Annotated in this window: 46 protein-coding genes, 1 pseudogene and 2 riboswitches; of the genes and pseudogenes, 20 read left to right on the top strand and 27 right to left on the bottom strand. The window is 73.6% G+C overall.

Annotation, left to right across the window (positions count from 1 at the left end; genetic code table 11):
* Window positions 1-722: MFS transporter (locus ACIBH3_RS09325; RefSeq protein ID WP_396311300.1), on the bottom strand; the 722-nt coding region annotated here is incomplete at its 3' end.
* 188 nt (window positions 723-910) lie between these two features.
* A complete protein-coding gene (locus tag ACIBH3_RS09320) occupies window positions 911-2284 on the bottom strand; it encodes a PRC and DUF2382 domain-containing protein (RefSeq protein ID WP_396311299.1) in 1374 nt (457 codons plus the stop codon).
* Between the two features lie 224 nt (window positions 2285-2508).
* Window positions 2509-2612: riboswitch (glycine riboswitch) on the top strand.
* 237 nt (window positions 2613-2849) lie between these two features.
* On the opposite strand from ACIBH3_RS09320, the gene gcvP reads away from it, so the two are divergent.
* A complete protein-coding gene (gcvP, locus tag ACIBH3_RS09315) occupies window positions 2850-5750 on the top strand; it encodes an aminomethyl-transferring glycine dehydrogenase (protein WP_396311315.1) in 2901 nt (966 codons plus the stop codon).
* Window positions 5751-5849: 99 nt separating this feature from the next.
* On the opposite strand, the gene ACIBH3_RS09310 is transcribed toward gcvP, so the two are convergent.
* Both ACIBH3_RS09310 and ACIBH3_RS09305 read right to left on the bottom strand, forming a co-directional pair.
* Complete coding sequence (locus ACIBH3_RS09310) at window positions 5850-6044, bottom strand: DUF5999 family protein (protein WP_396311298.1); 195 nt, start codon at window positions 6042-6044, stop codon at window positions 5850-5852.
* 441 nt (window positions 6045-6485) lie between these two features.
* The gene (locus ACIBH3_RS09305) at window positions 6486-7058 is read right to left on the bottom strand and encodes a hypothetical protein (RefSeq protein ID WP_396311297.1); all 573 of its coding nucleotides are present in this window, start codon (window positions 7056-7058) and stop codon (window positions 6486-6488) included.
* Window positions 7059-7419: 361 nt separating this feature from the next.
* Between ACIBH3_RS09305 and ACIBH3_RS09300 the strand changes: the two genes are divergently transcribed.
* Complete coding sequence (locus ACIBH3_RS09300; protein ID WP_396311296.1) at window positions 7420-8925, top strand: glutamate--cysteine ligase; 1506 nt, start codon at window positions 7420-7422, stop codon at window positions 8923-8925.
* Between the two features lie 105 nt (window positions 8926-9030).
* Complete coding sequence (locus ACIBH3_RS09295; protein WP_396311295.1) at window positions 9031-9819, top strand: CPBP family intramembrane glutamic endopeptidase; 789 nt, start codon at window positions 9031-9033, stop codon at window positions 9817-9819.
* A gap of 56 nt (window positions 9820-9875) precedes the next feature.
* Here the strand turns inward: ACIBH3_RS09295 and ACIBH3_RS09290 are convergent, their stop codons facing one another.
* From ACIBH3_RS09290 to ACIBH3_RS09275, 4 genes and pseudogenes are all read right to left on the bottom strand, one after another.
* Window positions 9876-10577, bottom strand: a complete 702-nt coding sequence (locus tag ACIBH3_RS09290; protein ID WP_396311294.1) for a dienelactone hydrolase family protein — start codon at window positions 10575-10577, stop codon at window positions 9876-9878.
* A gap of 198 nt (window positions 10578-10775) precedes the next feature.
* Window positions 10776-12109 (bottom strand): annotated as a pseudogene (locus tag ACIBH3_RS09285) (sugar porter family MFS transporter).
* Window positions 12110-12419: 310 nt separating this feature from the next.
* Window positions 12420-13079, bottom strand: a complete 660-nt coding sequence (locus tag ACIBH3_RS09280) for an FMN-binding negative transcriptional regulator (RefSeq protein WP_396311293.1) — start codon at window positions 13077-13079, stop codon at window positions 12420-12422.
* Between the two features lie 13 nt (window positions 13080-13092).
* On the bottom strand, window positions 13093-13749 hold the full coding sequence (locus ACIBH3_RS09275; protein WP_396311292.1) for a pyridoxamine 5'-phosphate oxidase family protein: 657 nt from the start codon (window positions 13747-13749) through the stop codon (window positions 13093-13095).
* A gap of 34 nt (window positions 13750-13783) precedes the next feature.
* Between ACIBH3_RS09275 and ACIBH3_RS09270 the strand changes: the two genes are divergently transcribed.
* Window positions 13784-15136 (top strand): aminotransferase class I/II-fold pyridoxal phosphate-dependent enzyme, encoded by a 1353-nt coding sequence (locus tag ACIBH3_RS09270; protein WP_396311291.1) that lies wholly within the window; start codon window positions 13784-13786, stop codon window positions 15134-15136.
* 258 nt (window positions 15137-15394) lie between these two features.
* Window positions 15395-16525, top strand: a complete 1131-nt coding sequence (locus tag ACIBH3_RS09265; protein ID WP_396311290.1) for a GDSL-type esterase/lipase family protein — start codon at window positions 15395-15397, stop codon at window positions 16523-16525.
* Between the two features lie 72 nt (window positions 16526-16597).
* Here ACIBH3_RS09265 and ACIBH3_RS09260 read toward each other — a convergent pair whose 3' ends face one another.
* Window positions 16598-17956, bottom strand: coding sequence for an NAD(P)/FAD-dependent oxidoreductase (locus ACIBH3_RS09260; RefSeq protein WP_396311289.1), 1359 nt, complete (start codon window positions 17954-17956; stop codon window positions 16598-16600).
* A gap of 126 nt (window positions 17957-18082) precedes the next feature.
* Between ACIBH3_RS09260 and ACIBH3_RS09255 the strand changes: the two genes are divergently transcribed.
* The 4 genes from ACIBH3_RS09255 to purB all read left to right on the top strand — a co-directional run bounded on the left by ACIBH3_RS09255 (window position 18083) and on the right by purB (window position 21395).
* Complete coding sequence (locus ACIBH3_RS09255) at window positions 18083-18838, top strand: HipA family kinase (RefSeq protein ID WP_396311288.1); 756 nt, start codon at window positions 18083-18085, stop codon at window positions 18836-18838.
* Complete coding sequence (locus tag ACIBH3_RS09250) at window positions 18835-19260, top strand: DUF3037 domain-containing protein (protein ID WP_396311287.1); 426 nt, start codon at window positions 18835-18837, stop codon at window positions 19258-19260. The genes ACIBH3_RS09255 and ACIBH3_RS09250 overlap by 4 nt, the downstream gene beginning before the upstream one ends.
* A gap of 132 nt (window positions 19261-19392) precedes the next feature.
* Window positions 19393-19836 (top strand): MarR family winged helix-turn-helix transcriptional regulator, encoded by a 444-nt coding sequence (locus ACIBH3_RS09245; protein WP_396311286.1) that lies wholly within the window; start codon window positions 19393-19395, stop codon window positions 19834-19836.
* A gap of 128 nt (window positions 19837-19964) precedes the next feature.
* Window positions 19965-21395, top strand: a complete 1431-nt coding sequence (gene purB, locus ACIBH3_RS09240) for an adenylosuccinate lyase (RefSeq protein WP_396311285.1) — start codon at window positions 19965-19967, stop codon at window positions 21393-21395.
* A gap of 27 nt (window positions 21396-21422) precedes the next feature.
* Here the strand turns inward: purB and ACIBH3_RS09235 are convergent, their stop codons facing one another.
* Window positions 21423-22952: an MFS transporter gene (locus tag ACIBH3_RS09235; RefSeq protein ID WP_396311284.1), complete on the bottom strand. Its 1530-nt coding sequence runs from the start codon at window positions 22950-22952 to the stop codon at window positions 21423-21425.
* 318 nt (window positions 22953-23270) lie between these two features.
* Window positions 23271-23424, top strand: a riboswitch (cyclic di-AMP (ydaO/yuaA leader).
* Between the two features lie 3 nt (window positions 23425-23427).
* On the opposite strand from ACIBH3_RS09235, the gene ACIBH3_RS09230 reads away from it, so the two are divergent.
* Complete coding sequence (locus tag ACIBH3_RS09230; protein ID WP_396311283.1) at window positions 23428-24477, top strand: peptidoglycan DD-metalloendopeptidase family protein; 1050 nt, start codon at window positions 23428-23430, stop codon at window positions 24475-24477.
* Window positions 24478-24643: 166 nt separating this feature from the next.
* Here the strand turns inward: ACIBH3_RS09230 and ACIBH3_RS09225 are convergent, their stop codons facing one another.
* On the bottom strand, window positions 24644-25360 hold the full coding sequence (locus ACIBH3_RS09225) for a DUF2470 domain-containing protein (protein ID WP_396311282.1): 717 nt from the start codon (window positions 25358-25360) through the stop codon (window positions 24644-24646).
* A gap of 157 nt (window positions 25361-25517) precedes the next feature.
* Window positions 25518-26447, bottom strand: coding sequence for a hypothetical protein (locus ACIBH3_RS09220; RefSeq protein ID WP_396311281.1), 930 nt, complete (start codon window positions 26445-26447; stop codon window positions 25518-25520).
* Window positions 26448-26771: 324 nt separating this feature from the next.
* On the opposite strand from ACIBH3_RS09220, the gene ACIBH3_RS09215 reads away from it, so the two are divergent.
* Both ACIBH3_RS09215 and ACIBH3_RS09210 read left to right on the top strand, forming a co-directional pair.
* Entirely contained in the window at window positions 26772-27890 is a 1119-nt protein-coding gene (locus tag ACIBH3_RS09215) for an alpha-hydroxy-acid oxidizing protein (RefSeq protein ID WP_396311314.1), read from the top strand.
* A gap of 155 nt (window positions 27891-28045) precedes the next feature.
* Window positions 28046-29251 carry an MFS transporter gene (locus tag ACIBH3_RS09210; protein ID WP_396311280.1) on the top strand — a complete coding sequence of 402 codons (1206 nt, stop codon included), beginning with the start codon at window positions 28046-28048 and terminating at the stop codon, window positions 29249-29251.
* A gap of 261 nt (window positions 29252-29512) precedes the next feature.
* On the opposite strand, the gene ACIBH3_RS09205 is transcribed toward ACIBH3_RS09210, so the two are convergent.
* Both ACIBH3_RS09205 and ACIBH3_RS09200 read right to left on the bottom strand, forming a co-directional pair.
* Window positions 29513-30262 carry an IclR family transcriptional regulator gene (locus ACIBH3_RS09205; protein WP_396311279.1) on the bottom strand — a complete coding sequence of 250 codons (750 nt, stop codon included), beginning with the start codon at window positions 30260-30262 and terminating at the stop codon, window positions 29513-29515.
* Entirely contained in the window at window positions 30259-30711 is a 453-nt protein-coding gene (locus ACIBH3_RS09200) for a hypothetical protein (protein ID WP_396311278.1), read from the bottom strand. The genes ACIBH3_RS09205 and ACIBH3_RS09200 overlap by 4 nt, the downstream gene beginning before the upstream one ends.
* Before the next feature lie 177 nt (window positions 30712-30888).
* Between ACIBH3_RS09200 and ACIBH3_RS09195 the strand changes: the two genes are divergently transcribed.
* A complete protein-coding gene (locus ACIBH3_RS09195; RefSeq protein WP_396311277.1) occupies window positions 30889-32241 on the top strand; it encodes an alanine racemase in 1353 nt (450 codons plus the stop codon).
* A 329-nt stretch (window positions 32242-32570) separates the two neighbouring features.
* Window positions 32571-34151 (top strand): alpha-amylase family glycosyl hydrolase, encoded by a 1581-nt coding sequence (locus tag ACIBH3_RS09190; RefSeq protein ID WP_396311276.1) that lies wholly within the window; start codon window positions 32571-32573, stop codon window positions 34149-34151.
* Window positions 34152-34282: 131 nt separating this feature from the next.
* Here the strand turns inward: ACIBH3_RS09190 and ACIBH3_RS09185 are convergent, their stop codons facing one another.
* Window positions 34283-35098: a putative protein N(5)-glutamine methyltransferase gene (locus ACIBH3_RS09185; RefSeq protein ID WP_396311275.1), complete on the bottom strand. Its 816-nt coding sequence runs from the start codon at window positions 35096-35098 to the stop codon at window positions 34283-34285.
* 386 nt (window positions 35099-35484) lie between these two features.
* On the opposite strand from ACIBH3_RS09185, the gene ACIBH3_RS09180 reads away from it, so the two are divergent.
* On the top strand, window positions 35485-36429 hold the full coding sequence (locus ACIBH3_RS09180; protein WP_396311274.1) for a GNAT family N-acetyltransferase: 945 nt from the start codon (window positions 35485-35487) through the stop codon (window positions 36427-36429).
* 26 nt (window positions 36430-36455) lie between these two features.
* On the opposite strand, the gene ACIBH3_RS09175 is transcribed toward ACIBH3_RS09180, so the two are convergent.
* From ACIBH3_RS09175 to ACIBH3_RS09160, 4 genes are all read right to left on the bottom strand, one after another.
* A complete protein-coding gene (locus ACIBH3_RS09175) occupies window positions 36456-37259 on the bottom strand; it encodes a (2Fe-2S)-binding protein (RefSeq protein ID WP_396311273.1) in 804 nt (267 codons plus the stop codon).
* Window positions 37260-37347: 88 nt separating this feature from the next.
* Window positions 37348-37935: a hypothetical protein gene (locus tag ACIBH3_RS09170; RefSeq protein ID WP_396311272.1), complete on the bottom strand. Its 588-nt coding sequence runs from the start codon at window positions 37933-37935 to the stop codon at window positions 37348-37350.
* Window positions 37936-38434: 499 nt separating this feature from the next.
* Window positions 38435-38914 carry a hypothetical protein gene (locus tag ACIBH3_RS09165; RefSeq protein ID WP_396311271.1) on the bottom strand — a complete coding sequence of 160 codons (480 nt, stop codon included), beginning with the start codon at window positions 38912-38914 and terminating at the stop codon, window positions 38435-38437.
* Window positions 38901-39929, bottom strand: a complete 1029-nt coding sequence (locus tag ACIBH3_RS09160) for a hypothetical protein (protein ID WP_396311270.1) — start codon at window positions 39927-39929, stop codon at window positions 38901-38903. The genes ACIBH3_RS09165 and ACIBH3_RS09160 overlap by 14 nt, the downstream gene beginning before the upstream one ends.
* Window positions 39930-40213: 284 nt before the next feature.
* On the opposite strand from ACIBH3_RS09160, the gene ACIBH3_RS09155 reads away from it, so the two are divergent.
* Window positions 40214-40525: a hypothetical protein gene (locus ACIBH3_RS09155; RefSeq protein WP_396311269.1), complete on the top strand. Its 312-nt coding sequence runs from the start codon at window positions 40214-40216 to the stop codon at window positions 40523-40525.
* Between the two features lie 249 nt (window positions 40526-40774).
* Here ACIBH3_RS09155 and ACIBH3_RS09150 read toward each other — a convergent pair whose 3' ends face one another.
* The 5 genes from ACIBH3_RS09150 to ACIBH3_RS09130 form a co-directional block, all read right to left on the bottom strand.
* The gene (locus tag ACIBH3_RS09150) at window positions 40775-43648 is read right to left on the bottom strand and encodes a glycoside hydrolase family 3 C-terminal domain-containing protein (RefSeq protein ID WP_396311268.1); all 2874 of its coding nucleotides are present in this window, start codon (window positions 43646-43648) and stop codon (window positions 40775-40777) included.
* Between the two features lie 779 nt (window positions 43649-44427).
* Window positions 44428-46155 (bottom strand): DNA polymerase/3'-5' exonuclease PolX, encoded by a 1728-nt coding sequence (polX, locus tag ACIBH3_RS09145; RefSeq protein ID WP_396311267.1) that lies wholly within the window; start codon window positions 46153-46155, stop codon window positions 44428-44430.
* Between the two features lie 98 nt (window positions 46156-46253).
* A complete protein-coding gene (locus ACIBH3_RS09140; protein ID WP_396311266.1) occupies window positions 46254-46664 on the bottom strand; it encodes a DUF6629 family protein in 411 nt (136 codons plus the stop codon).
* The gene (locus tag ACIBH3_RS09135; protein ID WP_396311265.1) at window positions 46661-46852 is read right to left on the bottom strand and encodes a DUF6629 family protein; all 192 of its coding nucleotides are present in this window, start codon (window positions 46850-46852) and stop codon (window positions 46661-46663) included. The genes ACIBH3_RS09140 and ACIBH3_RS09135 overlap by 4 nt, the downstream gene beginning before the upstream one ends.
* Before the next feature lie 247 nt (window positions 46853-47099).
* Window positions 47100-47945 carry a DMT family transporter gene (locus tag ACIBH3_RS09130; RefSeq protein ID WP_396311264.1) on the bottom strand — a complete coding sequence of 282 codons (846 nt, stop codon included), beginning with the start codon at window positions 47943-47945 and terminating at the stop codon, window positions 47100-47102.
* A 235-nt stretch (window positions 47946-48180) separates the two neighbouring features.
* Here ACIBH3_RS09130 and ACIBH3_RS09125 point away from each other — a divergent pair, with 235 nt between their 5' ends.
* Window positions 48181-48444 carry a dsRBD fold-containing protein gene (locus tag ACIBH3_RS09125; protein ID WP_396311263.1) on the top strand — a complete coding sequence of 88 codons (264 nt, stop codon included), beginning with the start codon at window positions 48181-48183 and terminating at the stop codon, window positions 48442-48444.
* Between the two features lie 99 nt (window positions 48445-48543).
* Here ACIBH3_RS09125 and ACIBH3_RS09120 read toward each other — a convergent pair whose 3' ends face one another.
* Window positions 48544-49278: an alpha/beta fold hydrolase gene (locus ACIBH3_RS09120; protein ID WP_396311262.1), complete on the bottom strand. Its 735-nt coding sequence runs from the start codon at window positions 49276-49278 to the stop codon at window positions 48544-48546.
* A gap of 354 nt (window positions 49279-49632) precedes the next feature.
* Here ACIBH3_RS09120 and ACIBH3_RS09115 point away from each other — a divergent pair, with 354 nt between their 5' ends.
* Window positions 49633-50079, top strand: a complete 447-nt coding sequence (locus ACIBH3_RS09115) for a MarR family winged helix-turn-helix transcriptional regulator (RefSeq protein ID WP_396311313.1) — start codon at window positions 49633-49635, stop codon at window positions 50077-50079.
* Window positions 50080-50118: 39 nt separating this feature from the next.
* On the opposite strand, the gene ACIBH3_RS09110 is transcribed toward ACIBH3_RS09115, so the two are convergent.
* Entirely contained in the window at window positions 50119-50961 is an 843-nt protein-coding gene (locus ACIBH3_RS09110; RefSeq protein ID WP_396311261.1) for an alpha/beta fold hydrolase, read from the bottom strand.
* Between the two features lie 284 nt (window positions 50962-51245).
* Between ACIBH3_RS09110 and ACIBH3_RS09105 the strand changes: the two genes are divergently transcribed.
* Window positions 51246-51743, top strand: coding sequence for an HD domain-containing protein (locus tag ACIBH3_RS09105; RefSeq protein WP_396311312.1), 498 nt, complete (start codon window positions 51246-51248; stop codon window positions 51741-51743).
* Between the two features lie 229 nt (window positions 51744-51972).
* Here ACIBH3_RS09105 and ACIBH3_RS09100 read toward each other — a convergent pair whose 3' ends face one another.
* Window positions 51973-53496, bottom strand: coding sequence for a carboxyl transferase domain-containing protein (locus tag ACIBH3_RS09100; protein ID WP_396311260.1), 1524 nt, complete (start codon window positions 53494-53496; stop codon window positions 51973-51975).
* Between the two features lie 257 nt (window positions 53497-53753).
* On the opposite strand from ACIBH3_RS09100, the gene ACIBH3_RS09095 reads away from it, so the two are divergent.
* Entirely contained in the window at window positions 53754-54476 is a 723-nt protein-coding gene (locus ACIBH3_RS09095; protein WP_396311259.1) for a TetR/AcrR family transcriptional regulator, read from the top strand.
* Window positions 54477-54572: the final 96 nt, after the last annotated feature.

The raw sequence follows: 54572 nt of genomic DNA, 5'->3' as shown, positions 1-54572 counted from the left end.
GCGAACAGGCCCAGGGTGCGGTTGGAGGTCCAGCCCCAGTTGTTGCCCTGGCTGACGGCGACGAGCAGGGCGGAGAGCCAGGCGGCGAGGGTGATGGCGCCGAGCGGGTCGGCGCCGCCCTCCTGGTCGGTGACCGGGTCGGTGGGCACCCGGAAGGCGACCAGGGCGAGGGCGAGCAGGCCGAAGATCAGGCCCATCCAGAAGATCGACTTGTAGTTCCAGTGCTCCAGCAGGAGGCCGGTGGCGACCAGGCCGAGGCCGCTGCCGACGCCCATCGAGGCGCTGATGGCGGCGACGCCGCCGGTCACCTTCTGCTTCGGGAGTTCGTCGCGGACGATGCTGATCGCCAGCGGCAGCACGCCACCGCCGGCGCCCTGGAGGACGCGGGCGACGACCAGCCAGGTGAAGGAGTGGGTGCTCACCGCAAGGGCGGAGCCGGCCACCAGACCCGCGAGTGAGATCAGCAGCATCGGCTTGCGGCCGCGCAGGTCACCGAAGCGGCCGAGCAGCGGCGTGAGCACGGCGGCGGACAGCAGGTTGGCCGTCATCAGCCAGGTGATGCTGGATCCGGAGACGCTCAGCTCCTTGGCGAGCGAGGGCAGGATCGGGACGACCGCGGTCTGCACCACGCTGAACGCCAGCATCGCCAGTACCAGGGCGGGCAGGACCCGGGCGCTGCTCTGCTTCTCGGCCGTGGCGGCGGGCTGTGGTGCCTCACTCACGGTGGTTCCTCCAGTTACGTGCGCCCGAGGCAAGTGCTTCAGGCAGGTGAAAGTAAATGAACTGAAGCAACCATGCCGCGAGATACTTCATTGTGTCAAATATCGATCGGTGAAGCTTTGGCAAAGCGCAGTCCCCCGGACGGGGTGGTCCGGGGGACTGCGGGGGAGCGCGGGGTCGGGCGGGCCGCTCAGGCCAGGGGGCGCAGCGGCAGCGGCTTGAGCAGGTCGGCCGTGGGGGCGGACATCGCCATGCCGGACCCGCCGGTGTTGGTGCCGGTGGTGTTGGTACCACCGGCGTTGGTACCGGTGGTGCCCGAGGTGCCGGTGGCGTTGGGCGGCTGCGCAGTGGTGCCGGGGGCGTCCGTCGATGACATGCCCGGTCCGGAGGTGCCCGCGGTGGTGGCACCCGGGGTGGCGCCGGCATCGGAGCTGTCGTGGATCTCCACGTGCTCGCGGTGCAGCTCCTCGCGCACGACGTGGTCGTCGGTGTAGCGCTCGACCACCAGCCGTACCCGCTCGACCGGCACCAGGTACTTGCGCACCACCGGCCGTTCCTCCCGCAGTGTCACCTCCTCCACGGCCTCGGCGATCTCCTGCTGGGTGAGCGCGTCCCGCTCGCCCTCGCTGACCGGCACCCGCTCGACGCGCACCCGCTCGCGGACCACCGGGACATGGCGCTCGACCGTCTCGCTGGTGACGTACCTGCGCAGCCGGGCGGTGTACATCACCTGCCACTCGGTGGTGATGTCGATCCGCTCCTCGTGGCAGGTGATCTCCAGCAGGCCGCCCGGCCCCGTACCGGCAGGGCCCTGCGCCGTACCCGCCTCCATGGCCGCGCCGGGGGTGGCCGGCGGGCGGGCGGTGGACGACGGGGCGGTTCCGGCGACGGCGCGGACGTTTGTCTCCTCGACGGCCGGGGGCTTGCGGTCCAGCCCGGCCGACTGGCTCTGCGAGGTGAGGCCGATCGCCTGGGCCGGAGGCTGTGCGGGTGGGGCCGGCATCTGGGTGGTGGCGGCCGGCGGGGCCGCCTCCATGGTCTTCGGCGGCTCGGGGGTCTTGGTCATCGGCGTGGGGGCCGGCGTCGACACCTGGGTGGTGGCCGCGGCCGCCGCTGCGGCTGCCGCTGCCGCCGGGGGAGCAGCCGGAGGCGCGGGGGGCGCCGCGGCGGGGGGCTGCGGCGGGGCCCCGAAGTCCAGGTCCGCCGGGCGGGAGCCCGAGGTGCTGTCCTGCGCGGCCTGACGGCCCTCCGTCGGGGTGTCCAGTCCGTAGTAGCGGTACAGCTGGAGTTCCTGGGCGGGCGACAGGTGCTGACCGACGCCGAAGTCGGGGGACTCTTTCACCAGCGACTTGTCGTACGGAACCCGCAGCTCCTCGCCCAGGAACTCGCTGGTCGTCAACGGGACGAAGGCGTCCCGCCCGAAGATGCCCGTCCGCACCGCCGCCCACTCGGGCTCGCCGGTCGCGTCGTCCAGGTACACCTCGTCGACGGTGCCGATCTTGTCTCCGTTGCGGTCGACCGCCTTGTGTCCGATCAGGTCTCGGGGGTCGATGTCGGTCTGCACTCTTTCCTCCAGTGCGCTGGCTGCTGCGGAGCTCCCGTGGGGGACGGCTGGAGGGCCCTTCCCATCCGCCACTTCACACCAAAAGCCATGTACCGGGCGGCTGCGAGCGGAGCGCCGCCGTCCGGGCCGGTACTGGGCCGGACGGGGGACTCCGGGACGCCCGGCGACGAGTCGGTGGGACCCGTGATCGAACGCGTTTGCGCTGGTACCCTGGGCGCGACCGCCGAGCCCGCTCGGGAGAGTCCCCGACCGTCGCCAGCCGCGGTGGGGGCGCCGAAGGAGCAACTCCTCCCCGGAATCTCTCAGGCATCCGTACCGTGTGGGATAGGTCACTCTGGAAAGCAGGGCAGGACCGCCGGCGAGGGAGCCGACGGCCACCACCCTCACCGACGGTGCAAGCCGGCGGGGCGACCCACGCCCCGTGCGGGCGAAGCTCTCAGGTCCCGATGACAGAGGGGGAGGCCTGTTGGGTTCGTCCGCCCGGGCCGATCCGCTGTCCGCAGCGGCCAAGTCCGTCCCGGCGTGCGTGCCCCCGCCGGTCCGTGACCAGGAGGCCTCGACCACCATGAACGCCCAGCCGAACGCCGGTCGCCCGCAGAGCACCGCGACCCTTGCCGAGCTTGAGCAGGCCAGCCCCTTCGAGACCCGCCACATCGGCCCCGACGCCGAGGCGCAGGAGAAGATGCTCGCCCAGGTGGGCTACGGCTCCCTGGACGAGCTGTCCGCCGCCGCCGTGCCCGAGGCGATCCGCTCCATCACCGGACTGGACCTGCCCGCGGGCCGCAGCGAGGCCCAGGTCCTGGCCGAGCTGCGCGAGCTGGCCTCCCGCAACCAGGTGCTCACGCCGATGATCGGCCTGGGCTACTACGGCACCTTCACCCCGCCGGTCATCCTGCGCAACGTGCTGGAGAACCCGGCCTGGTACACCGCGTACACGCCGTACCAGCCGGAGATCTCGCAGGGCCGCCTGGAGGCGCTGCTCAACTTCCAGACCGTCGTCTCCGACCTGACCGGCCTGCCGACCTCCGGCTCCTCGCTGCTCGACGAGGGCACCGCGGCCGCCGAGGCGATGGCGCTGGCCCGCCGGGTGGGCAAGGTCAAGGGCGGGGTCTTCCTGATCGATGCCGAGACCCTCCCGCAGACCATCGCCGTCATCCAGACCCGCGCCGAGCCGACCGGTGTGGAGGTCGTGGTCGCCGACCTGTCCGAGGGCATCCCGGCCGAGGTCGCCGAGCGTGGCGTCTTCGGTGTGCTGCTCCAGTACCCCGGTGCCACCGGCGTCGTGCGTGACCTGGCCCCGGTCATCGAGCAGGCGCACGGCCTCGGCGCGATCGTCGCCGTCGCCGCCGACCTGCTGGCGCTGACCCTGCTCAAGTCCCCCGGCTCGCTGGGCGCGGACATCGCCTGCGGCACCTCGCAGCGCTTCGGTGTCCCGATGGGCTTCGGCGGCCCGCACGCCGGCTACCTCTCGGTGCGCGCCGAGTACGCCCGCTCGCTGCCCGGCCGCTTGGTCGGCGTCTCCGTCGACGCGGACGGCAACCGTGCCTACCGCCTCGCCCTGCAGACCCGCGAGCAGCACATCCGCCGCGAGAAGGCGACCAGCAACATCTGTACCGCGCAGGTGCTGCTCGCCGTCATGGCCTCGATGTACGCCGTCTACCACGGCCCCGACGGCCTGGCCGACATCGCCCGCCGCACCCACCGCTACGCGGCCGCGCTCGCCAAGGGCCTGCGCGCCGGTGGCGTGGAGCTGCTGCACGGCGAGTTCTTCGACACCGTCACCGCCCGCGTCCCGGGCCGCGCCGGCGCCGTCGCCGCGGCCGCGCGCGCCGAGGGCATCAACGTCCACCAGGACGGCGAGGACCTCATCTCGGTCTCCTGCGACGAGACCACCACCCGCGAGCACCTGGCCGGCGTCTGGGCCGCCTTCGGTGTCGAGGGCGTGGAACCGGACGAGAGCGCCGAGGCGCTGCCCGCCGCGCTGCTGCGCGAGGACGAGTACCTCACCCACCCGGTCTTCCACAGCCACCGCTCCGAGACGGCGATGCTGCGCTACCTGCGCCGCCTGTCGGACCGCGACTACGCGCTGGACCGCGGCATGATCCCGCTGGGCTCCTGCACCATGAAGCTCAATGCGACCACCGAGATGGAGCCGGTGACCTGGCCCGAGTTCGGCCATCTGCACCCGTTCGCGCCGATCGACCAGGCCCAGGGCTTCCTGACGCTGATCCGCCAGCTGGAGCAGCAGCTGGTCGAGGTGACGGGCTACGACGCCGTCTCCATCCAGCCGAACGCGGGTTCCCAGGGCGAGCTGGCCGGCCTGCTGGCCGTGCGCGCCTACCACCAGGCCAACGGCGACACCCAGCGCGACGTCTGCCTCATCCCCGCCTCCGCGCACGGCACCAACGCGGCCTCGGCCGTGATGGCCGGCATGCGCGTGGTCGTGGTGAAGACTCTGACCGACGGTGACGTGGACGTCGAGGACCTCCAGGCCAAGATCGAGCAGCACCGCGACCAGCTCGCCGTGCTGATGGTCACCTACCCGTCGACGCACGGCGTGTTCGAGACCGAGATCACCGACATCTGCGCGGCCGTGCACGAGGCCGGCGGCCAGGTGTACGTGGACGGCGCCAACCTGAACGCCCTGGTGGGCCTCGCCAAGCCGGGCAAGTTCGGCGCGGACGTCTCGCACCTGAACCTGCACAAGACCTTCTGCATCCCGCACGGCGGCGGCGGCCCGGGCGTCGGCCCGGTCGCGGTGCGCGCGCACCTCGCGCCGTACCTGCCCAACCACCCGCTGCAGTCGGAGGCCGGCCCGGCCACCGGTGTCGGACCGATCTCGGCGGCGCCGTGGGGTTCGGCCGCGATCCTGCCGATCTCCTGGGCGTACGTGCGCCTGATGGGCGGCGAGGGCCTCAAGCGCGCCACCCAGGTCGCGGTGCTGAACGCCAACTACATCGCCAAGCGCCTGGCCCCGCACTTCCCGGTGCTCTACACGGGCCCCGGCGGTCTGGTGGCGCACGAGTGCATCATCGACCTGCGTCCGCTCACCAAGGAGACGGGCGTGACGGTGGACGACATCGCCAAGCGCCTGATCGACTACGGCTTCCACGCGCCGACGATGTCGTTCCCGGTGGCCGGCACGCTGATGATCGAGCCCACCGAGTCCGAGGACCTGCACGAGATCGACCGCTTCTGCGCGGCGATGATCGAGATCCGTGCGGAGATCGACAAGGTCGGGGCCGGCAAGTGGGCGGCGGACGACAACCCGCTGCGCAACGCCCCGCACACCGCCGCCACCCTGGCCGGCGACTGGGCGCACGGCTACTCGCGGCACGAGGCGGTCTTCCCTGCCGGGGTCAACCCGGCCGACAAGTACTGGCCGCCGGTGAGCCGGATCGACGGCGCGTACGGCGACCGCAACCTGGTCTGCTCCTGCCCGCCGCTGGACGAGTACGGCGCCTGAGTGTGACCTGAGTACGACGAACGAGGGCCCGGCACAAGCGCTTGTGCCGGGCCCTCGGGCGCTCGCCGTCCACGCCGGGTGGGCGGCGGACTCCCGCGGTCAGGTCGTGGCGCCGGCCAGCGGACGGCGTGGGGCGATCACCCGGCCGTCGGGCAGCAGCTCCCCGGTGTCCTCGAAGAGCAGGACGCCGTTGCAGAGCAGGCTCCACCCCTGCTCGGGGTGGCAGGCCACCGGGACAGCTGCCTCGCGGTCCTCGGACTCGGCCGACGGGCACTCAGGACGGTGCTGGCACATGTCGTACCCTCGCTTCGCATTGCGATCCTCCCCGTGGTGCGGGTTCCGGCGAGAATCGGCCGGCTGCCGCCGCGGTAGTCGGATCCTGTCCCGCCGGCCCAGGTGTGAGCCGGCGCTTCTGTGGGTAGGACAGGTGGACCTTCCACGCTGGTTCCCAGTGTCGGCGTCCTGGGACCGTCGCGCAGCAATTTGGTGACATGCGCCACAACTACCGGGCAGAGATCACCCATTCAGATGGTGGCAGGCGCAGCTGAATGCCGGACGGGCATCGCATCGGGTGGCCCGATCGGGCCATACCGGATGACCCGTCCGGGTGACGGGTGACGGGTGATGGACCGCGGGTGAGCGAGGTGGTGGCGTCGGGCGGCCGGGCCGGGCGGACGTGGAGCCACCGGTCGGGGGTGGCGGCGGCGGGCGGGCCCGGAGGGTGGTCCGGTGGGATCAGGACATGCCGAGCACCAGCGGTTTGGTGAGCGCGGCCCGGGCGAGGATGGCGAGCAGGTCGGCCGCCGGATAGGCCCGGTGCGCGGTGATGCCCAGTGGGGCGGGCGCGAGCGGGATCAGCAGGTCGGCGGCCGGGGTGGCGTCGGGGCTGTGCAGCCACAGTGCGGTGGCGTAGTGGCCGGGGATCGACAGCAGCCGGGGCTGGTGGCGGCCCCGCACGGACTGGGCGAGCTGCCAGGCATGGCGCAGCGCCCGGACGGTGGAGTCGAGGTAGGGCCCGGCCGTGAAGTGCGAGAACGTATGGCCCTCCATGCCCAGCACCACCTCCGCCGCAGCGGCCACCTCGTTGCCGTCCTTGATCAGGAAGCGCCAGCCCGTACGCCGCGCGGTCGCGAGCGCGGGGCGCTGGCCGTCCAGTACATGGACCGCGAGCGGGTGCGCGGGCAGCAGTGGCCCGGCCCGGTGCCGCAGGGCGGCGGCGGCCGGCTGGCGCAGTGCCGTCTCCGAGTCGAGCGCGGCCAGGACGGCGCGCAGGGCGCTGGGCGGGGGCTGGGGGGTCTGCAGAGTCATGGGCGGGGTCGCCTCTCCGTGCGAGATCGGCGTGCGAGTGTGCGGCATACCGGCGTGGCTCGGTGTGTCGGGGTGTGACGGGACCTGGCCGTGTCCGGTTGGGCATGATCGCGTGCGGGCGCGGCTGTCACCGTCGACAGGGGGTTTCGGAGCGGTGCGGGGCCGGGCCGGTGCGCAGTGCGAATTCTACTCGAACAGGTGCGCAGGGTGACCTGTTTATCACGTTCAGTGTCCCCGGGCAAGTCCGAAGTTGACTGAAAGACCGTCAGTTCTCTTGTCCGGTCGCCTGTTCGGTGCCGTCGGGTATCGATCTTCGGGATGGGCATGATGCTTGCACGGTCGGCCTAGGAGGAGGGGACCAATGGGCGAGAAGGTCGTGGCCACGCGAGCGGACCTGTCGGACCGGCAGCTGTACCGCCGCAAGCTCCAGTCCTGTCTCGACGCGCTCGACAGGATGCTCAGGGAGGACAGGTTCGACCGGCCCAGGGCGGTGCTGGGCCTGGAGATCGAGCTCAACCTGGCCGACGAGCACGGACAGCCGCTCATGCACAACGAACAGGTGCTCAGTGCCATCGCCTCCAGTGACTTCCAGACCGAACTCGGCCGGTTCAACATCGAGGTCAACATCGCCCCGCACCGGCTCTGCGGCCATGTGCTGGAGGACCTCCGCGAGGAGATCGACACCGGCCTGCGCTACGCCGACCGTAAGGCGGCCGAGGTGGGTGCGCGGATCGTGATGGTCGGCATCCTCCCCACTCTGGAGAGCGAGCACACGGGACTGGACGCGATGTCCCACAACCAGCGCTACAGCCTGCTCAGCGACCAGATCCTGGCGGCGCGCGGCGAGGACATCGCGCTGGACATCGAGGGCGTCGAGCGCCTCCAGCTGGAGTCCGTCACGATGGTCGCGGAGGCCGCCGCCACCTCGCTCCAGATGCACCTCCAGGTCACCCCCGAGCGCTTCTCCTCGGTGTGGAACGCCGCCCAGGCGCTCTGCGCCCCGCAGCTGGCGCTCGGCGCCAACTCGCCGTTCCTGTTCGGCCGCGAGCTGTGGTGCGAGACCAGGCCGGTGCTCTTCCAGCAGGCCTGCGACACCCGTTCGGCCGAGCTCAAGGCACAGGGCGTACGCCCCATCACCTGGTTCGGCGAGCGCTGGGTCGACTCCGCGTACGACCTGTTCGAGGAGAACCTGCGCTACTTCCCCGCCCTGCTGCCGATCTGCGACGACGAGGACCCGGCCAAGGTGCTCGCCTCCGGCGGCATCCCGCGCCTCGCCGAGATGCGGCTGCACAACGGCACCATCTACCGTTGGAACCGGCCGGTGTACGACGTCGCCGACGGCGTGCCGCACCTGCGGGTGGAGAACCGGGCCCTGCCGGCCGGGCCGACCGTCGCCGACACCCTCGCCAACGCAGCGTTCTACTACGGGCTGGTCCGCGTCCTCGCGGAGCAGTCCAGGCCGGTCTGGACGCGGCTGCCCTTCGTCCAGGCGGACGCCAACTTCCAGCAGGCCGCGCGGTACGGCATCGACGCCGGTGTGCAGTGGCCGCGCAGCGGCCGGGCCGGGCGCGCCGGGGGCCTGACCGAGCTGCCGGCGGTCGAGCTGGTGCTGAACGAGCTGCTCCCGCTCGCCCACCAGGGCCTGGACGAGTGGGGCATCGAGGCCGCCGACCGGGACCGCTACCTGGGCATCATCGAGCAGCGCTGCCTGCGCCGCACCAACGGCGCCGCCTGGCAGAAGGCCACCTTCCACCGGCTGCGCGAGCACTTCGGGATGGACCGCCCGGCCGCGCTCGCGGCGATGACCCGCCGGTACATGGAGTACATGAAGGCGGGGGAGCCGGTGCACACCTGGCCGGTGGGGTGAGCCGACGGGGTGAGCCGCAGGGCCGGCCTCTCATCCTGGTATGGAAGGATGATCGCCCCGGTGGTCGGCCGACCACCGGGGCGAAGCCCGCCCGCTGGAGCACCCGTGACCACCGTTTCGAGCGAACCGGAGACCGCGACCCCCTCCCGGCGGCTGCTCGGTGTCGAACTGCTGACCGTCCTCGGCCTCTCCCTGGGAGCCAGCGGGATCGGCGCCCTGATCAGCTTCGCCGGATCGCTCACCCAGCCCCTCGCGCTCGGCCAGCAGGTCGCCACCCTCAACGGCTCGCGCGCCCCCGGCCGCCCCTGGCTGGACCTCGCCTGGCAGCTCTACTACATCGCACGCGGCCTGATGCCCGTCGTCCTGGTCGGCTATCTGCTGGTACGCGAGGGCACCTCGCTGCGCGTCCTCGGCTTCGACCTCGGCAGCAAGCTGCGCGACCTCGGCCGGGGCGCGGCCGTCGCCGCCGCGATCGGCGGCTCGGGGCTTGCCCTCTACCTGGCCTCGCAGGCCGCCGGATACAACCTGACGGTGGCGCCCTCCGGGCTGCCCGACGTCTGGTGGCGGGTGCCGGTGTTGCTCGCCTCGGCCTGGCAGAACGCCATCCTGGAGGAGGTCATCGTCCTCGGCTACCTGCTGCGCCGGCTCGGCCAGCTGGGCTGGAGCTGGCCTGCGACGGTGGTCGCCAGCTCGGTGCTGCGCGGCTCGTACCACCTGTACCAGGGGGTCGGCGGGCTGGTCGGCAACATGGTGATGGGCGCGGTGTTCTGCCTGCTGTACCGGCGCTGGGGGCGGGTGATGCCGCTGGTGGTCGCGCACGGTCTGATCGACTCGGTCGCCTTCGTCGGTTACGCCCTGCTGGCCGGCCACGTCAGCTGGCTGCCCACGGGCTGAGCCGGCCGGGCCGGGGAGGGGCGGCCCTGCCGCCAGGTGGAGCGTTCGCCGGGCGGTCAGCCGAGGTGGCCCCAGAGGAAGCTGAGGGTGCGGCGCCAGGCGATCCGGGACTGCAGGGCGTCGTAGGTGCCGGTGACGTTCTCCTCGTTCATGAAGGCGTGCCCGGCGGGGTAGAAGTGGATCTCCGGGCGCCGGTCGGTGGCCTCGCCGATCCGGATCGCGGCCTCGTCCACCTCCGCCGCCGGGTGGGAGCGGTCCAGCTCGCCGAAGTGGCCGAGCACATGGGCCGTCAGGCCCCGGTAGTCGTAGCCGGGCTCGCGCGGCAGGCCGTAGAAGGGCACCACGGCGGCGACCCGCTCGCCCTCCTCGGCCGCCAGCTCCAGGGCCAGGCCGCCGCCCAGGCAGAAGCCCGCGACCCCGACGGCGTCCCCCACCACGGCCCGGTCGCCGAGCAGGAACTCGACGGCGGCGCGAAGGTCCCGCGCGGCCTCCTCCCGGGGCGGCTCGTGCAGCAGCAGGTCGGCCTCGGCGCCGTCGTGGGCGGTGGGACCGGCGTACAGATCTGGGACGAGGACGACGAAGCCCTCGGCGGCGAAGCGGTCCGCCGTCGCGGTGATCTGCCCGGTCAGCCCCCATCGGTCGTGGATCAGGACCAGACCGGGCCCCACTCCCTGCGGTGGCAGGGCGAGATAGCCGTGCGCCCGGCGCCCATGGCTGGGGAAGGTGACGTTCTGCCGGGAGCCGCCCTGGTCAGGCATGGCTTTCTCTCCGTCGGTCGGGCCGCGAACGCAGGCGGGCCGCCGCCCCGCGGGGCGGGCCGCCGGGCCTGGCGGCCCGCCAGACGATGCTATGCGTGGCGTGGCGCCGGCGCGCTGCCTGCGTCGTACGCCGATCGGGTGACGCCGGTGGGGCCGGTGGGGCCGGTGGCGCTGCCGGCGTGGGGCGCGGGCGGGTGCTCAGCCCATCTCCTCCAGGGCGCGGCCCTTGGTCTCCCTGATGCAGAAGACCACGAACGGGATGGAGAGCAGGGCGAAGACCGTGTAGATGACGTAGGTGGCCGACAGGTTCCAGTCGGCGAGGTCGGGGAAGGTCACGGTGATCGCCCAGTTGGCGATCCACTGCGCGCTGGCGGCCACCGACAGGGCGAGCGCGCGGATGCGGTTGGGGAACATCTCGCCGAGCAGCACCCAGACCACCACGCCCCAGGAGAAGGCGAAGCAGAACACGAAGACGTGCGCGGCGACCAGCGCCACCGTAGCGTAGGTGTCGGCGAGGGTCGCGCTGTCCCCGGTGCCCTGCCGGTAGGAGAAGGCCCAGGCGGCGGTGGCGAGCGACAGCGCCATACCGACCGACCCGGCCACGGCCAGCGGCTTGCGGCCGATCCGGTCGACCAGTGCGATCGCGACCACCGTGCCGATCACGTTCACGATCGAGGTGGAGAGGCTGATCAGCAGGAATCACTCTCGTTGATGCCGACCGACTGCCAGAGGAAGGACGAGTAGTAGAAGATCACGTTGATGCCGACGAACTGCTGGAACACCGAGGCTCCGATGCCCACCCAGACGATCGGCAGCAGCCCGAACCGCCCGCCGAGCAGGTCCCTCGCCTGCGGCTTGTGGGCGGACTCCAGCACGGCGCGGATCTCGGCCACCCGGGCGTCCAGGTTCACGCCCGGTCCCTCCACCTCCAGCAGCACCGTGCGGGCCTGGTCCTCGCGGTGATCGGCGATCAGGTAGCGCGGGGACTCCGGGATGGCCAGCGCCATCAGCCCGTACACGATCGCGGGGATGGCCTCCACCCCGAGCATCCACTGCCAGGCCTGGATGCCGGCCAGGTGGCCGGTGGACTCGCCGCCGGCGGCCTGGTTCAGCGCGTAGTTGGCGAGTTGGGAGACGGTGATGCCGAGCACGATCGCGAGCTGCTGGAAGGAGGCAAGCCGCCCGCGGTAGGCCGTCGGGGAGACCTCGGCGATGTACGTGGGCGCGACCACCGACGCGATGCCGATCGCGACGCCGCCGACCACCCGCCACAGCGCCAGCACCTGGACGCTGGGCGGGAACATCGAGCCGATGCCGCTGATCGCGAAGAGCACCGAGGCCAGCAGCATCGTCCGCACCCGGCCCAGGTGGTCGGCCAGCCGGCCGGCGATCACCGCGCCGGCCGCGGAGCCGAGCAGCGCGATCGCCACCACGAAGGCCGTCTCGGCGTTGCCGACCCCGAAGTGCTGCTGGATCCCCGTCACCGCGCCGTTGATGACCGCGCTGTCGTAGCCGAACAGGAAGCCGCCCATGGCCGCCGCGGCCGAGATGAAGACGACGTGCCCGAGGTGCGGCTCGCCGACCGGCGCGCGGGCGCTGAGGGAGGACACGGGGAACTCCTGGGGGTACGCGGCCCGCGGGTCCGGCCGGGCGTGGACAGGGGTGCGCCCTCCATTCGACCAGCGGTGCGCGGCCTTCGCGCGCCGGGCGGGAGATCCGGTGGGTGTCGCACCCGCTGTTGACCCGTTCGGGTGAACCCGCGCACCGGGCCGCCCGGTTGGTCCTCCGGACGATCCGTCAGCCCGTACCGCGCCGTCAGGCCGTGCCGGCCCGTACCGGCCGTCAGCCCGCCGGGCAGCCGCCGCCGTCGGTCGCGGGCGGGCCGCCACGCAGGGCGGCCCGGCGCCGCAGCTGGGCCGAGACACCCGCGTCCAGGCCCCGGCCGCGCCCGGCCACCAGCCCGGCGAGGGCGTACTGCAGCTCGACCGGCTTCTTGTCGTCGTACTTGAACTTGGCGCGCACCTCGCGCACCGTCAGCCGCAGGCCGCGAATGCCCGGGAGCAGCCGGCCGAAGGGCTCCCCGCCCGGGACGACCCGGGTCTGCGGGGTCTCCGGCTGGAAGTGCGCGAGCTGGCGGTTGAGGATCTCGGCCTTGCCGGCCGGGTCCTCGACGGTCTCGGCGGTGCAGGAGAACTGCACGGAGGCGTAGTAGCTGGTCGGGGTGCCCGGGTCGCCGCGCCAGTGGCCGGGGGCGAAGGCGTAGTCGTCCGTCACCGCGAGCGTCACCTCGGGGTCGGCCCGGACGGCCGCCCAGAAGGGGTTCGGGGTGGCCAGGTGGAGCACGATCTCGCCCTGGTCGGCGTCCAGCAGGAAGTGCGTGGGTACCAGGACGGGGCCGCGGCCCGGCCCGCCGTTGGCGGCCAGCAGGCCGAAGTCCCGCCCGGCGGCCAGCCACCGGCGCCACTCGGGTTCGGCGCCGCGGTCCCAGCTCCTGATCAGCATGACCAGCCCCCGATCAGCGGAAGTCGCGCAGGTGCGCGGGCAGCGGCACGGTGGTCGAGTCGGCGGGCACGGGCGTGCCGTGCACCGTGGAGACCGGGACGACGCCCGCCCAGTACGGCAGGTCGAGGTCGGCCTCGTCGTCGTCGGCGCCGTCGTCGCGGGTCTTGGCCGAGACCTCGTCGAGCTCCAGGCGGACCACCGCGGTGGCGGCCAGCTCCTTGGCGTTGGCGGGGCGGACCTCGCCGGAGCGGCCGGGGATGGTGTGGTCAACCAGCGCGTCCAGCGCGACCGCGAGCTCCGCAGGGTCGGTGACCTGGTGGGCGACGCCGTGGGCGACCACCGAGCGGAAGTTGACGGAGTGGTTGAAGGCGGACTTGGTCAGCACCAGTGCGTCGACCTGGGTCACGGTGACGCAGACCTTCAGGCCGGCGTCGGCGGCGCCGCGCAGCGGCCGGCTGCCGGTGGAGCCGTGGATGTACAGGCGGCTGCCGACCCGCGCGTAGATGGTGGGCAGGACGACGGGTGCGTCGTCGGCTATGAAGCCGAGGTGGCAGATGTACGCGCTGTCGAGGATCGCGTGGATCGTCTCCCGCTCCCAGGTGGCCCGGTCCTTGTAGCGGGTCGGGGTGGTGCGGGTGGTGCGGGAGTACGCCGTGGTGCCGTCCGACATGACAACCTCTATGTACTAGTGCATAATCAACTTTGTGCTAGGAGACTATACGATCAAGGGACGGCGCGCCAGCGACATCGCGGCCGACATCGAGCAGGCCGTCACCGCCGGAGCGCTGCCGCCGGGCGCGGCCCTGCCGCCGCTGCGCGACCTGGCCACCGAACTCGGCGTCAACCCCAACACCGTCGCCGCCGCCTACCGCCTGCTGCGCGACCGCGGGGTGATCGAGACGGCCGGCCGCCGGGGCAGCCGGATCCGCCCGCGCCCCGCGCTCACCCCGCGTGAGGGGATCCGCGTCCCCGTGCCCGAACACGCCCGCGACCTGTCCGCCGGCAACCCCGACACCGCGCTGCTGCCCGCCCTCGGCCCCGCCCTGGCCGTCGCGGCCCACGCCGCCGACCGCGACCCGGTGCTCTACGGCCACCCCACGGCCGACCCCGGACTCCTGGGCCTGGCGCGGGAGTTCTACCGCGCGGACGGCCTGCCGGAGGGCTCGCTGGCGGTCGCCTCCGGGGCGCTGGACACCATCGAGCGGATCCTCGCCACCCAGCTGCGCCCGGGCGACCAGGTCGCCGTCGAGGACCCGGGCTGGGGCAGCCTGCTGGATCTGCTGCCCGCCCTGGGCCTGCGCCCGGCCCCCGTCCGGCTGGACGACGAGGGCCCGCTGCCCGACGCGCTCGCCGCCGCGCTGACCGCCGGCGCCCGGGCGGTGATCGTCACCAGCCGGGCCCAGAACCCCACCGGCGCCGCCCTCACCCCGGGGCGCGCGGCCGCGCTGCGCGCGGTGCTGGCCGCGCACCCCGACGTCCTGCTGATCGAGGACGATCACGGCCACGGCATCGTCGACCAGGCCTACCAGCCGCTGGTGCGCGGCCCGCAGGGGGAGCGGACCACCGCCCGCTGGGCTGTGGTCCGCTCCTGCGCCAAGGCGTACGGCCCCGACCTGCGGCTGTCGGTGTCGATCGGGGATCCGGACACCATGGCCCGGGTGCTCGGCCGCCAGCGGCTGGGCGCCGGGTGGGTCAGCCACCTGCTCCAGCGCACCGTCGCCGAGCTGTGGCGTACCGACGCGGCGCCGGTGGCCGAGGTCGCCGCCGCGTACCGGGCCCGCCGGGACGCCCTGCTGAACGCGCTTGCGGCGCACGGGATCGAGGCGCACGGCGCCAGCGGGCTGAACGTCTGGGTGCCCGTCCAGGACGAGTCCGGGACGCTGGCGGCGCTGGTGCAGCGGGGCTGGGTGGCGGCGCCCGGGGCGCGGTTCAGGATGCAGTCGCCGCCCGGCCTGCGCTTCACCGTGGCGAGCCTGCCGCCGGGCGAGGCGCCGCGGCTGGCCGACGATCTGGCGGCCGTGCTGGGAACGGGCGGCTCCGCCTCGCGACTGATCTGAACCGCCCGGTAACACAGCGAGAAAGGTGTTGCAGATACCTAGCGGTAACAAGCGCGAGCATGTCATGTTCTTCGCGCCACCGGCCGGCGGCCCACCCTCACTCGCGCGTCCCGTCTGCCCCCACGACGCAGGCGGGACCGAACGCAGGAGTTCGCCGTGCCCGAAAGCTGTCAGAGCACCACAAGCGCAGCCAGCACCGCCAGCACCAGCAACACTGCCAGCACCATCAGCCCCGCCGCCACCGGCCGAACACGGCGCATGTTCGCCGCGCTCCTGGCCCTGCCCCTCGCCGCCACCGGCCTGATCGCCGTCGCCGCCCCCGCCCACGCCGCCACCGGCCCCACCGCGAGCGTCACGATGGGCGACAGCTACATCTCCGGCGAGGCCGGCCGCTGGAAGGGCAACAGCACCACCACCAGCGGCAGCCGCGCCGGCACCGACCGCGCCTGGACCTCCGGCAGCAGCTACGACCCCGCCCGGGTCTACGGCAGCACGGCCGCCAGCGGATGCGACCGCTCGGACGTCGCCGAGGTGCGCAGCGCCCCCACCATCGCGCAGACCCAGATCAACCTCGCCTGCTCCGGGGCCGTCAGCGCCAACGTCTTCCGCGCCTCCAACGGCGGGCAGTCCTACAAGGGCGAGGCCCCGCAGGCCGACCAGCTCGCCACCGTCGCCGCCCAGAACAACGTCAAGCTGATCACCCTCTCCATCGGCGGCAACGACCTCGGCTTCGCCGACGTCATCACCACCTGCGTCTCGGACTACCTGATCTGGTACTCGTACTGCAACGACGACCAGCAGCAGGAGATCGACGCCAAGATGCCCGCCGCGATGGCCGGCGTCGGCAAGTCCATCGACGAGATCCGCGCGGCGATGGCCGCCGCCGGCTACTCGGCCGGGTCCTACCGGATCGTGCTCCAGTCCTACCCCTCGCCGATCCCGCGCAGCTCCGAGATGCGCTACCGCGAGAGCGGCTGGGACCGCTCGGACATCGGCGGCTGCCCGTTCTGGGACGGCGACGCCGACTGGGCGCGTGACCGGCTGGTGCCGCAGATCTCCAACGCGCTGGCCGGTGTCGCGGCCGCCAAGGGCGTGCAGTTCATGGACCTGCGCGACATGCTCCAGGGCCGTGAGGTCTGCGCCAAGGCGTCGAAGCAGGCCACCTCGTCCTCGGCGCCGTCCGCGACCACCAGCGAGTGGGCGCGCTTCGTCGACGGCGGCCTGAGTGCCTCGCAGGGCGTCATCCAGGAGTCCATGCACCCCAACTACTACGGCCAGCAGGCCCTGGGCCGCTGCCTGACCCTGCTCTACGCCAAGCCGAGCGGTGACTACAGCTGCCGCAACACGGCGGGCCAGGACGCCTCCGGGATGTACCTGACGGCGAAGTAGCCGCCTCCCGCGCCGAGGCCGGTGCCCGTACCGTCGCGCGCGGTACGGGCACCGGCCCGGTGCGTGGGGGGCTCAGCCCTTGGCGAGCAACGCCTGGGCGTGCGCCCTGACCTGTTCCTTCGTCAGATAGGCGTCGGTGTACTCGAAATCCCGCAGCCGGGCCGGCTGGCGGGCCAGGAAGCCCGTCCGGACGAAGTCGTCGCCGGCGGTCGCGTTCAGCAGCCAGTTCGCGCCGACCCGGAACTTGGAGGAGTTGGTGCGCATCGCCATCAGGTGGTAGCCGCGGGCGACCAGCTGGGCGGGCACGCCCGTGAGCTCGATGCCCACCGGCTTGGAGACGGCGTCCTTGCCGCCGAGGTCCACCACCAGGCCCAGGTCCCGGTGGTAGTACGGCTGGAGCGGCTGGCCGCGGAGCGAGGCGATCACGTTGTCCGCCACCACCCGCCCCTGGCGGGCCGAGTGCTGGGCGGTCGGCGGGCAGACCGCGCCGTCCCCCTTGGCGAGGTCGGGCACGGCCGCGGCGTCACCGAGCGCGAAGACGCCCTCGAACTGCGGCACCCGCATCTCCGCCGTCACCGCGGCCCGCCCGCGGACCGTCTCCACGTCCAGCGTGCCGATCAGCGGGCTGGCGGCGACGCCGGCCGTCCAGATCAGCGTCCGGCTGGGGAGCACCCGGCCGTCGGTGAACTTGACGCTCTCCGCGCCGACCTCGGCCACCGAGACGCCGAGCGAGACCTCGATGCCGCGCCGGCGCAGCACCTCGAGCGCGGTGGTGCCCAGGGTGTCGCCCAGCTCCGGCATCAGCTTCGGGGCGATGTCGATCAGGTGCCATTTGATCTGCCGGGCGTCGAGCCTGGGGTAGCGCCTGGCCGCGGCGGTGGTCAGCCGCTGGAGGCACGCCGCCGTCTCGGTGCCCGCGTAGCCGCCGCCGACCACCACGAACTGCAGCCGCGACTCCCGCTCGCGCTGGTCGACGGTGGCCGAGGCGAGGTCGAGCTGGGCGATCACGTGGTCGCGGACGTACGTCGCCTCGGCGAGCGTCTTCATCCCGCGCGCGTAGTCCGTCAGCCCGGGGATGTCGAAGGTCCTGGTCACACTGCCGGGGGCGAGCACCAGGTAGTCGTAGCGCTGCGCCACCACCTCGTCGGTGATCTTGCGGATCACGCAGACCCTGGAGCGCGGATCGATGCCGATGGCCCCGCCCGGGACTATGTGGGTACGGTGCAGCGATCGGCGCAGGGACACCGCCACGGACTGCGGGGTCAGCACACCGGCCGCGACGTGCGGCAGCAGCGGCAGGTACAGCTGGTAGCTGAACGGCGTGACCAGCGAGATCTCCGCCTCCGAGGGCGTGAGCTTGCGTTCCAGCCGGCGCGCGCACTCCAGTCCGGCGAAGCCGGCGCCCACGATCAGGATCCGAGGTCGTTCCATCGTTCATCCCTTACATGCAGATCCGAGCCGCAACAGGACAACTGTTCGCCACACTCGCACGGACCAACCGGCCCTGCCACCGCAACGGTGCGGACGGTTGACCTGACGGGTCGGTAGGCTGTCCGGGTGCTCCCCCAGGTGACGGCGGTCCGCTATGTGACGCCACTGCGAGAAGGCGGCTCGATGCCGGGACTGGTCGAGGCCGACGACCACCGGCTCTATGCCCTGAAGTGGTGCGGCGCCGCACAGGGCCGCAAGGCGCTGGTCGCCGAGGTGCTCGCCGGGGAGCTGGGCCGCCGGCTCGGGCTGCCGGTGCCGGAGTTGGTGCTCGTGGACCTCGACCCGGTACTGGCGCGCAGCGAGCCGGACCCGCAGATCCAGGACCAGATGCGGGCCAGCGGCGGCCTCAACCTGGGGATGGCCTTCGTCAGCGGGGCGCTCAACTTCGATCCGCTCTGCTTCGCGGTGGATCCGCAGACGGCGGGGCAGGTGCTCTGGTTCGACGCGCTGATCGGCAATGTGGACCGCTCCTGGCGCAATCCCAACCTGCTGGTCGCGACCGGCGGGCTGCGGCTGATCGACCACGGCGCCAGCCTGATCTTCCACCATCACTGGGCCGGCGCGGCCGGCTGGACGCGCCGGCGCTACGACGCGGGCGACCACGCCCTGCTGCGCGCCGAACCGGACCTCGCGGCGGCCGACAAGACCCTGGCCCCGCTGGCCGAGTCGGTGCTGGCCGAGGCCGTGGCGCAGATCCCCGACGTCTGGCTCACCGACGAGGCCGGCTTCGACTCGCCCGAGGCGGTCCGCGCGGCGTACCGCGAGCAGCTCACCGCGCGGCTGGCGGGCCCGCGCGACTGGCTCCCGGAGGTGTCCGCATGACCAGGCCCGAGCCGAGTGCGCCCACGGCCCCGGTGGACGGGGCCGCCCTGCACGACTACGAGTACGCGGTGATCCGGGCGGTGCCCAGGGTCGAGCGCGGCGAGTGCGTCAACGTGGGGGTCCTGCTCTACTGCCGGCAGAACGCGCACCTCGGTGCGCGCACCCACCTGGACCAGGGCCGGCTGCTGGCGCTGGACCCGGTGGCCGACGTGGCGGGCGTCCGGCGGGCGCTGCACGGCATCGAGGTGATCTGCGCGGGAGGGCCGGAGGCCGGGCCGGCCGCCGGGGACAGCCCCGGGCAGCGCTTCCGCTGGCTGGCGGCGCCGCGCAGCGCGGTCGTGCAGCCGGGGCCGGTGCACACCGGGCTGACCGCCGACCCGGAGGCCGAGCTACGGCGGCTGTTCGAGCTGCTGGTGCTCTGAGCCGCCGTGCTCCGAGCGCGGTGCGGCCGGCGCGCTGCCCGGTCGGCGCGCCGTGGCGGGCTGCCCGGGGCGCAGGTGCTTTCGATGGTCAAAGCTGGAGTTGCTGAACCTTTTACGCGTACCCTGATGACCATGGGTTCGACAGCGACGACGACCGTACCGACCACCGCCGAGTTGATGGAGGCGCTGGCCGCCGTCGGCGCCGCGTACTTCCAGGACTTCGCGGGTGCGGCGGCCAGGCACGGCCTGTCGTCCTCGCAGGCGAAGGCGCTCGGGGCGGTGCAGACGCCGGTGCCGATGCGTGCGCTGGCCGGCCGGCTCGGCTGCGACGCCTCCAACGTCACCGGCATCGTCGACCGGCTGGAGACCCTGGGGCTGGCCAACCGCGAGGCGGCGGCCGCCGACCGCCGGGTGAAGAACGTGGTCATCACCGAGCACGGCCAGGAGATCCTGCGCCTGATCCGCGCCGAGATGGCCCGTACCCACGAGGCTTTCGACGCGATGACCGACGAGCAGCGGGTCTCGCTGCACTCCATCTGCGCCCAGGTGCTCCCGGTCCTCACCGGCCGGGCGTGACCCGCGCAGCCGGGCGTGCCGCGTGACCCGGGCCTGACCGGGCCCGCACAGCCGGGCCGGCCGGTGTGCGGGCGGTCGGGCCGGTGCGCCGGGAGTCGGGCCGACCTGGGCTGTTAGGCTTGCGAAGCGTGAGCGCGAAGCCCCAGATCCCCAATGTCCTGGCCTCCCGGTACGCCTCGGCGACCCTGGCCCAGCTGTGGTCCCCCGAGCACAAGGTGGTTCTCGAGCGCCATCTGTGGCTCGCCGTCCTGAAGGCCCAGCAGGACCTCGGTGTCGAGGTGCCCGCCAACGCCGTCGCCGACTACGAGAAGGTCGTCGACCAGGTCGACCTGGCCTCCATCGCCGCGCGTGAGCGGATCACCCGGCACGACGTCAAGGCCCGGATCGAGGAGTTCAGCGACCTCGCCGGCCACGAGCAGATCCACAAGGGCATGACCTCTCGGGACCTCACCGAGAACGTCGAGCAGCTGCAGATCCGCCAGTCCCTGGAGCACGTGCGGGACCGTACGGTCGCCGTGCTGGTGCGCCTGGGCCGGCTCTCCGCCCAGCACGCCGAGCTGGTCATGGCCGGCCGCTCGCACAATGTGGCCGCGCAGGCGACCACCCTGGGCAAGCGCTTCGCGACCGTCGCGGACGAGCTGCTGGTCGCGTTCAACCGCCTGGAGGAGCTGATCGCCCGCTACCCGCTGCGCGGGATCAAGGGCCCGGTCGGTACCGCGCAGGACATGCTCGACCTGCTCGGTGGCGACACCGAGAAGCTCGCCGAGCTGGAGCGCCGGGTCGCCGGCCACCTCGGCTTCGAGAACGTGCTCACCAGCGTCGGCCAGGTCTACCCGCGCTCCCTGGACTTCGAGGTGCTCACCGCCCTCGTCCAGCTCTCCGCCGGGCCGTCCAGCCTGGCCAAGACCATCCGCCTGATGGCCGGCCACGAGCTCGTCACCGAGGGCTTCAAGGAGGGCCAGGTCGGCTCCTCCGCGATGCCGCACAAGATGAACACCCGCTCCTGCGAGCGCGTCAACGGCCTGGCCGTCATCCTGCGCGGCTACGCGTCGATGACCGCCGAGCTGGCCGGAGACCAGTGGAACGAGGGTGACGTCTCCTGCTCGGTGGTGCGCCGGGTCGCGCTGCCGGACGCCTTCTTCGCCTTCGACGGCCTGCTGGAGACCCTGCTGACCGTCCTGGACGAGTTCGGCGCCTTCCCGGCCGTGGTCGAGGCCGAGCTGGACCGCTACCTGCCCTTCCTGGCCACCACCAAGGTGCTGATGGGCCTGGTGCGGGCGGGTGTCGGCCGCGAGGCCGGGCACGAGGTCATCAAGGAGCACGCCGTCGCCTCCGCGCTGGCGATGCGCGGCGGGGCCCGGGAGAACGAGCTGCTGGACCGGCTGGCCGAGGACGCGCGCGTCCCGCTGGACCGCGCCGCGCTGGACGCGCTGCTCGCCGACCGGCTCTCCTTCACCGGCGCGGCCGGGGCGCAGGTCGCCGAGGTCGTGCGACGGATCGAGGCCGTCGCCGCCGCCTACCCCGAGGCAGCCAAGTACGCGCCCGGCGACATCCTCTGACGTAGCATCAGTGCATTCGCGCGGCCCTCAGGGCCCGGTCGCCGTCCCGGTGGCCGGGCCCTGAGGCGTCTCGCCGCCGGGGCGTCCCGGGTCGAACGGCGGGGTGGTGGTGGCGCAGTTCCACTCGCAAGTCGGCTCGGCCACCGGGTGGTCGGGCGCCAGGACGTTGCCGCGTACCGTCGCCAGCGCCAGCAGCCCGCCGGTGGTCAGCAGGCCGGCGCAGATCAGCATCGAGGTGTGGAAGGCGGAGTCGACCGCCTCGGGCACCCGGTAGGCCTCCCCGCTCAGCCCCGACAGGGCGGGCAGCGCCGCGACGGCGAGCAGGCCGGCCGCCCGGGCGGCGGCGTTGTTGACACCGCTCGCGATCCCGGCCCGCCTGACCTCCACGGCGGCCAGCACCGTCGCCGTCAGCGGCGCGACCAGCAGCGTCATCCCGCAGCCCAGCACCGTGCTCGCGGGCAGCACGTCCGTCCAGTAGGAGGCGTCCGGCCCGATCCGCAGCATCAGCAGCACCCCGGCCGCGCAGATCAGCGGGCCGACGAAGAGCGGCAGCCGCGGGCCGATCCGCTTGCCCAGGCGCCCGGCCCGCGAGGACAGTGCGAGCATCAGGATCGTGATCGGGAGCAGGGCCAGGCCCGAGGTGAGCGGCGAGAAGCCGCTGACCGTCTGCAGCTGCACCACCAGCAGGAAGAACACCCCGCTGAACGCGCTGTACACGCAGAGCGTGACCAGATTGACGGAGGTGAACAGCCGGGAGGCGAACAGCTCGGGCGGCAGCATCGGCTCGGAGCGGCGCCGCTCGGTGGTGATGAAGGCCGCACCCAGCAGCACCCCGGCCACCGCCGTGACCCAGACCGCGGGTGAGAGTCCCTCACCGGCCGCCGTCAGCGCGTAGGTGATCGCGCCGAGCGCGAGCGCGGCCAGCGTGGCGCCGAGCACGTCGAAGCTTCCGGTGGCGCTCTCGTCCCGGGTCTCCGGAACGTGACGGGCGGCGACCGCGACCACGACGGCGGCCAGTGGCACGTTCAGCAGGAAGATCCACCGCCAGCCTGGCCCGTCCACCAGCCAGCCGCCGAGGAAGGGGCCGACGGCCGCGGCCACCCCGCCCAGGCCCGACCAGAGGCCGACCGCGGGGGAGCGGTCCTCCGGGTGGAAGGAGGCCTGGAGCATCGCCAGGGATCCGGGGGTGAGCAGTGCGCCGCCGATCCCCTGGAGGGCGCGGGCGGCGATCAGGAACCCGATCGAGGGCGCGGCGGCGCAGGCGGCCGAGGCGACGGCGAACCAGCAGACGCCGAGTAGGAAGATCCTGCGCCGGCCGTACCGGTCGCCGAGCGCGCCACCGAGCAGGATCAGCCCGGCGAGTGTGAGCAGATAGGCGTTCAGGGTCCACTGCAGGGCGGCCAGTGAGGCGTTCAGATCGATGCCGATCCGGGGCAGCGCGACGTTGACCACGGTGCCGTCGAGCATGGCCATGCTGGAGCCCAGGACTGTGGCGAGCAGCACCCATCGCCCCTGTGCGGTGCCGAGCCGCAGTCCGCCGGCGGAGTCTTTTGCCACGGCCCGATCGTGCGCGCCCGGGGGTGAAGTGACAAGGCTCACCGGCGGCGTGTCGGCCGGTGACCGAGAATATCCGGCCGTGTACGGAGTGCCCCGAATATGACCGGATCCTCGGTGGCCGGTAGCGCAGCGCAACTGGATTGTGCACATACTGCGTAGGCGATCATTCGGAGCGTCACGGTAATTCGGCGAATTGTTGACCGGTGAAGAGATCGACATTGCTTCGATCGGGTCGATGGGCTTTGCTTCAGCGACCGCCCGGCCCTGGTCCGGACGGCTCCCCGGGTAGAACGCCTAGTCCTGCCGCTGCCCGGAGGTATCGGAACTGAGCTCTGTACGGCAGGAGCGGGGGAACCACAGGTAAGTTGCCGTCCCGGAATTCCGGGGCGGCTTGGGGTGAAGCCGCGCTTGCGGCCGGGCAACTCCAGCCCGAACCCGACAGCTCACCTCGCAGGCGTCGGAGAGGAAATCCCCCATGCCCGCACAGGCAACCCCCCTTCGTAACCGCCTGCCCCGCCTCGCCCGCATCGGCATCGCCACCGGCGTCGTCGGCGCCGTGTTCGGCCTCCCGCTGGTGACCGCCGCGACCGCCCAGGCCCACGAGGCCCCGGCCGCCAAGACCCAGCAGTCGGCCCCGGCCGCCGCGACCAGCACCGACGCTGTCGCCGTTGCCGAGAAGCCCGCCGCCGCGCCCGCCGAGGCCGCTCCGGCCCCGGCCGCCGCGCCCGCCGAGCAGAAGTACAAGGTCGTCGGCGGCGACTCGCTGTCGAAGATCGCCGCCTCGCACAAGGTTGAGGGTGGCTGGCACGCGCTGTACGACCACAACCGTGACGTGGTCGGCGCCAACCCGAACCTGATCTTCCCCGGTCAGCAGCTCTCGCTGAACGGCAAGCCGGTCGCCCAGGCCCCCGCGGCCCCGGTCGAGAAGCCCGCGGCCCCGGTCCAGAAGCCCGCCGCCCCGGCGAAGAAGCCCGCCGCCCCGGCCCCGGTCAAGCAGACCCCCAAGCCGGCCAAGCCCACCGAGAAGCCCGCCGCCCCGGCGAAGCAGGCCCCCAAGCCCGCCGCCACCACCCCGGCCACCCCGGCGCCCGCCACCAAGCCGGCCACCGCCAACGCCTCGGGCTACACCGCGCCGATCGCCGGCGCCAAGCTCGGCACCGCCTACGGCGTGGCCGGCTCCATGTGGGCCAGCGGCCACCACACCGGCGCCGACTTCGTCGCCCCGACCGGGACCCCGCTCAAGGCTGTCGCCGCGGGCACCGTGGTCAAGGCCGGCCCCGGCGGCGCCTACGGTAACGAGGTCGAGATCAAGCTCGCCGACGGCAAGTACGCCCAGTACGCCCACCTGTCCTCGATCGGCGTCAAGGTCGGCCAGACCGTGACCGTCGGTCAGCAGATCGGCCTCTCCGGTGCCACCGGCAACGTGACCGGCCCGCACCTGCACTTCGAGATCCGCACCGGCTCGGAGTACGGCTCGGACATCGACCCGATCGCGTACCTGCGCGCGCACGGCGTCAGCATCTGATCCTCCGGGATCCGCTCCACCGCGGTACCTGACCAGTCGCGGTGAACACACCGGGCCGGGCCGGCTTGCGAAGTCTCTTCGCGGCCGGCCCGGCCGGTCGCGTTTGTGCCCGCGGCGGCCGTCGTACCGGACGCACCGTCAGCTCCGGCCTCGCCCCCCGCCCGGCTCAGCGGGCGGTCGGGCCGGTGTGGGCCGCGGCGAGCAGGGCGTGCACGGCGTGGCCGAACTCCTCGGCGTCGGCGACCTGCCGGGGGAAGGCCAGCCGGACGTCCTGGTGGGTGCGCTCGCGTTCCAGGCGCAGCACGATGCCGAGCCGGTCCAGCGCCAGCGGTACCACCTGGTGAACGCCCGCGAGCAGGCCCGGCTCGATCAGCCGGGTGAGGGTGAGCAGCGCGTCCGGGTGGTCGTCGGCCAGGTGCGTGAGCAGGCCCGCCTCGTACCGGGCGAGCGGGTCGGCCTCGGCGGCCGCGAGGGCGGCGCGGTCGACGCACGAGCTTCCGTGCGGGGTGCTCAGCGCGGCCTGGGTGATCTCCAGCCAGAGATGGGCGAACTGGCCGTCGTCCGCCCGGTGGGCCGGGTGCAGGCGCCCGGCCACCGCGAGCCGGCCGCGGATCCGCTGGCGGACGGCGACCGGTGCCACGTCGGTCAGTTCGAGCACCGCGCTCGCTCCGGTGGGCGGCGCCTGTGCGGCGGCGAGGGCCGGGTCGCTGTCGGCCGGGACGCTCAGCCGGAGCCTGCCGCCGCCGCGGGCCAGGGAGTGGCCCGCGAAGAGTTCGTAGCGCTGCCCGCCGACCGCGAGGGTCAGGGACGCGGCGGCGGTGAGCAGGCTGCGGATGCGCTCGGCGTGGGTCGGCTCGGGTGTGTCGCGGTCGACGTGGCTCATGTCAGCGCTCCGGGTGGCGTAGGCAGGGACAAGATTAGGTTAGCCTTACCTTGGTCATTCGGGGCTGGTTGGCAACACCCGGCCGCCCGCGGGGTCCGCGAGGCCGGGGTGGCCCGGTGGACGGGGTGTGCGGCGGCGGCAGTTCGCCGGCCGTCGTTCAGGAGTCCCGGATCAGGCGGCCGAGTGGGAACGCGGTCGCGTCCTCGGCAGGCCGGGAGAGGTGCAGGGCGGTGTGGAAGTAGCCCTCGCTCTCCTTGCCGGCCGGGTCCTCGCCGGCCTCCGTGACGGCGTCGATCGCATGCCGCCGCTCGCCGGGCCCGCTGAAGCGCCGCTGGGGGAAGGTCGGCGCGCAGGCCTTCTCGGTGATCAGGTCATGGGGCGCCAGCCCCTCGGCGATCGGCTGGTAGGAGCCGGTACGCAGCACGAACGCGGCCACCCAGACCGGCTGTTCGGCCGCTGCCAGCAGTGGCTGGAAGGTGCGCGGGGACAGGAAGCTCGCGCCGCCGGTGACGGTGATCAGCCGGGCGTGCCGGGCGGCGGCCAGCAGCTCGGGGCTGGGCGGGCCGGCCTCCAGATTCTCGGCGAACCCCTCGTCCAGCAGACCCACGGCACGGGCGTACGCGATCGCGTTGGGCGCCACGTCCAGGCCGACCATCCGGGCGGCGTCGGGGCGCCGGTGCGCGGCGTACCAGCTCCGGTCCCACTCGGCCAGCTCGGCCGTGCCGAGCCCGGCGGCCCGGCGGCAGGTGTAGTGGGCGTAGAGGTCGTCCAGCGTCAGGTCGTGGTTGAGGAGTGCCGCGTTGATGCCGTACGAGCAGCAGATGTCGAGCACGGTGAGCGGGCGCGGGGTGCCCGCGGTGAGGTCGGCGCCGGCGCTGTGGGCGCTGCGGGCCCGGGCCTCGACCAGTCGCCGGAAGATGCGTTGGGCGTGGTGAGGTGTGCGGTACTCGAGCGGGCCGAGGGTGCGGAAGAACTCCCTGGGGTCCGGTCGGTCGTAGACCTCGTCGAACGGCGTCATCGCCGGCCGGTCGCCATCGCCATCGCCATTGTTGTCACGGTCACGGTCACGGTCGCGCGGATCGGTCATCATGCCGTCCTCTCGTCCCAGGTGGGCCCGTCGCCCCGTCAGGATGGGCGCCGGGCCGGGCGGATGGAACAGGGGGCGGCGGGATCCGGCCATCCGCCGCCCTCCGCCGGAGTCCGGGGCGGGTGTCGGGCGGTGCGTCCTTGACGCGGCGGTACGGGCGGATCACGATGCCTGGGGCATTCGAGGCGGTACCCAGTCGTTCCAGGAGGCGGTATGGCGCACGCGGCGGATCGGACGGGCGGGGCCGGCGGCGCCGCGGGGCCGGAGGGCCTGTCGGGCCCGGCCAACTTCGGCGACCACCAGCTCGGCATCTACGCGGACGGGATGTTCGGCGGCCGGCTGCCCGAGCTGACGACCGACCTGGCCGCCCTGGAGGACAGCGCCCGGGCGCGGCTGTCGCCGGAGGCCCTCGGCTACATCGTGGCGAGCGCGGGCAGCGGCGCGACGGCCCGCGCCAACCGGGCGGCCTTCGACCGCCGCCGGATCGTCCCACGGATCCTGCGCGGGGGCGCCCGGCGCGACCTGTCCTGCACCGTGCTGGGCACGGCGATGCCGGCCCCGGTCGCGGTGGCACCGATGGGCGTCCAGACCCTCGCCCACCCCGAGGGCGAACTCGCCTCGGTCCGGGCCGCGGCCGCGCTGGGCGTGCCGTACATCCACTCCACCCAGGCCGCGCACTCCTTCGAGCAGATCGCCGAGGCCGGCGGGGGCGCCCCGCGCTGGTACCAGCTGTACTGGCCCACCGACCGCGAGCTGTGCCTGAGCTTCCTGCGGCGGGCGAAGGCCAGCGGCTTCTCCGCTCTGCTGCTCACCCTCGACACGCCGCTGCTCGGCTGGCGTCCGGCCGATCTCGACCGTGGCTTCCTGCCCTTCCTGCGCGGCCAGGGCATCGCCAACTACCTGTCCGACCCGGTGTTCCTGGCCGGGCTGGACAAGCCGCTGGAGGAGGATCCGGGCGCGGCCGCGCTGCACTCGGCCCGGCTGTTCTCCAATCCGGGGCTGCGCTGGGAGGAGCTGCCCTTCCTGCGCGAACACTGGGACGGTCCGATCGTGCTCAAGGGCATCTGCGCGGTCGAGGACGCGGAACTGGCGGCCGAGCACGGGATGGACGGCATCGTCGTCTCCAACCACGGCGGCCGTCAGGTGGACGGGGCGGTCGCCGCGCTGGACGCGCTGCCCGAGATCGCCGCGGCGGTGGGGGAGCGGCTGACCGTGCTGTTCGACTCCGGTGTCCGTACCGGCGCGGACACCGCCAAGGCGCTGGCGCTCGGGGCCAGGGCCGTGCTGATCGGGCGCCCGGTGCTGTACGGGCTGGCGCTGGCCGGGCAGCGCGGTGTGGAGCACGTGCTGCGCTGCCTGCTCGCCGAGCTGGACCTGACGCTGGTGCTCTCGGGGTACACCAGCCACCGGCAGCTGACCGCGCGCTCGGTGCGGGAGGTCTGAGCCCCGCCCGGGGCGGACGGCACCCGGCTCCTGACCAGCGCTCCGTGCTCATTGTGCGCTCGCCGATATGAAGCGCTTGCAACTATCTGCTCGGGCGACGTACTGTCGACGCAGTTAGTTGCACGCGCAATGTTCCTCGGAAGCGGAGTCCCCTCATGCCTCTTGCGCTCCTGGCCCTGGCGATCAGCGCCTTCGGTATCGGCACCACCGAGTTCGTGATCATGGGCCTGCTGCCCGAGGTCGCCGGCGACTTCGCCGTCTCAATCCCCACCGCCGGCCTGCTGATCTCGGGCTACGCGCTCGGCGTCGTGGTCGGCGCCCCCGTGCTGACCGTCCTCGGCGCCAAGGTCCCGCGCAAGCGGATGCTGCTGATGCTGATGGGCCTGTTCATCGCCGGGAACCTGATCTCCGCGCTCGCCCCCGCGTTCGGCCTGCTGCTGGCCGGCCGGGTGGTCGCCGCGTTCGCGCACGGTGCCTTCTTCGGCATCGGTTCCGTCGTCGCGGCCGACCTGGTCGCCCCGCAGAAGCGGGCCGGCGCGATCGCGCTGATGTTCACCGGCCTGACCGCCGCCAACGTCCTCGGCGTGCCCATGGGCACCCTGCTCGGCCAGCACTTCGGCTGGCGCTCCACCTTCTACGTGGTCGCCGCGCTCGGTGTGATCGCTCTCGCGGGCATCGCCGCCCTCGTACCGGCCCGGCCCCGGGACGAGGACGCCCGGCTCGGACGCGAGCTGGCGGCCTTCCGCAATCCACAGGTCTGGCTCGCCATGACGACGACCGTGCTCGGCTTCGGCGCCATCTTCGCCGCCTTCACCTACATCGCGCCGATGATGACCGAGGTGACGGGCTTCGCCGACACCAGCGTCCCCTGGCTGCTCGTCCTGTTCGGCGTCGGCCTGTTCGCGGGCAACCTGCTCGGCGGCCGGTTCGCCGACCGTGCGCTGATGCGCAGCCTGTACGTGATCCTGGCGGTGCTCGCCGTGCTGCTGTTCCTCTTCACCTTCACCGCGCACAGCCGGTTCGGCGTGCTCATCACCCTCCCGCTGATCGGCGTCTTCGGCTTCGCGACCGTACCGCCGCTGCAGAAGCGGGTGATGGACCAGGCCCCCGGGGCGCCGACGCTGGCCTCCGCCGGGAACATCGCCGCCTTCAACCTGGGCAATGCGCTCGCCGCCTGGCTCGGTGGCGTGGTGATCTCCGCCGGGTTCGGCTACACCGCGCCGAACTGGGTCGGCGCGCTGCTCGCCGCCGCCGCGCTCGGGGTCGCCCTGTTCGCCGGGGCGCTGGAGCGGCGCACCGCGCGGGCGAGCCGGGTGGTCGTCGCCCGGATGCCGGAGGCCGCCGTCCCGGCGGCGCGCTGACCATCGTCCGGGGCCGCGCCCGGACGGCCGTCAGCCGATGACCGCCTGGGCGTCGATCTCCACCAGCATCGGCTCCCGCGGCAGCTCCACGAAGATCGTGGTCCGGCGGGGCTTCACACCGCCCGGGGCGATGTGCTCGTCGATGAACTCGGCGTAGACCTCACGGTCTTCTCGGTCAAGCTCGGGTCAGCTCCTCGGTCGGTACGGCTGCGCCCGGGGGCGGGTGCCCGGGCCGGAGGGGGTGGGCCGCGCTCGGGTGGCTCACGCGGACGGCAGGCCGCCGCAGTCGGCGGAGATGGCCCGCGCGGTGTCCCGCAGCTGCGGCAGCAGCGCCAGCACTCCCTCGTACGGGAGCACCACGTCGGGTACGGAGATCGACGCCGCGGCGACCACCCGCCCGGTGGCGTCCAGGACGGGCGCGGCCACGCAGTTGATGAAGGATTCGCGCTCCGCGTGGTCCTGCGCCCAGCCCCGGGCCGCGACGCTCTCCAGCTCGGCGAGCAGCGCCCGCGGCGTGGTCAGCGTGTTGGCGGTGAACGGGGTGAAGTCGATGCCCGCCACGACCCGCTCCCGCTCGGCCGGCGGCAGGGCGGTCAGCAGCACCTTGGAGACGGCCGCGCAGTGCAGCGCCGCGCGCAGCCCGATCCGCGAGTACATCCGCACCGGCTGCCGCGAGTCGTACTTGTCGATGTAGACCACCTCGCCGCCCTCGAACGCGGCCAGGTGGACGGTCTGCCCGGTGGCCGCGTTGAGCGCGGCCAGGTGCGGCGCGGCCGCACGGCGCACGCCGCGCTGCTCCAGGGCGAGGCCGGCCAGCGCGAACAGGCCGGCGCCCAGGTGGTAGCGGTAGGCGCCGTCGCGGTAGACGAAGCGCTCCTGCTCCAGGCTCTGCAGCAGGCGCAGCACGGTGGTCTTGTGCACGCCGAGCAGCTCGGCCAGCTGGTCGAGGGAGCGCTCGCCCTCGCCGAGCTCGGCGAGCAGGCGCAGGGCGCGGGTGACGGTCTGGCTCATCGGGCTCCCAGGGCGGTGCGGCGGGGTGCGGCAGCTCGGTGGGCGGTGTCGTCCTCGCGTTCGCGGGGGCGGAGGGTTTCGCGGGCGCGCTCGCCTTCGCGGGCGCTGCGGGGGCGGGGCCGGGCGGCGCCCGGGAGGTGATGCCGGCCGCCGTCACCCGCGTGGCGGCCCACTCCGTCGGATCCGCGTCCAGCAGGGCGGTGATCGCCCCGCCCGGCCGGCTCGCCCGTCAGGCGTCGGCCGAAGCCGTCGTCGCCGACCCGGCTCAGCCGGCCGGCGCGCCCGCCCGGCGCGGCAAGGCCGCAGGCCACATAGGACTGCGCGCCGCCGACCGCCGCCCGGAAGCCGTCCACCCCGTCCAGCGGCCCCGGCCGATCGGGCGGCAGGACGGCCGTCGACTCGCCCACGCAGATGGCTTCGGGGGTGGCGGGCGTCGCGGTGTCGGGCATCGCTTGCGCTCCCTCGCGTCCCCCGCGGCCGTCGTTGACCGCCGTCCCGCGCCGATGCTAGAACCGTCACACAACATGCGCAACCATCGTTGCATATGGTGCAACATCAGGCCGGCCTGACGTTGCGACACCCGGGCCGGGTCGCTCCGGCCGAGCACGCAGGACCGGAGGCACGCGGTGAACCAGAGCTTCGAGAGCAGCAGTACCGGCAGCGGCATCGACACCGCCAAGGTCGCCGCGCTGGCCGACGAGCCGCTCGACTGGCGGTTCAAGGCGCTGCCGCCCGCTGCCTGGGGCCTGACCGTCCGCGAGTACCTGGCCACCGGCCCGACCCTCGCCGACTTCGGCACCCCGCTGCTGACCCTGGACGCCGGCGCGCTCGGACACAACGTGCGCACCATGGCCGACTGGTGCGCCAAGGCCGGCGTCGCGCTCACCCCGCACGGCAAGACCACCATGGCCCCCGCCCTCTGGCAGGCCCAGCTCGCCGCGGGCAGCCACGGCATCACCCTCGCCAACCTGCCGCAGGTACGCGTCGCCCGGGCCTTCGGCGTCGACCGGATCCTGCTCGCCAACAGCCTGCTCGACCCCGCCGGGCTGGCCTGGATCGCCGCCGAGCTCGCCGCCGACCCCTCCTTCGCCTTCGTCTGCTGGGTGGACTCCGTCGAGAGCGTGCAGCTGATGGACCAGGCGCTGCGCGCGGCCGGGGTGCAGCAGCAGGTCGAGGTGCTGATCGAACTCGGCGGCCCGGGCGGGCGCACCGGCGCCCGGGGCGAGCAGACCGCCATGGCCATCGCCTTCGAGGTGCTGGCCTCCACCCGGCTCAACCTGGTCGGCGTCGGCGGCTACGAGGGCGCACTGGCCCACGACGCGACCCCCGCCGCCCTCGGCTCCGTCCGCCACTACCTGCGCGAACTGGCCGGCCTGCACGAGCAGCTGGAGGCCGCCTCCCTCTACGGCACCGGGGAGCCGATCGTCACGGCCGGCGGCAGCGCCTACTTCGACCTCGTCACCGAGGAACTGGCACCCCTGGCCACCGAGGTGCCCGGTACCAAGGTGATCCTGCGCTCCGGCGCCTACGTGGCCCACGACGACGGCTTCTACCGGGGCATCTCCCCGCTCGCCCGAGGCGCGGGCGCCGCAGGCGTCGGGGACCAGGACACCGCAAGCCCGCTGCGCCCGGCCCTGCACGGCTGGGCCCGGGTGGTCTCGCACCCCGAGCCGCAGCTCTCGCTGCTCGACGCCGGCCGGCGCGACCTGCCCTTCGACGACGGCCTGCCCGAGCCGCAGCTCGTCCGCACCCCCGAGGGCGCCAGGAGCCTGGCCGGCAGCGGCGCGCACATCAGTGCGCTCAACGACCAGCACGCCTTCCTGCGCGGGGCCGGCGAACACGCCCCCGTCGGCGCCGTCCTGCGGCTGGGCATCTCGCACCCCTGCACCGCCTTCGACAAGTGGACGATGATCCCCGTCCTCGACGACGCCGACAGCCCCGACCCCAGGGTCGTCGACCTGGTCAGGACCTTCTTCTGAGGCCCGACCTGCTGGTCGGGGGCGCCATGGTGGTCGAGGCTCCGGCGCGGAGCGCTACCGCGGGGATGTCACCGTCACCGACGGCCTGCTGCTCGGGGCCCGCCCGCACCCCGCGCCTGAGGCACCTGCGCCCGCTACCTGTCCTACTGCGGACGGGAGTTGGGCGTCCTCACGCTGGAGGAGGCGATCGCCCGGATGGCCGGCCGCCCCGGCCGCAGGCTCGGGCGCCACGGCGGCTGTACGGGCCCGGCGCCCTGTCGGGACGGCGGAGGATGGGCGAGAATCTGAGGACCGGCACACCAGTGGACACCGGCAGGAGGACCACTTCCATGACCTCGACCCGCCCCGGCCCCGACTGGCTGGCCGACGCCGTCCTCTACCAGATCTACCCCCAGACCTTCGCCGACTCCGACGGCGACGGCATCGGCGACTTCAACGGGATCACCGCCCACCTGGACCACCTGGCCTGGCTCGGCGTCGACACCGTCTGGCTCAACCCCTGCTTCGCCTCGCCGTTCCGCGACGCGGGCTACGACATCAGCGACTACCTCGCCCCCGCCCCCCGCTACGGCACCTCACAGGACCTCGTCGCCCTGGTCGAGGCCGCGCGCGCCAAGGGCATCCGGATCCTGCTGGACCTGGTGGCCGGGCACACCTCCGACCGCCACCCGTGGTTCCTGGCCTCCGCCGACGACCCGGCCGACCACCGCTACGTCTGGTGCGAGGAGCCTTTCGAGGGTTTCGTCGCCTCGCCCGGCCGGCGGCCCGGCTACTACCTGCCGAACTTCTTCGACTGCCAGCCGGCCCTCAACTTCGGCTACGCCCGCGCCCGTTCGGACCAGCCCTGGCGCCAGCCGGTCGACGCCGAGGGGCCCCGCGCCAACCGCGCCGCACTGCGCGAGATCATGCAGCACTGGCTCTCGCTGGGCCTGGCGGGCTTCCGCGTCGACATGGCGTCCACGCTCGTCAAGGACGACCCCGGGTACGTCGAGACCGCCAAACTCTGGAACGAGCTGCGCGACTGGCTCGACCGCACCCACCCCGGCGCGGCCCTGTTCGCCGAGTGGGGCGACCCGGCGGTCGCCGTCGGAGCGGGCTTCCACGCCGACTTCTTCCTCCAGTTCGGCGGCGCGACCAGGGGCCTGCCGCTGCGCTCCCTGCTGAACAACAACGCCGGTACGGTGGAGGAGTTCTGGCAGCAGGGCCCGTGCTACTTCGACGCCGAGGGCAATGGCTCCCCGCAGGTCTTCCTGGACGCGTGGCGCGACGCCGCCGCGCTCACCGACGGCTCGGGCCACATCGCGCTGCCCACCGCCAACCACGACTTCTCCCGGCTCAGCACCGGGCCGCGAGGGCGGGAGCAGCTCGCCCCCGTGTTCGCCTTCCAGCTCACCTGGCCGACCCTGCCCGCCATCTACTACGGCGACGAGATCGGCATGCGCTACCTGCCCGACCTGCCCGACACCGAGGGCAGCGTGCTCGGCCCGCACTACAACCGGGCCGGCTCCCGCACCCCCATGCAGTGGGACGCGACGCCGGGCGCAGGCTTCTCCACCGCCCCCGCCGAGCGCCGCTACCTCCCGCTCGACCCGGACCCGCACCGCCCGGACGTCGCGACCCAGCGCTCAGACCCCGGCTCCCTGCTCAACCTCGTCCGCCGCCTGATCGCCCTGCGCAGGGCGCACCCCGGCCTCGGCGCGCACGGCGGCGTCGAGGTGCTGCACGCCGGCTACCCCCTGGTCCACCGGCGCTCCGGCCGCTACCTGGTGGCGGTCAACCCGCGCCGGGAGCCGGCCGAGCTGCCGCTGCCGGACATCAAGCCCGGCCGGCCGCTGGAGGCCCGGGGGGTCGAGCACTCCGACGGCCTGCTGCGCACCGAGGGCTTCTCGTACGGGATCTTCGAGCTCTGAACCGGTGCCGCCGGCCCGGCCGGTCGACGCCGAGCAAGCGTGCCCCGGGGTGTCCGGCCGGCCGTGCGGAGCGCAGGGGTTGACGACGGGCGCCGTGCGGAAGGGCGGGACGGGCGGCGGGCGGACCGGGCTCAGCCCCGGCGCTCGCCCCGGCCGGCGATGACGACGGTGGCATCCAGCTCGTCGCAGACGGCGACCCGCGCGCGGAGCCCGTCCCGGGTGACCGTCTCGACGGCCTGCGGCACCTGGCGTTCGCTGGTCTCGAACAGCAGATGGCCGCCGGGAGCCAGCCACTGCGCCGCGGTGGCGGTCACCCGGCGCAGCACGTCGAGCCCGTCCGAGCCGCCGTCGAGCGCCACCCGGGCTTCGTGGACGCGGGCCTCGGCCGGCAGCAGCCCGATCTCGCAGGTCGGTACGTAGGGCACGTTGGCGAGCAGCACGTCGACGCGGCCCTTCAGCGCGGCCGGCAGCGGCTCGTACAGGTCGCCCTCGTACACCCGCCCGCCGGCGGCGGTGACATTGCGCCGGGCGCAGCGCACCGCGGCGGGGTCGATGTCCGCCGCGTGGAGTTCGGCCCGGCCGAGGGCCGAGACCAGGGCCGCGCCGAGCGCGCCCGAGCCGCAGCACAGGTCCACCACGACCGCCTGCGGGGCGTCGGGGGCCCGGTGGGCGAGCGCGGCCGCCCGCCGGACCAGGAACTCCGTCCGGCGGCGGGGCACGAACACCGCGGGGTCGACGAGGATCCGCAGCCCGCAGAACTCGGCCCAGCCGATGACGTGTTCGAGCGGCAGGCCGGCCACCCGGCGCTCCACCATGGCGGTGAGCTCGTCCGGAGTGTGCGCGGCGGAGAGGATCAGCTCGGCCTCGTCCTCGGCGAAGACACAGCCGGCGGCGCGAAGCCTGGTGACGATGGCGGAGAAGGGGAGAAGTGGCGATGAAGCCGACATGGGAGCCTTTCGGGATGCCTGAGGGCGCTCCCGCGATCCACCTATGCCGGATGGATCGTACGACCGTGGGAGGGGAGCACCCGTACTGCTACAGCGGTAATGGGTCCCACCTCCTCGACTCGTGCACTGCCTGAGCCGGTAACACTACCTCAGTCCCGGCCAGGCGCGGGCCTGCGCGCCCGGGTGCTCCTGATCCCGCCCGGTACGGCCGCGCCCGCCGGCGGTGGCTCGGTCGGCCCCGGCTAGGGTGGGGCGGATCGGGGGGAACGATCAAGGAATCGCGACGACGCGCGCCATCGCATCCGTGCCCCGTGCCGCCCGTGCCGCCCGCCACGTCCTGGTGCCGGGCGTTCGACCCGTGACGATGAGCCCTGCGGAGAACAGAGATGCAACTGCGTCCCATCACCGAGGCGGACCTCGCGTCCGTGCTGGCCTGCCCGACCGCCGACCCCGTCACCACGATCTCCGCCGAGCGCTACCGCGAGGAGCAGGCCAAGGGGCAGTTCCGGCCGGAGTGGTCCTGGATCGCCCAGGACGGTGACGAGGTCCTCGGCCGCGCGCTGTGGTGGGGCCGGGCGGACAGCGCTCAGCCGGTCGCGCTCGACTGCCTGTGGATCCACCCGGCCGTGGCCGACCGGTCCGCCGTGGCCGCCGACCTGCTGGCGGTCGGGCACTCCGCCTTCGCCGCCGCCGGCGAGTTCAGGCTGCCCGAGTACAACCTGACGCTGCCCAACGGCTGGCGCGCGGAGCCGGAACTGGCCGAGGCGGTCGCCTGGCGGCGGGAGGCCGCCGGCCGGGCGGGGCTGACGGTGGAGATCGAGCGGCTGCGCTACGAGTGGACGCCCGAGGCCGGGGTACCGGCGGCGGGTGGCCGGCTGGTCTTCACCGCGGAGCCCGACGATGCGGTGTTCCTGGAGGTGTTCCGCCGTCTGGCTGAGGGCACCCTCGACAACGAGACCCGCAAGAACGTCGGCTTGATGGGCCTGGAGGCCGCGGCCCGGGACGACATGGACTTCTACCTCGGCTGCCCCGGTAAGCGGGAGTGGTGGCGGCTGGTGCACACCGTGGACGGGCAGCTGGCCGGGCTGGCCATCCCCTCGGCCACGCCCTACGGCCCCAACGTCGGCTACCTCGGGGTCGTGCCCGAGCTTCGCGGCCGCCGCCACATCGACGAGATCCTGGCCGCGATCACCCGCTTCCACGCCGAGGCCGGCGCGCAGCGGATCACGGCCACCACCGACACGGACAACGCGCCGATGTCCGCCGCCTTCGAGCGCGGGGGGTACCGCAACACCGAGATCCGGCTGGTCCTGGAGGCGCCGTCGCACTGACGGCCGGGCCGGCGCCAGGTCACGGGTCAGCGCGGCGGGGTGTCGAACACACAGTCGCCGCAGACGCCCGCGCCGGGGCCGATGCGGTAGTAGAGGCAGCAACTGGTGCGCCGGAAGGCGGGGGTGGCCTGCGGCCCGGCGAGGCTGAGAGCGCCGGTGCCGGTGAGCGGGGCGAGGGCCAGCAGCCCTTCGACCAGGCGGCCGGCCCGTCGGCCGGCGTCGGGGTCGCCGTCGGGGCCGGCGGCCAGGGCGTGGCCGTGGAGCACCCGCAGGGCACCCGCCAGCGCGGAGGACGCGTTGCCCCGGAGCAGCCGCTCGGACACCGGCACGACGGCCCGGACGGCCTGCGTCAGCGGCACGAGGTTCTCCACCACGACGGCCCGGTGCAGCGCGGCGACGGGCTGCTCCGGGTCCGTGGTGCCGGCGGCGGGCTGCGGCAGCCACAGGTCGATCGGTCCCTGCTCCGGCAGGCGGGCGTGCACCCGGTCCGGGTGCAGGTCCGGCACCTCGCCGGTCAGTACGGCGGCGCCGAGCCCGACGGACCAGATCCGGGCCGCCAGGCCCAGCTGGAGGATCGAGGCGGCCACCCGCGGCTCCGCCGTCCCCAGCCTCCGCGCGACGACGGCGATCCGCTCGGCCAGCGGGGTGCCCGGCCCCTGCGCGTACAGCTCCCGCAGCGGCCCGTAGCCCGTCGGTGGTCCGGCGCCGGGCGCACCCTGCGCAACGGCGAAGTACGGCCCGACCGCCGCGAGTCGGGAGAGCCCGCCCGGCGCGGCGGCGCCTCCCGGGGCTCCGGCGGCCGTCGGCCCGGTGCCGTGGCTGCTGCTCATCGCGTCCCCCTGCTCGGGCCGACGGTATATCTTCCCGCGCCGATCCTATGCCGGGGCTCCGCGCTCCCTCGCGGACCCGCTGCGGTGCTCAGCCGCGTACCGCGTAGTTGCCGCTGGTCGTCCGGATGAAGGGCACGGTGCCCTGGCAGTCGGCGACCGGCTGGCCGAAACCGCCCCAGACCCAGCCGAGCCGGTCGGCGCGGCCGTTGTCCTGCACGGTGATCGCGACCTTGCTGCCGATCAGCTCCAGGTCGGGGAACCGCGGCACCGTCCCGGAGGTGACCACCCCGGTGGCGATCGCGTCCCGCCCGCCGACCACCAGGCAGCCGAGGGTGCCCTCGAAGTCGGCCACCAGCTGCCCGTCGGGCTTGCGGTGGACGACGTGGAACCGGCCCCGGGTGTCCGTGGGCGAGCCGTTCACGGCCGCCCGGGCGTCGAGCTCGATCCGGACGGCGTCGCCGGCGAACTCCCCGAAGTCCTGGGTCAGCGTCGTCCCCGCGGCGCCCGACACCCGCACCCCGCGGCCCGCCGCCGGGCCGTCGGCCACCGAGTCCGCCGCGGCCGCCGAGGAAGGTGCGGCCGTGGCGAGGACCCCGAGCAGGGCGAGCGAGACGGCGGCGGTCGCGAAGGTGCGGCCCGAGCGCGGGCGGGGGCGGGGGCGCACACGAAGGGTCATGTTCTGCTCACTCCTCGGTGGTACGGCGGATGCCGGGATTGTCCCCGGCGGCTGACCACCACTCTCCCCGGCGGGCCCGCCCCGGCGGATCCCGCCACGGGGTGGACCCGCTCCACCCGGCGGACGAGAGCGGCCTCCCCCCGGAGAGCCACCCGGCCCGTTCCCGGGTGGGCGCCGGGCGGAATCGGCACGGTGACGTCCTGGACGACGGAGACGGAGTTCGCCAGGCGCAAGTGCTACGCCCGGTACGGCGCGCTCCACGTGCCGGCCGCTTGCCGGCCGATCGTCAGAGCCGCGTGTGCACCCTGCTCTCCGAGCCCCACGACCTCGGCCGCGCCGTGGCGGACGGCCCGTACCCCGTCGGTGCCAGGCGGCTCAAGCGCACGGGCGACGCTGCCTGGGGACGCCACTGTGGCGTCGTGGAACCGTGGGGGTCGGGGCGGGTGAACGCGGGTCGGGACCGGCGCTGTGTCGACGCCGGCCGCGTGGGGGTTGGTGTCTACGCGGTGCGCTGGTGGCCGGTCAGGGTGCGGGCCGGGGTGGTGGTGGCCGGCTGGTGTGCGAGGGCCTCGCGGTGGATGCGGATCTTGGTGGCGCAGTGCAGGCGTACCGCGTCCCATCCGGTGGCCAGGGTGCTGATCGCGATGGCGAACCACATCTGCTGGGTGCTGAGGTGGTGTGCGGCGTAGAGCCAGGTGCTGCTGCCAGTGGCGCCGATGGCGTACCCGCCGAGCGGGACGCGGATCTTGCGGAGTGCCTGGGCGGTGGGAAGCGGGATCGTGCCGCGCAGGTTGACCCAGCGCAGGCGGGGTTGCTGGTGCGCTCCGGTGGCGGGAAGGGGGAGCGGGGTGACGTTCGAGTTGCCTTCGTCGAAGTTCACGGTGTCCTCTTCGTGGGTGAGGGGCCGGGGGTGGTGGCGCGGGGAGTGCCGGTCGGGTTCTTCGCTGCGGAGCGGGCGGGCGGGGTCAGAGGAGTTCACCGTTGGCTCCGCGTAGATCGCGTACGAGATCCTGGACGGTGAAGTCGTCATGGCCGACGACCAGGGCGGGGACGGGGGAGGTGCCGTCGAGGTCCTTGCGGATCATGTCCATGATCATCCAAGTGCAGAGGCTGCCCGGGGTGTCCCTGTCGGTGGGCTTGATCGTGCAGCCGGCGGCGGCGGCGATGAACATCGCGGTGCTGGAGATCGCGTTCGACGTCCCAGTCACCGCGGCCGGGGTGTTGCCTGCCAGCAGCAGGTCGGTGATCCCGGCGTTGGCCGAGCCGGTGAACTCCAGTTCGCGGGGCTTCAGGGCGGCCACGACGCCGGGGCGTTCGGCCAGCGCGGTGGGTACGACCACGGAGCCGGCGAGCGGGACGGTCTGGGCTTCACGGAAGAGGTGCCAGGCCCCGAACCGGGCGTCCCACCGGAAGGCGTCGTAGCCGAACGCGGCGGCGACCCTGCTACGACGGGTGGTCACGGCGGCGACCAGCGGCATGGCGGGCGTCCACAGCAGCACGGCGGCGCCGAGCGCGCTCGAACGGCCGTTGGCGAGGTAGGAGTTGAGGGAGCCGGTCAGTCCGAACAGTGCGCCTGGTCGCCCTGCCCGCCGGCTCTCGCGTACTGCCGCTTCCCGCTCGTGCGGGTGCAGGCCGTCCCCGGGGCCGTAGACGGTCATCCCCGGGTGCATGGCGCAGGCCGCCTCGTGGACGGCCTTGTACGAACGCGCCTCGATGCGGGCGCGGCCGAGCGCGTAGCACTCATCGTGCAGGGCGGCTCCGCGCTGGGCCGGGACGGAGGCCTGCTGGTGGTCCGCCGGTTCGTCGGGTCGCGCGAGGATCTCGTATGCCGCGGCCTTCGTGGGCGGTGGGCCGGCGTCGATCTCGGTGACCCGGTTCAGCACGAGGTGCTCGTCGCTGACCGGCCCCATGGCGCGCCCGGCGAGGACGCTGGCGACCTCTATGTATCCGAGGGCGCCGAACCCCTCCAGCGGTGCCTCACTGCTCTGCTCCACGACCGGCCTCCTACCTGTACCGCGCGCGATGCCTTGGCGGAGCCTGCCTGCTCGAAGCCTGCAGACCCCTCTAGCACTTACTCGACCCCTACAACGCGTGAACGTAGTCCTGTAGTTCCCGGTGCTTGTAGTGAGAAAGGTCGTCTAACAAAGAAGTGCTGATTTGTGTGTCCTAGTAGTGCAGGGAGGGTAACCTGAAGACACTACTCGGGAACACCCCGGGTGCACTACACGGGGCGGCGCGCCAACTGCGCCCCCGTCGGAGTTCAGTCCCAGGAGGGCACATGCCGAGCACTCGTCAAACCACAGACGCACCGGACAGGAACAAGGCGGTGGTCGTCTCGGTGCGCTTCTCCGAGGCCCAGCTCGAGAAGATCCAGGCCTACGCGGCCATCTTCGACACCACCCCGAACGCGGTGGTGAGGGAAGCCGTCGAGGAGCACCTGCGTCGGCGGGTCCAGTCCCCGGAGTTCCAGAAGGCCTCCGAGGCCCATCTGCGGCGGGCGAAGCTGGCCGTCGAAGTCCTCGCCCCCGTCGGCCAGCAGCCGGCCGGTCGCAGCAAGAACACGGACACCCAGGAGCGGATCGCCTCCTGACCTTCCGTACCTGCGACAGAGCGCCTCCCATGCAGCGACCGGTCCCCTGCCCCTGTCCCTACAGCCCCACCCCACCGGATCCAGGCGCAGTCACCCTGCACACCCGGATCCTGCTGATCCCGCCACCCAGGCCCATCGGCGAGGAACGGAAGGGCACACGATGCGCCCCGGACCAGTCCGGGGCGCATCGTGCTGTCTGACACCGGGTCTCCCGCGCCTCCCGGCGCACCCGCGCTCCGCCCGACCCGCTCAGGCGGGCAGCACCCAGCGCTGGTTCGCGCCGCCGTGGCAGTCCCAGATCAGCAGCCGGTCGAAGTCGGCCGCGCCGCTGCCGGGATCGTCCAGGCAGCGTCCGGACGGCGGGTTCACCAGCGTGCCGTCCGGACGGGGGGTCCAGCGCTGCGCCCCGGTGCCGTTGCAGTCGTAGAGCTGCACCTGCGTCCCGTTGGCGGTTCTGCCGTCCTTGACGTCCAGGCACTTGCCGAACGCCCGCAGGGAGTCGTCCTGCCGGACGGTCCAGTCCTGGGCGCCGGTCTCGTTGCAGCGGTACAGCTGGACGGCGGTGCCGTTGACCGTGGCCGCCCCGTCGACGTCCACGCACTTCCCGGCGATGCCGGTCACCGGGCCGCTCGGGCGGGGCGTGTACCAGCGCTGGTTCGCGCCGCCGTGGCAGTCCCAGAGCTCCAGCCGGGCGCCGTCGCTGTCCAGGCAGCGGCCGCTGGCGGGGTTGACGAGCATGGTGTCCGGCCGGGCCGTCCACACCTGCGCGCCCTGGCCGGTGCATTCGAGCAGCCGTACCGGCGCGCCGTTGCCCGTGCCGGCGGCGTGCAGACAGCTGCCGAGTGCGCGCAGGGTGCCGTCCGAGGAGACCGTCAGCTCCTGCGCCGCGGTGCCCTCGCAGCCGGTGATCCGCACCGCCTCCGCGGTGCTCCCGGCGGCGGCCGCCGCGTCCAGGCAGCGGCCGTCGTCGCCGGTGATCCGGCCCGCCCAGGCGGACACCGTGGGGGAGGCGGGCACCTCCACCGAGCCGTTCAGCCGGGCGTCACGGGAGGAGGCGCCCACCGTGATCCCGTACCGGCCGCCGGGCACCTGCCAGCCGTGCGCGCCCGGGTCCCAGGTGGCGAAGGACGAGCGGTCCAGCCACAACGACACGCGCTGGGAGTGGCCGGGGGAGAGGGCGACCTTGCCGAAGCCCTTGAGCTGCTGGGGCGGCTCCCCGGCGGCCGAGGGGAAGGCGACGTACAACTGCGGCACCTCGCTGCCGCTGCGCGACCCGCGGTTCGTCACGTCGAACTCGACCTGGACCCGACCGCTCGCGTCCGGGCCCCGCACCGACAGGCCGGAGTACCCGAAGGTGGTGTAGGAGAGGCCGTGGCCGAAGGCGAAGAGCGGCGGCGTACCGCTCGCGTCGTACCAGCGGTACCCGACCCGCAGCCGCTCGGAGTAGCTGTACGTCTCGTTGACGCCGGGGTACTGCGCCGGGTCGGTGATCGGCGTGGCGCTCAGCGAGGTGGGGAAGGTCAGCGGCAGCCGCCCGCCCGGGTCCGCGTCGCCGAAGAGCACGTCGGCGAGCGCGGCGCCGTCCTGCTCGCCGGGGTACCAGGTCTCCAGGACGGCCGGCACGGCGTCCAGCCAGGGCATCGTCACCGGACCGCCGGTGTTGAGCACCACCACCGTGCGGGCGTTGGCCCGGGCGACGGCCTGGACGAGGGCGTTGTCCTCGGCGGACAGCTCGATCGAGCTGCGGTCGGCGCCCTCCGTCTCGTCATCACCGACCACGACCACCGCCACGTCGGCGCCGGCGGCCAGGGTCGCCGCCGCGTCGCGGTCGCGGCCGTCGTGGTAGCGCACACTCACCCCGCCGCCGGCCCGCGCGGTGATCCCCGAGCGCGGCGACAGCGTGAACTCGCCGTAGGGCGTGACGTGCGAGGAGCCGCCGCCACCGGTGTAGACGCGGTCCGCCCACGGCCCGACCACCGCGAGGGAGTGCAGCGCCGCGGGGTTCAGCGGCAGGGTGGCGCGCTCGTTCTTCAGCAGGACCGTGCCGGCCACGGCGGCGGCCCGGGCGTCCCGGGCACCGGCCGCCGGGTCGGCGGGCGGGTTCCCGCCGCCGTCGAGCACCCCGGTGCGGAACATCAGCCGCAGCACCCGCCGGGTCTGGTCGTCGACGACGGCCGGGGCGAGCCGCCCGCCGTTGACGGCGTCGGCCAGGGCGTTGAAGTACGTCGAGCCGCCGAACTCCTGGTCCAGGCCGGCCGCCGCGGCGTTCACCGTCGAGTGGGTGGCCGGGTAGTCGGAGCCCACGACCCCGTCGAATCCCCAACGACCCTTCAGAACATCGTGCAGCAGCGGGAAGTGCTCGCACGCCCAGTTGCCGTTCACCCGGTTGTAGCCGCACATCGACGACCAGGAGCGCCCGTCGCGGACGGCGGCCTCGAAGGCGGGCAGCTCGATCTCGTTCAGCGTCCGCTCGTCGACGTCCGAGCTGAAGGACATCCGGTTGTCCTCCTGGTTGTTCGCCACATAGTGCTTGACCTGTGCCGCGACCTGCTGCGACTGGATGCCCCGGATCTGGGCGGCGGCGATCCGGCCCGCCAGGTACGGGTCCTCGCCGAAGGTCTCGAAGTTCCGCCCGCCCTGCGGGATCCGGACGATGTTGACCATCGGCGAGTACAGCACCTGGTACCCGCGGGCCCTGGCCTCCCGGCCGAGCACCGTGCCGTAGGTGTTCGCCAGGGCCGGGTCGAAGCTGGCCGCGAGCGACACCGGCGCCGGCATCGCGGTGGCGGGCAGCCCGTCCCGCACCCCGCCAGGGCCGTCGGCCAGCCGCAGCGGCGGGATGCCCAGCCGGGGCACGCCCGCGACGTAGCCGACGGAGTGGACGCCGACCGGTGCGTCGGCGCTGTGCAGCAGGGTGGTCTTCTCCTCCAGGGTGAGCTGCCCGAGCAGTGCGTCGATCCGCTGTTCGAGCGATTGCGACAGATCCAGCCACGGGCTGGCGGCCACCCGCGCGGGGGCGAGGGCGGCGGCCACCGCGGACCGGGTGGGTTGGGCGGATGCGGCGAGCAGGCAGGTGCCCAGGACCAGGGCGAGGGAACGCGTCCGGGAGGAGATGAGTTGCATGGGGCCCTTTCGATCGGCTAGGGCAGCCCGGCAGAGGGTGCATGGCCGCGTGGTGGCCGGAATATCTGATTTACCGTCAAAGTTATGCCCCGACAGATAGAGTTCTCGCAGGCAACAGGGTGTGTCCTGAAGATTTGCCCGCGCGCACCAGGGGCGTGAGCCGGATGGGTGCCGACACCGGCGCGCGCTGATCCGGGGAGTCCGTGCGGTCGCCTCCGGCGCTCACGGATGCGCCCGGCGCCCGGCCGGAGCACCCGGCGCGCAGGCGCCGTCGGCCGCGCCGCGGCCTCCGATGGCGACCCACGGGAGACGGCCCTGCGGGCATGACGGCGCGCCCTCGACGCCCGCTCGCACGAGAGTGCCGTGCAGGTGATCTTGGCCGGATGCCGACTGCTGCCGACCTGGTGTCGACCAACCGTCAGAACATCAGTGCGCCCTGGCGGCGCGATGTCGGGACGGGGACGGTCCGGTCGGCGCCCCTGTGACCGTCCGGCCCGGGAGGGCGACGCGGGGAGCAACGGCGATTCGGGGGCAACGGGATTCGGGGGCAACAAGAAGCGCCCGGCGGGGCCGGGCGCGGCGAACCTGCGAGGGGGATCGAGGTGCAGCCTCCGGACCGTACTGCCCGTCCTCCGGCTGTGATGAGTTCGATCGTCGACCGAGGTACCAGCGGCAGACCTCGATCTGTCGCCACTGCCTCCTGCGGTCGAACTTCCTCTTGCCTGCCCCGCAGGTCCGACTACTATTATGTCCCTTTTGTGCACTCGCTGCCAAGGGGGTCAGCGGGCCGGATCCTTGCGCAGGAAGCGCTTCAGCCGCTGCCACGGCCAGGTGTTGATCACATCCTCCGGGGTCAGCCCGGCGCGCTGCGCCGTACCGACGCCGAAGCGGGGATTGCCGAGGTTGGCCACCGAGTGCGCGTCGCTGTCGATGGAGAACTTCACACCGAAGCGCTTCGCCCGCAGCACGTCCTCGTCCCGCAGGTCGAGCCGGTGCGGCGAACCGTTGATCTCCATCGCGGTGCCGGTACGGGCGGCGGCCTCGAACACGGCGTCGAGGTCGACGTCCAGCTGCGCCCTGCGCCCGATCATTCGGGTGGTCGGGTGGCCGATCACATGGACGTGCGGGTTCTCGCAGGCCCGGATCAGCCGCCGGGTCTGGGCGTCCCGGCCCGCGCCGAAGTGCGAGTGGACGGAGGCCACGCAGACGTCGAAGCCGGCCAGGAACTCGGCGGGCCAGTCGACGCCGCCGTCCGGGTCGATGTTCAGCTCGGTGCCGTGCAGCAGCCGCATCCGGCGGTACCTCGCGGCGAGCTCGCGCACCTGCTCGCGCTGGGCGAGCATCTTCTCGTCCGTCATCCGCTGCATGACCAGGTTCGGCGCGTGGTCGGTCACCGCGAAGTAGGCGTAGCCGCGCCTGGCCGCCGCCGCGACCATGTCGTCCAGCGACGCGACCCCGTCGGTCAGGTCGGTGTGGGTGTGCAGATCGCCGCGCAGGTCCTGCTCCGTCACCACCTGTGGCAGCTCCCCGCGCAGACCCGCCTCGATCTCGCCCCGGTCCTCGCGCAGCGTCGGCGGGATCCAGGGCAGTCCGAGCGCCGCGTAGACCTCCTCCTCGGACTCCGAGACGATCTTGTCGCCGCTGCCCGCGTCGAACAGCCCGTACTCGGAGAGCTTGAGACCCGCCCTGACCGCGATCGTGCGCAGCCGGATGTTGTGCGCCTTGGAGCCGGTGAAGTAGATCAGGGCCGCGCCCCAGTCCTCCTGCGGCACCACCCGCAGATCGACCTGGAGACCCTTGCCGGTGCGGACCGAGGTCTTGGTCGGTCCGCGCACGATCACGTCGGCGACGTACGGCAGCTCGGTCAGCGCGCGCATCAGCGGCTCGGAGTCCTCGGCCGTGGCCAGCACGTCGATGTCGCCGATGGTCTCCCGCATCCGCCGCAGCGACCCCGCGTACGCGCAGCGGGTGCAGCCCGGGACGGCGGAGAGCGCCGCGACGACGTCCTCGGCCTGCTCCAGCGCGACGTCGATGCCGACCCGGCCGCCGGACTGCCGCATCAGCTCGATGCCCTGGAGGATCTTCTCCCCGCTGCGCTCGCCGAACCCCGCGACCTCGCTCAGCCGCCCGGCCCGGATCGCGTCCGCCAGCTCGTCCACCGAGCCGATGTCCAGATCGCGGTAGAGCGCCAGCGCCTTCTTGGGGCCCAGGTACGGGATCGCCATGATTTCCCGGACGCCTGCGGGGATCTTCGCGCGCAGTTGTTCGAGTGCCTCGATCCGGCCGGTGCGCAGGTACCCGGCGATCTTCTCGGCGGTGGACTTCCCCACCCCGGGGATCTGCTGGAGGCCCTTGGCGTCCAGCTGTGCGATGTCCTCGCCGTACCCGCTCACCGCGCGGGCGGCCTTCTCGTAGGAGCGCGCCCGGAAGGCGTCCCCTCCGGTGATCGAGATGAGGTCCGCGTACTCCTGGAGCAGGGCCCCCACCTCGTCGTTGAGCCGGGCCATGCAGTCAGTCTGGGCAACGGGCCGGGCGCGCGCCAGTGGGAGCGGCGGGCGGTGGCGGCGCAGCGGTGGCCGGCGGCGGTGGCGGGGCGGCTGCGGCTTCAGGCCGGGCGGGGCCGGCCCACCCAGCGCAGCAGCAGCACGCTGACCGCGGCGGCCAGCGCGCACCAGGTCGAGGCGAAGGCCAGCCGCCAGAGCACCGCCGACACCATGGCGGCGGCGCCGACGAGCAGGCCGAGCAGCCGCAGCCCGCTGTCCCCGCTGAACAGCAGCGATCCGATCGTCGCCACCAGGTAGCCGGCCAGCAGCAGGGGCGCGAAGGAGAGCCCGACCCCGTACGCGAGGGCGTCGCCGGTGACCTCGGGATGGCGGGCGACGGCCACCGCCAGCGGCACCGCGACCGCCACGCCCAGGACGGCGAAGGCCACCTTGCGGGCCCGGCCCGCCCGCGACCGTACGGCGCACAGGACGCCGAGCGGCACCAGCACCGGGAGCAGTGGCAGTGCGATCACGGCCCAGGCCGTCCGGCGGCCTGGGCGGGCCCCGGGCCGAGGCGTCCGTCCACGCCGAGCCAGACCGCCGCCTCGATCAGCTGATGGACGCCCAGGACCAGCGGCAGCGCGGCCAGCGGCAGCTGCCCGGGCCGGTGCACCCTCGCCAGGCAGGCCAGTCCGAGGCCGGCGACGAGGGTGCCGGCCACCAGATCCGCCTCGGCACTCCAGCACGCGCGGAACTCCAGCGGGGTCGGGGTCCGGCGCGGGCGCCGCCCCGCCGATGCGCGCGGGGCGTGCGGTGGCTGCGGTGGCTCGACGGACGGCCGGGACCCCCACGATAGGACGCCGACGAGCCCTTCTCCTCCCGGCGCGCACGCCCCGGCCCGCGCCGCGCCACATCTCGGCCCGCGCCTCGGCCCTGGCGCGCGCTCGCGCCGAGCCGTCGGCCGGACGTCACGTCGGCATGGCGGGGTGACGGCCGATCACGATCACGCCGACGACGATGCAGACCAGCCCGGTGGCCTGCCACGCCAGCGCGGCGGGGGTGACCCGCAACTGGTCGCCGAGGAAGCCCACGGCGCAGGCGATCCCGGCCAGCGGCTGGGCGGCGGTCAGCGCCGGCAGCGACATCCGCAGCGGCGCGGCCTCGAAGGCGCTCTGCACCAGCAGCAGCCCGACGATCCCGGAGGCCACCACCGCGTACGGCTCCCAGGTGCGCAGCACCTCGCCGACCCCGGCGATGTCCAGCCGCTGGGCGGTGGTCCGGGTGAGGGCGTCCTGGAGTCCGTAGAGCAGGCCGGCGGCGAGCGCCAGCAGTGTCGCCTCCTCGAACAGCGGCATCCGGCGGGCGGTCGAGACCAGGAGCAGCGTCAGGGCCACCACCACGCCCACCACCAGCCAGTGCCGCAGTGCGCCGGCCTCGGCGCCGCCGCCGGTCGGCCGTCCGGCGACGATGAACATCGTCACCCCGGCGGCGAGCAGCGCCACCCCGGCCCAACCGGACCGGCCCAGCGACTGGCGGGTCAGGATCCGTGAGAGGGCCATCGCGAAGATCAGGTTGGTCGCGAGCAGCGGCTCGACCAGGGACACCTCGCCCTTGTCCAGGGCGAGCGCGCTGAGCGCCAGGCCGCTGACCATGAACGTGGTGCCGAGCAGCCACTCGGGCATCCGCATCAGGTCCAGCAGCAGCCGCCAGTGCAGCAGGTCGGAGCGGGGAGCCCGCTGGGCCGCGTGCTGCTGGAGGACGAAGCCGAGGCCCAGGCAGCAGGCCGCGCCGACCGCCAAGAGGAAGACCGCCACGGAGGGACCGCCCAAACGTCGCGTGCCCGCGCCGCACCCTGGCCGGTCCGGCCGGACCGCCTGCCGCAGCGCGCTGTCGTCAGCCTACCGCCGGGTGCCCGGGCGGCGGGCGAGCCGTGGCCGGGGGTGTTGAACGATCCTCCAGACGCCTCCGGGCGGGGCTTGCCGCCCGCTGGGGCCGGGCGCACGCTGGTGGGAGTGGGTGTGTCCGGGGGACTCTGCCAGGAGGTGCGGCATGCACAACCAGTGGGACGTGGAGCTGAGCTTCGAGGAGGACGGCGTGCACACGGGCTGCGACGCCCGGCTGGTGGGCGCGCAGGCGCCGGGTCTGCACGCCCACGGCGAGGCCGTCCGCAGTGTGGACGACCGTCCGCTGGCCAGGATCGGCGAGGAGCTCGCGGCCTCCCGCGCGCTGGACGAACTCTCGCGCAAGCTGCGGGCGCAGGCCGCCGGTGAGATCGAGGACGAGGGGCACCGGCCGGCGTACCTGATCTACTGACCTGATGAGCCGTCGACCGGCTGCCGGGCCGTCACCTTCGCGGAGCGGCCGCCGCGCATAGGGCGTGGCGGCGGGGGCGGCGGGGCTGTGGCGGCCCGCTCAGGGCTGGCGGAGGAAGCCCGTCAGGAGCTCGTTGAGCCGGGCGGCTTCGGCCATCGGCACGGCGTGGTGGGAGACGCCGGGCAGGACGACCGCAGCTGCTCGCGGCATCACCCGGGTGACCGCGGCGGCGACCCGCTCGGCGTCGTGGGCGCGGCTGCGCCCGGCCAGCAGCACCAGAGTCGGGATCGACAGTGCGCGCAGCCGGGTGGCCTTCGGCCTGGGGCCGGTCACCACCTTGGCGCGGGGGAACCCGGCCTGGCCGAGGGCGAACAGCTCGGACCAGCCGGCGTCGGCCGCGCCATCGGTCTCCCAGTCGAGGAAGGCCCGCGCCCGTGCCGCGCTCGGCCGCACCAGCAGGGGCAGGGCGCGCAGCAGGTAGCCGGACCGGAAGCCCGCGAAGCACTGGGTGGGGTCCAGCAGCGCGAGCCGGCGCACCCGGGCGGGGGCGTGCAGCGCGTACGTGAGGGCGATCCAGGTGCCGTACGAGTGGGCGCAGAGGTCGGTCTGCCGCAGGTCGAGCCGGTCGAGCAGGTCGTTCAGCCAGGCCGTCAGGTCCTGGACCCTACGCAGCGGGAGGCCGCCCGGGACGCTGCGGCCGACGTCGCCGATCAGGTCGACCGCGTACACCCGGTGGGTGGCGCTGAGCGCCGCGACATTGGCGAACCAGGCGGTGGAGGTGGCGCCGCCGCCGTGCAGCAGCACCAGGGGCGTGCCGTCCTCGGGCCCGCACACGTTGACGCGCGTGATCCCGTACGGGGACGGGACGTCGACGGGACGGACGGGGACGGGTCAGCGGGCCAGGACGGCGTCGTACGCGGCGAAGAACGCGGCCTGGGCGGCGGAGTCGACCTGCATCGTGACGGTGGTGGACCGGGTGGTGCCGGTCATGGAAACCTCCGCTGTGTCGGGCTCCCGCTCGGCGGACGACAGTCTCGTCAGGCGAAAGTCTCGTGAACAAACAGTCTCTGGCCACGACAGTCTCGTCGGCGGATACTCTTGCCGAACGAGTCTCTTGTTCAGCGAGAGAATACTCGTAGCGATGACCCCAGGGGAAGGGAGTGCGCTGTGGGCGCACCGGAACACTCGATGCGGCTGGTCCACCTGATGAGGGCCCTCACCGTCGAACTCGATCTGTTCGGGGCCGAATTCGCGGGCCTCAACAAGCTGCACCCCACCGACCTGCGGGCGCTCATCCACCTGCTGGACACCGCCAGGGCCGGCGAGGGCGTGACCCCGGGCCGGCTCGGCGACCACCTGGGGCTGAACTCGGCCGGCACCACGGCCCTGATCGACCGGCTGGAGCGGCTGGGCCTGGTCCGGCGCGAACGCGACACCGCGGACCGCCGCCGGGTCCTGCTGCGAGTCGAGGACCGCGCCGTCGAGCTCGGGCAGTCGTTCTTCGGACCGCTGATCGGCGACCTGGTGGCCGCGATCCAGAGGTTCGACGAGGCCGAGCTGGATACGGCTCGGCGCTTCCTCCTCGCCATGACCGAGGTGGTGGTCGCCGCCAGGGAGGGACAGGGGCACGGTTAGTGCCGTGACCGGAGACCCCCGGGCACCGCCTGGCCGGCGCTATGCGGCGGTGTGTCCGAGGATTGCGGCAACGATCGTCGCCCAGTCGGCCCGCTCGACCCCGTGGCCGGCGTCCGCCAGGGCCAATAGCCTCCCCCCGGGGATCTGTTCCGCGAGCGCCTCACCGTGCCGGAGCGGGAACACCGGATCGGCGGTCCCGTGGATCACCAGCGTGGGCACGGCGATCGAGGACAGGGGCGCTTGTGAGAGCTCGCCTTCCGGGAGCGAGTCGTGGTTGCGGGCCGCCGTGAAATCGTGCGCGCGCTCGACGTCACGACGGACAAGGCCACGGGCGGCGGTCTCATCGAACGGGCGCCGACCCCCTGCGAGTACGCGCGCGTAGGCGACCTGGTGATCGATCACCGAGTCGGCATCCGACCAATCGACCTGCGCGGCCGAGACGAACCGCGTGAACTCCTCGGTCGGCGGAGGAAGCACGCGGTCGCCGGGCACCGCGGAGGACGTGCTGATCAGGACGAGTGAGAGGACGCGACCGGCGTAGTCGAGCGCGAGCAGCTGCGCGAGCGCCCCTCCGGCCGAGACGCCTACGACGTGCGCGGCCGGGCTCCCATAGGCCTGGAGCACCCGGGCGGCGTCACCCACCAGGTCCGCGCCGGTGTATGCGGGACGGCCCGGCTCGTAGGTGACCGATCGGCCGGTGTCGCGGTGGTCGTAACGGATCACGAAGCGCCCGCCCTCGGCGAGCATCCGGCAGAAGCCCTCCTCCCACCAGAGCATCGAAGCCCCGGTGCCCATGACGAGCAGGACGGGCGGATCCGACGGGTCGCCGAAGGACTCGGTGCACAGCCGGATGCCATCCGCCTCGATGACGCGCTCGGCCATCGCTGCTTCTCCTCTCCTGCTCCTGTCCCATCCCATAGTGCCTGTGTCGAGGCATCGGTCAGGCCGAAGCCTCAGTCGAAGAGTCCGTGCCGTCGCTGGTTCGGCGGCCTCGACGATCCACGGGGTTCGCCTGGCGGAGTCACGTTGACCGGCCCGGCCGACGGCCGCCACCCCGGCAAGCATGTCCAGTCACAGCACCTGGGGCGTCAGGCGCCGGGCCCGGACGGGGTGTGAACCCCGTGGGCGTGCGGCACCGGCCCGGCTAGCATGGCCGGGTGGAATTCCTGAGCCTGGCCGAGGTGGAGACGATTGCCCGGCGCACCCACGCCGGACAGGTGGACAAGGCCGGGCGGCCGTACGCGGAACACCTGGCCGCGGTGGCGGACGGCGTACGGAGCCGGCGGGGGAGTACCGAGCAGATCGCCGCCGCCTGGCTGCACGACGCGGTGGAGGACGACGCCCTGTCCCCGGAGTGGCTCGCCGCCGCCGCGCTCCCGGAGACGACGAAGGTGATCATCGCGGCCGTCACCAAGCGCGCGGGCGAGCCCGCCGAGGAGTACGCGGCGCGGATCCTGGCGACCCCGGGCGCCCTCCTGGTCAAGGAGGCCGACCTCGCCCACAACGCCGACCCGCGCCGGCTCGCCGCCCTCGACGCCGAGACCGGCGCCCGGCTGACGGCCAAGTACGCCCGGATGCGCGCTCTGCTGCACCTGGATCCCCCGGCTGCTCCCGCTGCTCCCGCCGTTCCCGGAGACGCAGGGGGCGCCAAGCTGCCGGCGTAGCCGGACCGGGCGCCGCAGGCGCAGTGGCACCGGCTGGCCGCGATCGTCGACGACTCGGCGGTCCAGGGCGATGACGTCCCTGGAGCGAGCCCGTGCCCGGCCGCCTCCCCCACGCCCTGTACTCCGAGCGGGTCGCGCCGGTCCGCCACCCGCTGTCCGTCGCCCGCAGCCGAGACCGGACGTGGACTCCGGCCCCGGCCTCCGCACCCGGCCCCGTGCAGCCGCGTGCTCAGCGGCCGCCGGGCGCGATGCGGTCACCCAGCCAGCGATGGCGCCGCCTGCGCGCGGCGGGCCGGTCGCCCTCGGGCTCGTCCGCGAGGCCGGCCAGCGCGGTGGCGATCGCCAGGCCCATCCGCTCGCAGAACCGCCCCGGTTCCTCCGCCGCGTCCGGGAGCTCCGGCACCACCTGGTCGACCAGCCCGGCCTCGGCCAGGTCGTACGCGCCGATGCCCTGCGCGCGGGCGAGTTCGGCGGCGTGGTCGCCATCGCGGTACACGATCGCCGAGGCGCCCTCCGGCGGCAGCGGCGCGAGCCACGCGTGCCCGGCGGCGAGCACCCGGTCGGCCGGCAGTAGGGCCAGCGCCCCGCCGCCGGACCCCTGCCCGAGCAGTACGGCCAGCACCGGGGTGCGCAGCGCGAGCAGGGTGGTCAGACAGTGGGCGATCTCGACCGCCACTCCGTCGAGTTCGGCCTGCGCGGAAAGCTCCGCCCCGGCGGTGTCGACCACGGTGAGCAGCGGCAGCCCGAGCTGTTCGGCCAGCCGGGCCGTGCGTCGTACGGCCCGCAGGTCCGCCGCCGTGAACGGCCGCTCCCTCTCCGGGGTGCCGCGCTGTTGGCCGACCACCACCACGGGCCGCCCGTGCAGCACGGCCAACGCCCGGACCAGGGCTCCCTCCCCACCGCCCGGGCCGCCGAGCAGCAGCAGTTCTCCGGCCGTGCCGTCGAGCAGCTCGCGGGTGCCGGGGCGCTCGGGGTTCCGGGTGCGGCGCACCGAGTCCCACGGATCGGCGGCGCGCTCGGACGGGTGGTGCCGCGGTGTGCCGGGTGCGGCGGCGGGGGGATCCCCGGCAGCGGGGAGCCCGGCAAGTACCGCGAACGCCCGCCGCAGCACCTCCCGCAGCTCCTGCGGCGGCACCACGGCGTCGATCAGCCCGCGCTCGGCGAGCGTTTCGGCGTGCTGGATGCCCTCCGGCAGTGGCACCCCGCGCAACTCCTCGTACACCCGCGGGCCGAGGAAGCCGAGCCGGGCGCCGGGCTCGGCGAACACCAGGTGCCCGAGCGTCCCCCAGGAGGCGAAGACCCCGCCCATGGTGGGGTTGCGCAGGTAGCTGACGTACGGCAGGCCGGCGGCCTGGTGCGCCTGGAGGGCGGCGGTGATCCTGACCATGCAGAGGAAGGCCGCCGTGCCCTCCTGCATCCGCGTGCCGCCCGAGACGGGCAGGGCGAGCAGCGGCAGCCGCTCGGCGGTGGCCCGCTCCACCGCGCGGGTGATCCGCTCGGCGGTCGCCACGCCGATCGAGCCGCCGAGGAAGCCGAACTCGGAGGCCACCAGCGCCACCGGCCGCCCGGCCAGCAGACCCCGCCCGGTGGTCACCGCCTCGCCGAGGCCGGTGCGGGCCCGGGCCCTGGCGAGCGCGCCACGGTAGCCCTCGTCCTCGGGGGGCGAGGTCCAGGCCGGCTCGTCCCAGCCGTGGAAGCTGTCCGGGTCGACGACCCGGCCGATGAGCTGGTGTGCCGTCAGTCCGGTTGTCATCCGGCGGGCTCCTGTCTGCTGGGCGCGTCAGGACGGTCAGGAGAGGAAGGAAGGGTCGGGAGGGGCGCAGTGTTCGCCGGCCATGACGGCCCGGCGGCCGGCCCCGCTGTGCGGAGACCCGCCTGGCAGCCTACGCAACCGCGCGCCGCCCACCGGGGTTCGCCGGGTGGGTGTGAGCAGGCCGACACTGCTCGGCCCGGGGCGGGCCGGGCTCGGTCGCACCGGGCCGGGCGCGCGCCGGTTGCTAGGGTCGGAGCATGGCATCCACCAGGCCTGATCCCACACCGATGCGGCGTGACGCGCGACGCAACCGTGAGTTGCTGCTGGCCACCGCGCGTGACCTCTTCGCCCGGCAGGGGCTGGAGGTGCCGATGGACCTGATCGCCCGCGAGGCGGGGCTCGGCAATGCCACCCTCTACCGCCACTTCCCGACCCGCGAGGCGCTGATCGCCGAGGTCTTCGCGGGCTCGGCCGCGCTGCTGGACGAGGCGGCCGAACGCGCGCTGGCGACGGAGGACGCCTGGAGCGCCATCGAGACGTACTTCGCGCAGATCTTCGAGATGGTGGCCGCCGACCGGGGCATCAACGACCTGGTGACCATGGCCATCCCGAGCGTCCCGGCGATGGCGGAGATCAGCCACCGGAACGCGCTGACCGTCGGCACCCTGATCGCCCGGGCCCAGGAACAGGGGAGCATGCGGGCCGACATCGTTACCATGGACCTGCTGTTCATGCTGGGCCCGCTGTGCCGGGCCGTCCCCGCGACGGCCGAACTGCGGCCCGACCTGTGGCGGCGCTACCTCGCGCTGCTCCTGGACGGGTTCCGCGCCCGGGCCACCCATCCGCTGCCGGTGCCCCCGATCGGGGAGGAGCACCTGGACCGGGTCTTCGCCGACCTCTGGGAGGCGGACCGGGGTGACCAGGGCGGCCAGGGCGCCCAGGCCGGTTCCGCAGGCCTGCCTTCGCCCGCGTCCGGCTGACGGGCAAGCAGGGTTCGTGTTGGATCGGTCGTCAGTGGGCGGGCCGGATCTGGAGTTTGGGCAGGGCGGCTGACCTGCTAATGTTTGGTCTGTCGA

It is taken from the genome of Kitasatospora sp. NPDC050543, assembly GCF_044457565.1.
Classification (GTDB): Bacteria; Actinomycetota; Actinomycetes; order Streptomycetales; family Streptomycetaceae; genus Kitasatospora.
The sequence above is the reverse complement of the archived record's forward strand: the minus strand, read 5'-3'. Positions and strand labels throughout refer to the sequence as shown.

Excerpts from the sequence above, each read along its gene's own strand:
- ACIBH3_RS09185 (WP_396311275.1), bottom strand. The coding sequence starts at position 35,098 with ATGTCGGCTTCATCGCCACTTCTCCCCTTCTCCGCCATCGTCACCAGG.
- ACIBH3_RS09190 (WP_396311276.1), top strand. The coding sequence starts at position 32,571 with ATGACCTCGACCCGCCCCGGCCCCGACTGGCTGGCCGACGCCGTCCTC.
- ACIBH3_RS09280 (WP_396311293.1), bottom strand. The coding sequence starts at position 13,079 with ATGCTGATCAGGAGCTGGGACCGCGGCGCCGAACCCGAGTGGCGCCGG.
- ACIBH3_RS09200 (WP_396311278.1), bottom strand. The coding sequence starts at position 30,711 with ATGCCCGACACCGCGACGCCCGCCACCCCCGAAGCCATCTGCGTGGGC.
- ACIBH3_RS09275 (WP_396311292.1), bottom strand. The coding sequence starts at position 13,749 with ATGTCGGACGGCACCACGGCGTACTCCCGCACCACCCGCACCACCCCG.
- ACIBH3_RS09245 (WP_396311286.1), top strand. The coding sequence starts at position 19,393 with ATGGGTTCGACAGCGACGACGACCGTACCGACCACCGCCGAGTTGATG.
- ACIBH3_RS09100 (WP_396311260.1), bottom strand. The coding sequence starts at position 53,496 with ATGACAACCGGACTGACGGCACACCAGCTCATCGGCCGGGTCGTCGAC.
- polX (WP_396311267.1), bottom strand. The coding sequence starts at position 46,155 with ATGGCCCGGCTCAACGACGAGGTGGGGGCCCTGCTCCAGGAGTACGCG.
- ACIBH3_RS09215 (WP_396311314.1), top strand. The coding sequence starts at position 26,772 with ATGTTCGGCGGCCGGCTGCCCGAGCTGACGACCGACCTGGCCGCCCTG.
- ACIBH3_RS09115 (WP_396311313.1), top strand. The coding sequence starts at position 49,633 with ATGCGGCTGGTCCACCTGATGAGGGCCCTCACCGTCGAACTCGATCTG.
- gcvP (WP_396311315.1), top strand. The coding sequence starts at position 2,850 with ATGAACGCCCAGCCGAACGCCGGTCGCCCGCAGAGCACCGCGACCCTT.
- ACIBH3_RS09155 (WP_396311269.1), top strand. The coding sequence starts at position 40,214 with ATGCCGAGCACTCGTCAAACCACAGACGCACCGGACAGGAACAAGGCG.
- ACIBH3_RS09230 (WP_396311283.1), top strand. The coding sequence starts at position 23,428 with ATGCCCGCACAGGCAACCCCCCTTCGTAACCGCCTGCCCCGCCTCGCC.
- ACIBH3_RS09150 (WP_396311268.1), bottom strand. The coding sequence starts at position 43,648 with ATGCAACTCATCTCCTCCCGGACGCGTTCCCTCGCCCTGGTCCTGGGC.
- ACIBH3_RS09310 (WP_396311298.1), bottom strand. The coding sequence starts at position 6,044 with ATGTGCCAGCACCGTCCTGAGTGCCCGTCGGCCGAGTCCGAGGACCGC.
- ACIBH3_RS09125 (WP_396311263.1), top strand. The coding sequence starts at position 48,181 with ATGCACAACCAGTGGGACGTGGAGCTGAGCTTCGAGGAGGACGGCGTG.
- ACIBH3_RS09300 (WP_396311296.1), top strand. The coding sequence starts at position 7,420 with ATGGGCGAGAAGGTCGTGGCCACGCGAGCGGACCTGTCGGACCGGCAG.
- ACIBH3_RS09250 (WP_396311287.1), top strand. The coding sequence starts at position 18,835 with ATGACCAGGCCCGAGCCGAGTGCGCCCACGGCCCCGGTGGACGGGGCC.
- ACIBH3_RS09305 (WP_396311297.1), bottom strand. The coding sequence starts at position 7,058 with ATGACTCTGCAGACCCCCCAGCCCCCGCCCAGCGCCCTGCGCGCCGTC.
- ACIBH3_RS09170 (WP_396311272.1), bottom strand. The coding sequence starts at position 37,935 with ATGACCCTTCGTGTGCGCCCCCGCCCCCGCCCGCGCTCGGGCCGCACC.
- ACIBH3_RS09225 (WP_396311282.1), bottom strand. The coding sequence starts at position 25,360 with ATGAGCCACGTCGACCGCGACACACCCGAGCCGACCCACGCCGAGCGC.
- ACIBH3_RS09260 (WP_396311289.1), bottom strand. The coding sequence starts at position 17,956 with ATGGAACGACCTCGGATCCTGATCGTGGGCGCCGGCTTCGCCGGACTG.
- ACIBH3_RS09095 (WP_396311259.1), top strand. The coding sequence starts at position 53,754 with ATGGCATCCACCAGGCCTGATCCCACACCGATGCGGCGTGACGCGCGA.
- ACIBH3_RS09265 (WP_396311290.1), top strand. The coding sequence starts at position 15,395 with ATGTTCGCCGCGCTCCTGGCCCTGCCCCTCGCCGCCACCGGCCTGATC.
- ACIBH3_RS09205 (WP_396311279.1), bottom strand. The coding sequence starts at position 30,262 with ATGAGCCAGACCGTCACCCGCGCCCTGCGCCTGCTCGCCGAGCTCGGC.
- ACIBH3_RS09175 (WP_396311273.1), bottom strand. The coding sequence starts at position 37,259 with ATGAGCAGCAGCCACGGCACCGGGCCGACGGCCGCCGGAGCCCCGGGA.
- ACIBH3_RS09220 (WP_396311281.1), bottom strand. The coding sequence starts at position 26,447 with ATGACCGATCCGCGCGACCGTGACCGTGACCGTGACAACAATGGCGAT.
- ACIBH3_RS09180 (WP_396311274.1), top strand. The coding sequence starts at position 35,485 with ATGCAACTGCGTCCCATCACCGAGGCGGACCTCGCGTCCGTGCTGGCC.
- ACIBH3_RS09210 (WP_396311280.1), top strand. The coding sequence starts at position 28,046 with ATGCCTCTTGCGCTCCTGGCCCTGGCGATCAGCGCCTTCGGTATCGGC.
- ACIBH3_RS09290 (WP_396311294.1), bottom strand. The coding sequence starts at position 10,577 with ATGCCTGACCAGGGCGGCTCCCGGCAGAACGTCACCTTCCCCAGCCAT.
- ACIBH3_RS09110 (WP_396311261.1), bottom strand. The coding sequence starts at position 50,961 with ATGGCCGAGCGCGTCATCGAGGCGGATGGCATCCGGCTGTGCACCGAG.